The sequence below is a fragment of the Rathayibacter rhapontici genome, assembly GCF_001995175.1.
Lineage (GTDB): Bacteria > Actinomycetota > Actinomycetes > Actinomycetales > Microbacteriaceae > Rathayibacter.
The window spans coordinates 112,450-168,516 of the sequence record NZ_MUKN01000001.1; the positions used below are offsets into that span (position 1 = coordinate 112,450).

Below are 56,067 nucleotides of genomic sequence, written 5' to 3' on the forward strand. Positions count from 1 at the left end.
CGAGCGCCCGCCGCCAGGGCAGCTCCGCGGCGCCCACGAGCTCCAGACGCGATCGGAGTGCCGCGCGCTCGATCCGGACGCCGCGGGCGAGGTCGCTGAGGGCGCGCGCCGAGACCCGCGCGGCCAGGCGCTCGCGGTCGACGGTGAGGAGGGAGCCGAGGAAGCCGCCGAGGACGACGGAGGTGGGGTTGAAGAGGTTGATGAAGGTGGAGAGGCCCTCGGCCAGCAGGTCGACCTGGCGGGCGACCTCGGCGAGGACCGCGGGGTCGCGGGAGGTGCCGAGCGCGATGTCGAGCTCGTCCTGGTCGAGGACCCGCGCGCCGAGGACGTCGAGGAGGGAGCGCATCCGCACCTCGGCCTCGAGGCAGCCGTGGCGGCCGCAGCCGCAGCGGGTCCCGCCCGCGGCGACCAGGGTGTGGCCGAGCTCGGCCGCGAATCCGGAGGAGCCGCGCAGCGGGAGGCCGTCGATGATCACGCCGCCGCCGATGCCGCTCGCGCCGCCGGTGACGTAGACGACGTCGGCCACGCCCCGCGCGGCTCCGAAGAGCGATTCGCCGATCGCGCCGAGGCTCGCGTCGTTGCCGACCGCGACCGGCAGCGCGAGTGCGCGGCCGAGGCGCTTCGCGAGGTCGACGTCGCGCCAGCCCAGGTGCGGCGCGATGTGCACGAAGCCGGAGTCGGCGTGCACCAGGCCCGGGACCGCGACGCCCGCGCCGACCAGGATGCGGTGCCCCTCCTTCTCGGAGCGGAAGCCGTCGACGATGCCCGAGACGACGCGCAGGACGGTGTCGGGGGTGGCGGGAGTGGGGGTGTCGAAGCGGACGCGGCGCAGGAGGTCGCCGTTCATCCCGACGAGGCCGACGATGATCGCGTCGGTGTCGAGGTGGACTCCGACGACGGCGAACGCGCGACCGGGGACGACGGTGGCGCTCGGGCGGCCGATGCGGCCCGTGGGAGCCGTCGTCTCCTCCTCCACCCAGCCCAGGCCGGACAGCTCGCCGACCAGGTTCGCGACGGCGGAGCGGTTCAGACCCGTCCGCTGACAGAGCTCGGCACGGCTGAGGGGCCCGGAGCGGTGGACCAGCGTGGCGATCGCGGCGAGGTTGTGGCGGCGGAGCAGAGCGTTGCTCGAGGCGCCGACTGCTCCTGCCATGCTGACCCGTCTCTCGTCGGTGCGGCCCGCGGCGCGGTCGGACGACTCGGGCGGGCCCCGTCATAGTAGAGGGCCCGCCCGAGGCGATCCGGGAGCGGCTAGCGGCCGCCCGCCCGCCGCTTGTTGAAGATGTCGAACGCGACGGCGAGCAGCAGCACGAAGCCCTTGATGGCCATCTGCCACGCGGCGTCGACCGACAGGATCGACAGGCCCATGTTGAGCACGCCCATCACGAGGCCGCCGATGACCGCGCCGACGACGGTGCCGACTCCGCCCTGCACCGCTGCTCCTCCGATGAAGACCGCGGCGATCGCGTCGAGCTCGTAGTTCTGGCCGGCGGAGGCGACGGCGCCGCCCGCGCGGGCCGTGCTGACGACGCCGGCGACTCCGGCCAGCACGCCCATGTTCACGAAGATGAAGAAGTTGACCCACTTCGTCTTCACGCCCGACATCATCGCGGCGAAGAGATTGCCGCCCATCGCGTAGATGTGGCGGCCGAACACGGTGCGGCCGAGGACGAAGCTGTAGGCGAGGATCAGCACGGCGAGCACGATCAGGATGATCGGGGTGCCGCTGTAGCCCGCGAGCAGCCAGGCGAGGGCCATGATCGCGACGACCGCGATGCCGGCCTTGATCCAGAAGGACGCGATCGGCTCGCGCGGGAGCTCGAGGCGGCGGAGCGTGGCGCGGGTGCGCAGCTGCTGCACGACGAGGACCGCCGAGACGACGACTCCGAGCAGCAGGGTGAGCGCGTCGCGGCCGAGGATGCCGCCGAGGACGCCCGGGAGCCAGCCGGCTCCGATGGCGGTGAAGGCGGTCGGGAGGCCGTTGATCGTGCCGCCCGTGAGCAGGACGAGCGTGAATCCGCGGAAGATCAGCATGCCCGCGAGGGTCACGATGAACGCGGGTATGCCCACGAACGCCACCCAGAAGCCCTGCCAGGCGCCGACCAGTGCTCCGGTGAGCAGCGCCACCACGACGGCGACTCCCCAGGGCAGGCCCCAGTTGTTCATCGCGATCGCCGAGATCGCTCCGACCATCGCCACGACCGAGCCGACCGAGAGGTCGATGTGGCCGGCGATGATCACCATCACCATGCCGATCGCGAGGATCAGCACGTAGGCGTTCTGCTGGATCAGGTTGTTCACGTTGCCGGGCAGGAGCAGGCGCCCGCCGGTCAGGAGCTGGAAGAGCAGGATGATGACGCCGAGCGCGGCGAGGATGCCGTACTGGCGCAAGTTGACGTTCATCCGGAGCCCGCGCCGCGGCGGCGTGGACGGCGTGTTCGCGGGCGTGCCGCTCGGCGCTGTGGTGGTCGTGGCGCTCATCGGGCCTGGTCCTTCCCTGCGGTCATGAAGTGCATGAGGTGCTCCTGGGTCGCATCGGCGCGGGCGACCTCGCCCGAGATGCGGCCTTCGGAGATGGTGTAGATGCGGTCGGAGAGCCCGATCAGCTCGGGCAGCTCGGACGAGATCACGACGACGGCCTTGCCCTGGGCCGCGAGCTCGTTGATGATGCCGTAGATCTCGTACTTGGCCCCCACGTCGATGCCGCGGGTGGGCTCGTCGAGGATCAGCACGTCGGGACCCGAGAAGATCCACTTCGAGAGGACGACCTTCTGCTGGTTGCCGCCCGAGAGCTTGCCGGTGACGGCGGAGACGCTCGGGGCCTTGATGTTCATCTTCGAGCGGTACGAGTCGGCGACCTTGTACTCGCGGTGCTTGTCGATCACTCCGAGACGGGCGAGGCGCGAGAGCGCGGCGGCCGAGACGTTGACGGTGATGTCGCCGATGAGGTTGAGGCCGTAGCGCTTGCGGTCCTCGGTCGCGTAGGCGAGGCCGTTGCGGATCGCCTCGTCGACGGTGCGGGTCTGGATCTCCTTGCCGTCCTTGAAGACGCGGCCCGAGATGCCGGTGCCGTAGCTGCGGCCGAAGATGCTCATCGCGAGCTCGGTGCGGCCCGCGCCCATCAGCCCCGCGAATCCGACGATCTCGCCGGCGCGCACGGTGAAGGAGGCGTCCTCGACGACCACGCGGTCGACGTCGACGGGGTGGTGCACGGTCCAGTTCTCGACGCGCAGCTTCTCCTCGCCGATCTGGGGATCGCGCGGCGGGAACATGCTGTTGAGGTCGCGGCCCACCATCGCGCGGATGATGCGGCTCTCGCTCGCCTGCTCCGCCGTCATCGCGAAGCTCTCGATCGTGCGGCCGTCGCGGATGATCGTGACGGTGTCCGCGATCGCGCGGATCTCCTTCAGCTTGTGGCTGATGATGATGCAGGTGATGCCCTGACGGCGCAGCTGGTCGATCAGGCCCAGCAGGTGGTCGCTGTCCTCGTCGTTCAGCGCCGCGGTGGGCTCGTCGAGGATGAGGAGCTTCACGCGCTTGGCCAGGGCCTTGGCGATCTCGACGAGCTGCTGCTTGCCGACTCCGAGCTCGAGGATCTTGGTCGCGGGGTTCTCGGCGAGGCCGACCCGCGCGAGCAGCGTCGCCGCCTCGGCGTTGGTCGCGTTCCAGTCGATGACTCCGCGCTTGGACTTCTCGTTGCCGAGGAAGATGTTCTCGGCGATGGAGAGGTAGGGGCTGAGGGCGAGCTCCTGGTGGATGATCACGATGCCGTCGGCCTCGCTGTCGTTGATCGAGCGGTACTGGGCCGCCCGGCCCTCGAACTCGATCGCGCCCTCGAAGCTGCCGGTGGGGTACACGCCCGAGAGGACTTTCATCAGCGTCGACTTGCCGGCGCCGTTCTCGCCGCAGATCGCGTGCACCTCGCCGGGCTGCACCGAGAGCGAGACGCCGTCGAGGGCGCGGACGCCGCCGCCGAACTCCTTGACGATGTCGCGCATGATGAGGATGGGACTGGCCAACGGGGCCTCGCTTCGTGGTCGTGGTGGGTGAGGACGGGGTGAGCGGGGGCGGGGAGGATCACTCCTCCCCGCCCCCGCCTCGGGATCAGAGCCCGACGTCACCGGCCTTCAGGAAGCCGGAGTCGACGAGGGTCGACTGCACGTCGTCCTTCACGACGACCTGCGGCTCGAGGAGGTAGGAGGGGACGACCTTCTCGCCGTTGTCGTACGTCTCGGTGTCGTTCACCTCGGGCTCCTCGCCCGCGACGATCGACTGCACCATCTGGAAGACGCGGTCGCCCAGGGTGCGGGTGTCCTTCCACACGGTCATGGACTGCTCGTCGGCGAGGATCGCCTTGACGTTGGCCTTGTCGGCGTCCTGACCGGTGATCACCGGGTAGTCGGCGCCGGGCGCGTAGCCGGCGGACTTCAGCGACGCCTCGATGCCGATCGCGAGGCTGTCGTTGGGGGAGAGCACGACGTCGACCTTCTGGTCGCCCGTGTAGAAGGAGGAGAGGCGGTTGTCCATCTCGGACTGCGCCTTGTCGGAGGCCCAGCCCTGGATGCCGATGGAGGCCCAGTCGTCGTTCGAGGCGGGCGACTTGCCCGACGGGACGACGAGCTTGCCGCTCTCGACGTAGGGCTGCAGGACGTCCCACGCGCCCGAGAAGAAGAACTTGGCGTTGTTGTCGTCGGGGCTGCCGGCGAAGGGCTCGAGGGTGAAGGGGCCCGCGGCGTTCGCGAGGTCGAGGGTCTCCTCGATGTACTGGCCCTGGAGCTGGCCGACCTTGTAGTTGTCGAACGTCGCGTAGTAGTCGACGTCGGCGGTGCCGTTGATCAGACGGTCGTAGGCGATGACGGTGGCGTTCTGCTTCTTCGCCTCGGACAGGACCGGCGCGAGCGCCTCTCCGTCGATGGCCGCGATCACGAGGATCTTGGAGCCGCCGGCGATCTGGTTCTGGATCTGCGAGATCTGCTGGTCGGTCTTGTTGTCGGCGTACTGGAGGTCGACGGTGCAGCCCTCGTCCTCGAGCTGGGACTGGAGTCCCTCGCCGTCGTTGATCCAGCGCTCGAGGCTGCGGGTCGCATCGAGATGCCGACGGTGCAGTCGCCCTCGGCGCCCTCGCCGCTCGCGGCGCGCCGGAGTTGGCGGGGCTGGCCGAGCAGGCGGCGAGGCCGAGGGTGATGATGCCGGCGGTGGCCAGCGTCGTGAGTCCACGCGAGAACTTCATGGAGTGCATTCCTCTCTGAAAGCAGTGTCCGAGTGAGAAGGACGGCGCGAGAGCGTGCACGGATGGATGCACGCCGTCGTGTCGTCGCCCGGGAGGGGCGGGGAGCCCCGAAGGGCTTTGTCCACGGAGACAACATATTGCGCGGCCCGGCTGCTGTAAAGCGCGCGGGAGACCGTTGCGAAACCGTGACCTTCACGGCCGCAGCCCCGCTGTTGCAGGGGGAGACCGCTCTCACGGCGCCTGCCGTAGGGGAACCGTGAGCATTCCGGGGTGGGCCGTAGGGAAACCGTGAGGAGCGGATCCGGGGGCCGCGCGCGGGTGTTGCATCGGGACTCGTGCGCTCGTTCGAGCGCTGTCCGCCTCCGGATGGAGTCCTCCGTGCTCGACCTCGCCCACCTCCTCGGTGTGCTCGCCCTGTTCCTCGTCGTCGGCCTCGCCGCGAAGGGGGTCGAGAAGCTCGGCCCTCCGGTCCGCGCCGCCGACTCCCGTGCGGCCCGCGAGCCGGAGGAGTCGCGGTGATCGTCTTCGACGCGCTCGCCGCGGTCCTCGCGATCGGCGCCGTGGTGCTCCTGCTCGTCGCGCTCGTGCGGCCGGAGCGGTTCTGATGGGCACGCTGCTCGCCGTCCTCCAGGTCGCCACGGTCGGCCTCGCCCTCGCGCTCGTGCACCGCCCGCTGGGCGACGGCATGGCGCGCCTCTACTCCTCGAGCCGCGACCTCGCCCTCGAGCGCGGTCTCTACCGCGTGATCGGGGTCGACTCCTCGTCGGAGCAGAGCTGGCGCGCGTACCTGCGCGCCGTGCTCGCCTTCTCGCTGATCGGCGTGCTCCTGCTCTACGGGATGCAGCGCCTGCAGGCCGTGCTGCCCGGCTCGCCCGGGCTGCCCGCCGTGCCGGAGGGGGTCGCGTTCAACACCGCGATCTCGTTCGTCACCAACACGAACTGGCAGTCGTACTCGCCGGAGCTCACCCTCGGCCACACGGTGCAGCTCGCCGGTCTCGCGGTGCAGAACTTCGTCTCGGCCGCGGTCGGCCTGGCCGTCGCGGTGGCGCTGATCCGCGGGTTCGCGCGGCGCTCCTCCGGCACGCTCGGCAACTTCTGGGTCGACCTGACCCGCGGAGTGCTGCGCCTGCTGCTGCCGCTGTCGATCGTGGCCGCGATCGTGCTGGTCGCGGGCGGCGTGGTGCAGAACCTCGCGGCCCCGCTCGAGGTCGAGACGCTGACGGGCGGCGCGCAGAGCATCCCGGGCGGCATGGTCGCGTCGCAGGAGGCGATCAAGATGCTGGGGACGAACGGCGGCGGGTACTTCAACGCGAACTCCGCGCATCCGTTCGAGAACCCCTCGGCCTGGACGAATCTCCTGCAGATCGTGCTCATGCTGGCGATCCCGTTCAGCCTGCCGCGCACCTTCGGGCGGATGGTCGGCGACGTGCGGCAGGGCCGCGCGATCCTCGCCGCCATGGCGGTGGTCTTCACCGTGTCGCTCGGCGCCTTCACCGCGCTCGAGCTGGCCGGCGGCGGGTCGGCGGCGCAGGCCGCGGGAGCCGCGATGGAGGGCAAGGAGACCCGCTTCGGCATCGCCGGGTCGACGCTGTTCGGCAGCGCGAGCACGCTCACCTCGACCGGCGCGGTGAACTCGATGCACGACTCCGCCACGGCGCTCGGCGGCATGATGCCGATGCTGAACATGATGCTCGGCGAGGTCGCGCCGGGCGGCGTCGGCTCGGGGCTCTACGGGATGCTCGTGCTCGCGATCCTCGCCGTGTTCGTGGGCGGGCTGCTGGTCGGCCGCACTCCGGAGTACCTGGGCAAGAAGCTCGGGCAGCGCGAGATCACGCTCGCGAGCCTGTACATCCTGGTCACCCCGACGCTGGTGCTCACCGGCACCGCGCTGAGCTTCGCGATCCCGGGGGTGCGGGAGGACGTCGAGAGCACGTCGATCCTGAGCCCCGGCCTGCACGGCCTGTCGGAGGTGCTCTACGCCTTCACCTCTGCCGCGAACAACAACGGCTCGGCGTTCGCGGGGCTCACGGCGAGCACTCCGTGGCTGAACACGGCTCTCGGAGTCGCGATGCTGCTCGGCCGCTTCCTGCCCATCGTGCTGGTCCTCGCGCTCGCCGGATCGCTCGCCGCGCAGAAGGCGGTGCCCGCGAGCGCGGGCACCCTGCCCACCGCGCGGCCGCAGTTCGTCGGCCTCCTCGTGGGAGTGACGATCGTCGTCACCGCCCTCACCTACTTCCCCGTACTCGCGCTGGGACCCCTGGCGGAAGGGCTCTGATCATGTCGTCCACTCTCACCGCACCGCCCGTCGAGCCGGTCCCGGCTCCCCGAGCGGAGCGCGCCGCCTTCGGGCCGCGCCGACTCGCCGCCGCTCTGCCGGGCGCCGTCCGGAAGCTCGATCCGCGCCTGATGCGGCACAACCCGGTGATGCTCCTCGTGGAGATCGGGGCGGTGCTGCTCACGGTGCTGGCGATCGCCGAGCCGTTCCTCGGCGGGCCGGAGCCGTCGGGCGGCTCGACCGTGCCGGTGACGTTCACCGCGGGCATCGCCCTGTGGCTCTGGCTCACGGTGGTCTTCGCGAACCTCGCGGAGTCGGTGGCCGAGGGCCGCGGCAAGGCGCAGGCCGAGAGCCTGCGCAGGACGCGCACCAGCACTCCGGCCCGCCGCGTCGTCGGCTACGACCCGGCGGATCCGTCGGCGGCGGCGTCCGAGCTGCGCGAGGTGCCGTCCTCGTCGCTGCAGCTCGGCGACGTCGTCGTGGCGGAGGCGGGGGACCTCGTTCCCGGCGACGGCGACATCGTCTGGGGCATCGCCTCCCTGGACGAATCCGCGATCACGGGCGAGTCCGCTCCGGTCGTCCGCGAGAGCGGGGGAGACCGCAGCGCGGTCACCGGCGGCACCCGGGTGCTCTCGGACCGCATCGTCGTGCGCATCACCGCGAAGCCGGGCGAGACCTTCGTCGACCGCATGATCGGACTGGTCGAGGGCTCCTCGCGGCAGAAGACGCCGAACGAGATCGCGCTCGACATCCTGCTGGCGAGCCTGTCGATCGTGTTCGTGATCGTCGTGCTGACGCTCAACCCGATCGCGTCGTACGCGGCGGCCCCGGTCAGCGTGCCCGTGCTCGTGGCACTGCTGGTCTGCCTCATCCCGACCACCATCGGCGCCCTGCTCTCGGCCATCGGCATCGCGGGCATGGACCGGCTCGTGCAGCGCAACGTGCTCGCGATGTCGGGACGCGCCGTCGAGGCGGCCGGCGACGTGACGACGCTGCTGCTCGACAAGACCGGCACCATCACGTACGGCAACCGGCGGGCCACCGAGTTCCTCCCGGTCGCGGGAGTGGCGCAGGCCGCGCTGGCGGACGCCGCCGCGTCGTCCTCGCTCAGCGATCCGACTCCCGAGGGGCGGTCGATCGTGGATCTGGCGGTCGCCTCCGGCCGCACGGTCCTGGAGCCCGAGCGGGCGATCGTCGTGCCGTTCACGGCGCAGACGCGGATGAGCGGGCTCGACCTGGCCGACGGCACCGCCATCCGCAAGGGCGCCGCCGCGGCGGTGCGCGCCTGGGTCGAGCAGGAGGGTCCCCTCGCCGCGCCCCTCGCCGCGCAGCTCGCGCAATCGGTCGACGCGGTCTCGGGCAGCGGCGGCACTCCGCTCGTCGTCGCCGTGAAGGACGGCTCGGGCGCCCGGGTGCTGGGAGTCGTGCACCTCAAGGACGTCGTGAAGGACGGACTGGCCGAGCGCTTCGCGGAGCTCCGCGCGATGGGCATCCGCACCGTGATGATCACGGGCGACAACCCGCTGACGGCGCGTGCGATCGCGGCGGAGGCGGGGGTCGACGACTTCCTCGCCGAGGCGACCCCCGAGGACAAGCTCGCGCTCATCCGCCGCGAGCAGGAGGGCGGCCACCTCGTCGCGATGACCGGGGACGGCACGAACGACGCCCCGGCCCTCGCGCAGGCCGACGTGGGCGTGGCGATGAACACGGGCACCTCGGCGGCGAAGGAGGCCGGCAACATGGTCGACCTCGACTCCGACCCGACGAAGCTCATCGACATCGTGCGGATCGGCAAGCAGCTGCTGATCACCCGCGGGGCGCTCACCACGTTCTCGATCGCGAACGACGTGGCGAAGTACTTCGCGATCATCCCGGCGATGTTCGCCGGGGTCTTCCCCGGGCTCGCGGTGCTCAACGTGATGCAGCTGCACTCGCCGTCCTCGGCGATCCTCTCGGCGATCGTGTTCAACGCCCTGGTGATCGTGGCGCTGATCCCGCTGGCGTTGCGCGGGGTCGCCTACCGGCCGCTGTCCGCGTCCAAGGTGCTCAGCCGCAACCTGCTCGTCTACGGGCTCGGCGGAGTCGTCGCTCCGTTCGTCGGGATCAAGCTCATCGACCTCGTCGTCGCGACGATCCCCGGGTTCTGACGGACCCGTCCGCGGGACGCCCCAGCACATGCCTCTTCGGGCATGCCTCGAGGGACGTCCCGCGGGAACCCTCCCACTGCTTCTGGAAGAAGAGAGACCATGACCCTCCGCACCTACTCCGTCGCCCTGCGCGCGATGATCGCGATGACCGCGGTCCTCGGGCTCGGCTATCCGCTCGTCGTCCTCGGCGTCGGGCAGCTCGCCCTGCCCGCCCAGGCGAACGGCTCGCTCGTGTCCGCCGACGGCCGGGTGGTCGGCTCGACGCTGATCGGCCAGTCCTCCACCGACGCCGCGGGCGCCCCGCTGCCGGAGTGGTTCCAGTCGCGGCCGTCCGCGGCGGGCTACGACGCGGGTGCCTCCGGCGGCAGCAACCTCGGACCCGAGAACGCCGAGCTCGTCGCCTCGATCCAGGAGCGCCGCGCCGCGATCGCCGCGGTCGAGGGCGTCGACCCGGCCGAGGTGCCCGCCGACGCGCTGACCGCCTCCGCCTCGGGCCTGGATCCCGACATCAGCCCGGAGTACGCCCTGCTGCAGGCGGCCCGCGTCGCTCTGGCCCGCGGACTCGCGGTGGAGGACGTGCGCGCGCTCGTCGGGAACGCGGTGCAGCCGCGCGAGCTCGGGTATCTCGGCGAGGAGACCGTGAACGTGCTCGAGCTGAATCTCGCGCTGGCCCGGCTGTGACGCGGTGCCGGCCGGACGAGCGGCTCCTCCGCACCCCACCCCCGGCTCGTAGAATCGCGAGCGGCCCGCCTCCCGCGCGCCGGTCCTGCGAGCCGAGGGTGAGGCCAGGAGCATGACGAAGGGCCGCCTGCGCGTGCTGCTGGGTGCGGCGCCCGGCGTCGGCAAGACCTACTCGATGCTCGAGGAGGGCCGCCGGCTCGCCGACGAGGGCCGCGACGTCGTGGTCGCCGTGGTCGAGACGCACGGCCGCTCCGCCACCGCCGCCGTACTCGAGGGCCTCGAGGTCGTGCCGCGCCGCCGCGTCGAGCACCGCGGAGTCGCGCTCGAGGAGATGGACCTGGACGCGGTCCTCGCCCGCCGCCCCGACATCGCCCTGGTCGACGAGCTCGCGCACACGAACGCCCCCGGCTCGCGCCACGACAAGCGCTGGCAGGACGTCCGGACGCTGCTGGACGCCGGCATCACCGTGTTCTCGACGGTCAACATCCAGCACATCGAGTCGCTCAACGACGTGGTGCACGCGATCACCGGGGCGCCTCAGCGCGAGACGATCCCGGATGCGGTGCTGCGCGCCGCCGACCAGATCGAGGTGGTCGATCTCGCTCCGCAGGCCCTGCGCGACCGCCTCGCCGACGGCCGCGTCTACCCGCCCGAGCGCATCGACGCGGCGCTCTCGAACTACTTCCGCCTCGGCAACCTCACGGCGCTGCGCGAGCTCGCCCTGCTCTGGCTGGCCGACGAGGTCGACAGCGCGCTCCGCGACTACCGCGTCGAGCAGGGCATCGACAGCACATGGGAGGCGCGCGAGCGCGTCGTCGTGACGCTCACCGGAGGGCCGGAGGGCGAGACCCTGCTGCGGCGCGGGGCGCGGATCGCGGCGCGCTCCTCCGGGGGCGACCTGCTGGCGGTGCACGTGGTGTCGCCCGACGGGCTGCGGTCGCCGCGCCCCGACCTGCTCGAGGCGCAGCGCGCGCTGGTCGAGTCGCTCGGCGGCAGCTACCACCAGGTCGTCGGCGAGGACGTGCCGCGCGCGCTGGTCGAGTTCGCCCGCTCGGTCAACGCCACTCAGCTCGTGCTGGGCGTCAGCCGCCGCAGCAGGCTCGCCGCGGCCCTGACCCCGGGCATCGGCGCGACCGTCATCCGCGAGTCCGGCAACATCGACGTCCACATCGTCAGCCACTCGGCGGCGGGGAGGAGCGCCCTGCTGCCCCGGCGCGCGGGCGCGCTGACCCTGCGGCGCCGGCTGGCCGGGATGGGCCTCGCCCTCGTCGGCGGGCCGCTGCTCACCTGGCTGCTGTCGATGCTGCGGAACGACGAGTCGATCACGAGCGACGTGCTCTCGTACCAGCTGCTCGTGGTGCTCGTGGCGCTGATCGGAGGGATCTGGCCGGCGCTGTTCGCGGCCGTGCTCTCGGGGCTCACGCTCGACTTCTTCTTCGTCGATCCGCTCTACACGATCACGGTCGACGAGCCGCTGCACGCGCTCGCCCTCGCGCTCTACGTGGTGAACGCGGTGCTGGTCAGCTCGGTCGTCGACCGGGCCGCGCGGCGCTCGCGGGCGGCGGAGCGGTCGGGCGCCGAGGCCGAGATGCTCGCGACGATCGCGGGCGGGGTGATCCGCGGGCAGGGCGCCGTGCAGGCGATCCTCGAGCGCGCGCGCGAGGCGTTCGGGCTCACCGGCGTGCGGCTCGTGCGCGACGGAGCGGTCGTGGCCGTCGACGGGGAGCCGCAGGAGGATCCGGTGGCGGTGCCCGTCGGGCGCAGCGCCGTGCTCGAGCTGCACGGCCGCGAGCTCGAGGCGAGCGAGCGGCGGCTGCTGCAGGTGATCGCGGCGCAGCTCGACTCCGTCCTCGAGAACGCGGCGCTGACCGAGACGGCGAGCGAGCTCGCTCCGCTGGCCGAGACCGACCGGGTGCGCAGCGCCCTGCTGTCGGCGGTCAGCCACGACCTGCGCCGCCCGCTCGCCGCCGCGACGGCCGCCGTGAGCGGGCTGCGCTCGCCTGACATCGCGTGGAGCGATCGCGACCGGCAGGAGCTGCTCGCCACCGCCGACGAGAGCCTGACCGTGCTGGCCGCGCTCGTCACCGACCTGCTCGACGTCACACGGCTCGAGGCGGGCGCGCTCGCCGTGGCGCTCGCTCCGCTGGACGCGGCCGACGTGGTGCTGCCGGCGCTGGACGAGCTCGGACTCGGACCCGGCGAGGTCGACCTCGACCTCGATCTCGACGGGCCCGCGATGCTCGCCGACGCGGGGCTGCTGCAGCGCGTCGTCGTGAACCTGCTGGCCAACGCCGCCCGCTACGCGCCTCCCGGGACCCGGGTGCGCATCGCGACGAGCGCGTTCGGCGGCTCCGGGCAGATCCGGATCGTCGACCACGGACCGGGTGTCGCCCCCGAGCGCCGGGAGCAGATCTTCGTGCCGTTCCAGCGCCTGGGCGACGACGACAACCTGACGGGGCTGGGCCTGGGACTCGCCCTGTCGAAGGGGTTCACCGAGGGCATGGGCGGCACACTCGAGACCGAGGACACGCCGGGAGGCGGACTGACCATGGTGGTGACGCTGCCGCTGGCGTCGACCACCACCGAGGGGGACGCGTGAAGATCCTGATCGCCGACGACGACCCGCAGATCCTGCGGGCCCTGCGCATCACGCTCACGGCGCGCGGCTACGAGGTCGTGACCGCGGGCGACGGCACGGAGGCGGTCAACCGGGCCGTGGACGAGCATCCGGACCTCTACATGCTCGATCTGGGCATGCCGCGGCTGGACGGGGTCGAGGTGATCCACGCGCTGCGCGGCTGGACGAGCGCGCCGATCCTCGTGGTGTCGGGGCGGACGGGCGCCGCCGACAAGGTCGACGCGCTCGACGCCGGAGCCGACGACTACGTGACGAAGCCGTTCTCGATGGACGAGGTGCTCGCGCGCATCCGGGCCCTCTCGCGGCGCGTGCAGCCGGCCGACGGCGAGCCGCTCGTGGTCATCGGCGAGGTGACGATCGACCTGGTCGCGAAGAGCGCGACGCGGGCGGGGGCCTCGGTGCGGCTCACCCCGACGGAGTGGCAGGTGCTCGAGATCCTGGTGCGGAACGCGGGCAGGCTGGTCACGCGCCGCTCGCTGCTGGACGAGATCTGGGGGCCGACCCACGTCACCGACACCGGCTACCTGCGCCTCTACCTGGCGCAGCTGCGCAAGAAGCTCGAGCCCGACCCGTCGCACCCGCGGTACCTGCTGACGGAGGCGGGGATGGGCTACCGGTTCGTGCCGGGGGCCTGAGGGGATGAGGGGTCTCCGGGGAGACGTCGCCTTGGGGTGAGGCCTGGAGTTCGCTGATCGAGTAGCCCGCGCAGCGGGCGTATCGAGATCCACCCTCTCCCGAGGGCGGGGGCGGACGACCGGCCTGCTGGAACCAGTGGGTCTCGATACGCCCCTGCGGGGCTACTCGACCAGCAAGGCTCCCGGAGTTAGCGGGCTCGCCCTCTGCACGGGCTGCTCGATCAGTGAATGACGAGTGCGGGCGGAGGACAATGGAGGGACCCCAGCGAAGGAGACCACCGTGGATCAGCCGCGCATGAACGTCGAGTCGTTCAACCTCGACCACCGCACCGTCGCCGCGCCGTACGTGCGCCTCGCCGACGCGAAGACCCTGCCGGGCGGCAGCCGGCTCGTGAAGTACGACGTGCGGTTCACCCAGCCCAACCGCGCCCACCTCGAGATGCCGACCGTGCACTCGCTCGAGCACCTCTTCGCCGAGAAGTCGCGGAACCACTCCGATCGCGTGGTCGACTTCTCGCCGATGGGCTGCCAGACCGGCTTCTACCTGATCCTGTCGGGCGAGCCGGAGCTGACCGAGGTGCTCTCGCTCGTCGAGGACACCCTCCGCGACATCACCGAGGCCGACGAGGTGCCCGCCGCGAACGAGACGCAGTGCGGCTGGGGCGCGAACCACTCACTCGAGGGCGCGCAGGAGGCGGCGCGCACGTTCCTCGCGCAGCGCGACGAGTGGGAGACGGTGACCGCGTGAGCGACGCGATCGTCCTGGTGGCGATGGACGAGGAGGCGGAGCCGTTCCTCGCGAGGGCCGAGCGCGCCTCCGAGCCGCGGATCGTCGGCAACGCGCTGCAGTACGACCTCGAGATCGACGGCGGGGCCGTGCTGCTGGTCCGCACGGGCGTGGGTCTCGTGAACGCGGCGGGCGGACTGACGGCGGCGGTCCTCCAGGACCCGTCACCGCTCGTGATCAGTGCCGGATCGGCCGGGGGGCTGGGCGCGGACGTGCGGGTCGGCGACGTGGTCGTCGGCGACGAGTACGTGCAGACGGACGCCGACGCGCGGGCCTTCGGCTACGCGCTCGGACAGGTGCCCGGCATGCCGGCGCGCTACTCCGGGCACGCTCCCGCCCTGGCGGCCGAGCTGGTCGCCGAGGTGCCGGGCGGCGCGGTCACGGTGCGCCGCGGGCTGATCGTGTCGGGCGACGTGTTCGTCTCGGGCGACCACGTCGAGCGGGTGCTCGGGGCGTTCCCCGCGGCGCTGGCGACCGACATGGAGTCGGTCTCGCTCGCGCAGACGGCGCACGTGCACGGGGTGCCGTTCGTGTCGGTCCGCGGGATCTCGGACCTGTGCGCTCCGGGGCAGTTCGAGGCGCACGTCGACGACGCGGCGGATCGCTCGGCGGTCGTCGTGCTGGCGCTGCTCCGGGCTCTGCGCGCGGCCTGATCGGGCGCCGCTCGCGGCCCGGCGCCGTCCGGGGTCCGGGCGGGCAGCGGGCCCGTTGGGCGCCCACTCGACCGGGCGGCCGGCGCCGAGGGGACGCGGAACGGGGCCCGCGCCGTCCGCAGGGCCCCGTCCGCGTCGAGTCGGCGGAGCGGCTACTCGTCGCCGATGCGCTGGTCGGCGGCCTTCTCGGCGCCGTCGATCTGTCCGTCGAACTTCCCGCCCGAGGCCTTGCCCGCGGCGTCGCCGGCCTTGTCGAGACCCTGGTCGGTCATCTTCTCGCCCTTGTCGCTGCTCGCGAAGTCCTTGGCCTTGTCGCCGAGTCCACCGAGGTCCATGGTCGTTCCTTCCGTCGAAGAGCGCCCGCCGGTCGGCGGGGCCGGTGCCAGTCTGCGCCCGCCCGGGAGGCGCGCCCCAGGGGTTGCCGCGGTTCCGTCCGCGGGTGCATCCTCAGCGCCGCGGGCGCAGCGCGCGGGGAGCCGCCGCGACCGCCGCGGCGACGACGACCGCCACCGCCAGCATCGCCGGGCGGACGCCCAGCGGCACCGCGAGCGCGCCGATCGCGGGCGGACCGGCGATGTTCGCGACCGAGGACAGCGACGTGACCGCCGCGACGCGCGAGGGTCCGTCGATCGGATCCGCCGCGGCCGCCGCGATGCCGATCGGCACCGCCAGAGCCGACCCGGCTCCCCAGAGCGCGAGCCCCGCCAGCGCCGCAGGGTACCCCGGAGCGAGCACGAACAGCGCGATGCCGGCGACGGCCGCCGCGCACGACAGCGTCAGCACCCGCACCCGCCCGAGCCGGTCGATCAGCGGCCCGCCGGTCAGCCGCAGCACGGTCTGCGCGACGAGGAACACGGTGATGCCGAGGGAGGCGTCGGCCTCGGTCACTCCGAACGCGTCGACCACGGCGACCGCCGACCAGTTGGTGGCCGTGCCCTCCGACAGGGCGGCCGCGAACACGATCAGCCCGAGCAGCAGCACCTGCGGATGCGTCCAGACGCCGAGTCCGAAGCGGCGGCTCCCGCGCGGCACGACCGGCACGGGTCCGCTCTGCACGAGCGCCGCGGCGCGGGCGGCGAGGGCCGAGCGGCGCTCGTGGGCGAGCGAAGCGGCGAGCGGAGCGACGTGGCGGCCGATGCCCCACCGCACCACGACCGCCGCGACGGCGAGGGCGACGAACTGCGCGGCCGGCGGCACTCCGGCGGCCGAGGACGCTCCTCCGAGCAGCGCGCCCAGTGCCGATCCGATCGAGTAGCCCGCGTGGAACTGCGGCAGGATCGTGCGCCCGACCCGGCGCTCGCTGCCAGCGGCGAGGATCGACTGCGGCACGTTGGTCAGCGCGAACGCCACTCCGTGCACCGCGTTGCCGACGAGCAGCAGCGGCACCTGCCCGAGCAGCAGCGCGACGGTGAGCAGCGTGTAGGCCGCAGCGAAGACGAGCGTGGCCAGGCGGTAGGTGGGCAGCGCGCCGAGGCGGGCGACGAGCCGACCGGCGACGGGGACGGTCAGCAGGGTGCCGATCGCGCCGGCGGTGAGCAGGACGCCGAGCCCCGCGGCATCGAGGTCGACCGCGGCACGGATGCCCGGCAGCCGCGCGGTCCAGCTCGCGAGCGCGAACCCGTTGAACGCGTAGGCCAGGGCGACGCCGCGACGGCCGGGTTCGAGGAGCCCGGCCCCTCTCACGGTGCGGGGTGGTGGCGCTCGTCGGGGGCGGCGCCGGCGAGCACGAGCGCCCCGTCGACGGGAGGCGCGTCGAGCACCTCGAGGCGCACGCCGGGGGCGACCGCGGCCAGGGCGAGCCGCAGCTCGTGCTGCAGGCGCGGCTGGTTCGTGATCACTCCGCCGGCTGCGACCACGCAGTCGCCCAGAGCACCTCGGGCCAGGAGGGACGCCACGTTCTGCGCGAGCCGGCGCGCCGCCTCCGTGATCACGTTCAGGGCCACGGCCGAGCCGCGGTCGGCGTGCGCGAAGACGAGCGGAGCGTGGCCGCCCCACTCCGTCAGCCCCGCGCGCTCGGTGACGGCGAGGGCGAGCTCGGTCAGATCGGGCACCCCGTAGGCGCTCCGCAGCGCCGCGACGAGGGAGTCGTCGCCGAGCTCGCCGCGATCCGCCCGCACCAGCGCCTCGCGCACGCTCTCGCGGAGCAGCGCGGGCGCACTGCCGAAGTCGCTGAGCAGCCAGCCGTAGCCGTCGGCGGTGATCGTCGCCCCGGTCGCGGTGCGGCCGACGACCACGGCGCCGGTCCCGACGATCATCTGGAGGCACTCGCCGACCCGGGCCGCGTGGCCCAGCAGCTCGGCGTCGTTGACGACGCGGACCGGCACGGCGAGCAGCCGCTCGAGCGTGCGTGCGGCGAGCGCGACCTGGGCGGGGGTGTCGCAGCCGTGCATCCCGGCGGCGAGGGTCGTGCGCTCGTCGAGGCGCACGACGGAGCGGACCAGATCGGCCAGGCGGCCGAGATTGCCCGAGTCCGAGAACAGGGCTCCCGTGCGCCAGCTCGACGAGGGGACGACGTGGTCGAGCCGGGCGCCGTCGTCGCCGACCGCGGCGACGTGGGTCTTGGTGCCGCCCACGTCGATCCCGATGCGCAGGGCGAGCGGGGTCGCCGTGCGGACGGCGGCCAGGGGGAGTTCATCGAGCAAGGTAGGTGGAACCTCTCACGTGTCGGGCGATCAGCTCGCCCACGCCGACGAGGGCGGCGTCGTCGCCGAGCGATCCCGCCAGGAGCCTCGGGGGGAACGGGATGCGGCCGACCAGCCGCTTCGAGATCTGCTCGATCGCGAACTCCGGGGCGCGGGTGAGGTGCCCGGCGAGCACGATCACCTCGGGGTCGAGGATCGTGGCCAGTGCGCCGCAGGAGAAGGCGAGCAGGTCGAAGAGCTCGTCGGCGGCGGCCGAGACGGCCGGGTCGCCGGCCGCGGCGGAGTCGATCAGGCGCGCCGTCGCGGCGGGTCCGGAGGCGCTGCGCTCGGCGACCGCGGCGATGCGGGTCTCGAGGTCGCCCTGCTCGGTGAAGTAGCGGCGCAGGGCGGAGGAGTCGGCGAAGAGGAAGCCGATCTCGCCCGCTCCCGAGCGGGCCCCGTGGTAGATCGCGCCGTCGTTCACGACTCCGGCGCCGACTCCCACGCCCAGCACGTACGAGGCTGCGCTCTGCGTGCCGACCGCGGCGCCCTGCGACCACTCGCCGTACGCGATGGCGTTGGCGTCGTTCTCGACGAGGGTCGGGATGCCCGTGCGGGTCTCGATGATCGCTCCGAGCGGGATCTCGCGCCAGCCGAGCTCGACCGTGTTCATCACGCGGCCCTCGTGCACGATGCCGGGCACCGAGACCCCGATGCCCGTGCAGAGGCGGCCCTGCTGCGCGGCGGCCGCCACGAGGGCCTCGACCAGCGCGAGGGTGCCCTCGAGGCGCACGGTCGCGGCGGAGGAGGCGGGGCCCGTCTCGAACACGATCCGCTCCTCCGCGACGCTCGCGCCGTCGAAGTCGACGAGCCGCCCGCGGACCGCGGTCTCGGACACCTCGATCGCCGCGACGGCGCGCGACGAGCCGGCGTAGCGCAGGAGGTAGGAGGGGCGCCCGCCCGAGGAGCGCTCGAGCCCGTCGACCGCGATCAGGTTCTCGGAGAGCAGGGCGGCCGAGAGGCGCTCGACGGTGGCCGAGCTCAGCCCGGTGCGCTGCACGATCTGCTTGCGCGAGAGGGGGCCGTGCTCGAGGAGGGCGTCGAGGATCGCGGTGCGGTTGATCTCGGTGACCACGCGGGTGGTCGCGATGCGGGGCTGGGGCGTCGTCATCGTCGCCTCTCCTTCCATCGCATCAGCGGAGCTCCGGCTCGGAGTTCTCCATCAGTGCGAGATATAACCACAGCATCGCACGGCTCGGCAATCCCGCAGAAGCCTCCGATCCGGGGGAGGCGGTGTGGTCGTTTCCGGCGTGTTACGGCCTGTTTCCGGGCCGTATCAATACCGGGCAGCACACGTTTTCGCGTTGACCCGTTCTTTATCGCACTGATAAGAAAGTCCCCACCGAGTCGCACCTGGGCTCGTCCCTCCGCACGTGCCCTCTCCTCCCCTTCACCGAAAGGCGACCTTCGTGAAAGCTCGCTCCGCGATCGCAGTCGGCCTCGCCGCCGCCACGCTCACCGCCCTGGTGGGCTGTGCCGGAACCGGCGGTTCCAGCACCCCCGACAAGCTCCAGTTCATCCTCTCGGGCGACGCCTCCCAGGGCGGCGGCTACCAGGCCATGGCCGACAAGTACGAGGAGGAGACGGGGATCGAGGTCGAGATCGTCGACATCCCCTACGACGACCTCGTGACCAAGCTGCGCAACGGCGCCCAGGCGGGCGACCTGCCGGCCCTCGCCCGCGCCTCCGCTCTCGACCCGATCTGGAGCAGCGAGCTGCTGGACCTCTCGAGCGTCGCCGAGAAGACCGACATCGTGCCCGAGCTGCTCGTGCAGGACGCGAACGACGACGACAAGGTGAAGGCGCTGCCGAGCGACCTGACCGCCGTCGGCATGTACCTCAACACCAGCCTCTTCGAGCAGGCCGGCGTCCCGCTGCCCGGTCCCGACGAGGTCTGGACCTGGGACCAGTACGTCGCGACCATCAAGGACGTGCAGGCCAAGGCCGGCGCGAAGTACGGCATGGTGATGGACTCGTCCGCGCACCGCCTCCGCTCCTTCCTCTACGAGTTCGGCTCGAAGGGCGTCGAGCGCCAGGAGGACGGCTCGTTCGAGATGAACGAGGCCTCGCGCACGGGCCTGGAGTACTTCAAGTCGCTCAACGACGACTCGTTCATGCCGCGCTCGGTCTGGCTCTCGGGCGACGACCCCAGCGCGCTGTTCAAGAGCGGCCAGGTCGTGGCCTACTACTCGGGCGTCTGGCAGATCACCGACTTCTCGCAGAACATCACCGCCTTCGACTGGGCCTCGGTGCGCACCCCCGCGCAGCCGGTCCAGGCGACCAACCTCGGCACCAACTGGATCGTCGCCTTCGACGGCACAGGGGTCGAGGAGCAGACGCAGGACTTCATCGACTGGATGTACCAGCCCGAGAACTACGCGGAGCTGTCGGCGATCTCGGGCTTCCTGCCCGCGACCACCGGCCTCGAGGTCGCGTACCCCGAGAACGCCGAGGCGTTCGACGTCTACAACCAGGAGATCGCGGCGTCCGACCCGACCGCGGCCGTGCAGAGCGCGAGCGCGCTCGAGGACGGCTACAACGACAAGATCCTCGTGAACGAGCCCCTGAAGTCCGAGGTCGTCCGCTACCTCGCCGACGAGCAGGACCTCGACACCACGATCGAGAACATCATCTCGGTCACCGAGGACCAGATCGGCGACTGACGATCGACGGCGGGCGGGGCTGCGGCCCCGCCCGCCCGATCGTCCGCCGGAAGGAGACGAGAGCGTTGACCAGCCCCATCCTCGACCGCGAGAGCCCCGCGGTCGCCACGGCCGTCCCGGCGGCCGCCGCGACCCCGCCCCGCCCGCGGCGCACCCGCCGACGCACGCAGGCGAGCTACCGGCTCGCCCCGGTGCTCTTCACGGCCGTCGTCGTCGTGCTCTTCGCGCTCTTCTTCCTCTGGCCCGGAGCGCTGGGGGTCTTCTACTCCTTCACCGACTACCGCGGAGTCGGCTCGCCCGATCTCATCGGCATCGGCAACTACCAGGAGCTGCTCTCCGACCCCGACTTCTGGGCGTCGCTGGGCCGCACGGCCCTCTACACGCTGCTCTCCGTACCGCTGGGCTACGTGCTGTCGCTGGGCCTCGCGAGCCTGCTCGTGAACGCGAACGCCCGCGGCTCCGTGCCGGCGAAGATCATCTTCTTCATCCCGTGGCTCGTCTCGCCGATCGTCACCGGCGTGATCTGGCGCTGGATGTTCGGCGAGAACTTCGGCTTCATCAACTTCGTCATCGAGGCGGTGGGCGGCTCCGCCGTGCCGTGGTCCTCGAACGGGGACCTCTCGCTGGCGGTCGTCGTCTTCGCCTCGGCCTGGGGCGGCGCGGCGTTCAACATGCTGCTCTTCATCGCCGCGATCAAGAACGTGCCGAGCAGCTACTACGAGGCCGCCGCCCTCGACGGCGCGAACCCGTGGCAGCGCTTCGTGCACATCACCCTCCCGGGCATCGCCCCCACGAGCTTCCTCGTGATCCTGCTCTCCACCATCAACTCGATGAAGGAGTTCGCGATGATCCAGGCGCTCAACGAGGGCGGACCGGGCACCCAGAACCGCCTGATCGTGCAGTACATCTACGAGACCGGGTTCGAGCGGGCCGAGGTCGGCTACGCCAGCGCCGCCTCGATGGTGCTGATGGTGCTCCTGCTCGCGATCGCCCTCGTGCAGCTCGGCTTCGAACGACGGAAGAAGGACGCCTCATGAGCACCGGACTGGCGACTCCCGAGACCACCGCGCTCGTGCTGAAGGGAGTGCGGAAGCGGCGCCGCTCCGGCGGATTCGCGCGCAGCGTCCTCCCCACGTCGATCCTGTGGCTGCTCGCCGCGATCTTCCTCTTCCCCGTGCTGTGGCTGCTGCTCTCGTCCTTCAAGCCGGGCGGCGAGCTCTTCACCTACCCGCTGTCGTTCCTCCCCGAGGAGTGGACGGTCGACGGCTACGTCCGCGCGTGGGAGCGCGTCGACTTCGCGCGCTACTTCGGCAACACGCTGATCGTCGCCGTGGTGACGACCGTGCTCACCGTGCTCTTCAGCGCGATGACGGGCTACGCCCTCGCGAAGTACCGGGCGAAGTGGCTCTCGCTGCTGTTCGTCTGCATCCTGGCGACCACGATGCTGCCGACCGAGGTGATCCTGAACCCCACCTTCACGGTGCTGCGCGATCTGGGGCTCTACAACTCCCTGCCGGGCATCATCATCCCGTCGGTGATCACGGCGACGGGCATCTTCATGTTCCGCCAGTTCTTCCTCACCGTGCCCGACGAGCTGATCGACGCGGCGCGGATGGACGGTGCGAACGAGTTCTCGATCTTCTTCCGGATCATGCTGCCGATCGCCCGGCCGATCGTGCTGACCCTCGCGATCTTCTCGTTCCAGTGGCGCTGGAACGACTACATCTGGCCGCTGCTCGTGCTCAACGACCCGTCGAAGTACACGCTGCAGGTGGCGCTGCGGAGCCTGGTCGGCGCTGAGAACATCGAGTGGACCGTGCTGCTGCCCGCCTCGGTGATCTCGATGATCCCGCTCGTGCTGATCTTCTTCGTGTTCCAGAAGTACGTGATCGGCGCCGACGTCAACGCCGGCCTGAAGGACTGAGCATGGAGTACCTGCGGCTGCTGGCCGAGGCGAACGCCGGGCTCGTCGCCGGCGTCGAGGCGCGCGACCCCGCGACGCTCTCGCACCGCCCGTCGATGCGCGGAGTGAAGACCCTGGTCGCGGCGTTCGCGGCCCCGGAGTCGCCCCGGCACCACGACGCGTCCGTCCTGTCGGCCGCGGCTCCGCTCCTCGACCGCCTCGAGCGGATGCAGCGCCCCGACGGCCTGTTCGACAGCGAGAACCTCGCCTCGCCCCCGGACACCTGCTTCACCGTGAACGACGCGGCGCTCGTGCTCGACGTGATCGCCGCGCACCCCGATCCGCTCCTCGAGGGCGTCGCCGAGCGGATCCGCGCGCTGCTGCTGCGCACCGTCGAGGCGCTGCTCGTGGGCGGCGTGCACACGCCGAACCACCGCTGGGAGCTGACCGCGGGCCTCCTGCGGCTGCACGCGCTGACCGGCGACGCGCGGCTGCGCGAGAGGGCCGACGAGTGGCTCGCCGAGGGGATCGACCTGCAGGCCGACGGCCTCTACTCGGAGCGCAGCCCCAACTACGCCGCCTACGTCTCGAACCCGTCACTGCTCGTGATCGCCGAGGCGACGGGGGAGGAGCGCTACCGCGACGCCGTGCGCCGGAACCTCGCGGTCACTCTCGACCTCCTCGAGGACGACCTGCAGGTCGAGACGGTGCAGTCCCGCCGCCAGGACCAGACCGAGCGCTTCGACGGCCGCAGCTTCCTGTCGCAGTTCCGCGAGTTCGCGGTGGCCGACGGCGACGGGCGCTTCGCCGCGGTCGTGCGCGCGATCCTCGACCGGGGGGTCACCGAGCCCGAGATCCACCTCGCGGAGGCGCTGGCGCGGCCGCACCTCGCCGGCGCGCTGCCGGAGTCGGCGCCGTGGTCCTCCTCCGGCACCGCGGTCTTCGCTTCCTCGGGCCTGGTGCGGGTGCGCGCCGGTGCCGTGAGTGCGAGCGTCTTCGGGGGGAGCGACGTGCCGCGGCACCGCCGCATCGCCTCCGGGCTCGCGAACTCGGCGGTGCTCGTGCGCGCCCGTCGCGGTGCCCTGGTCGTCGAGGCGGTCCGGGTGTCCCCGCACTTCTTCGGGCTCGGGCCGTTCCGACCGGAGTCGATCGTCCCGGGGTCCGCGATAGTGCTGTCCTCGAGGGTCGAGGCCGGGTACCACCAGCCGCTGCCCGCGTCGGCGAGGCGCCCCGACGGCGACTACGAGCTGGGCAGCGAGGGCCGGTTCTTCGGCTCGATGAGCTTCCCGTCGCGCGTGACCTCCACTGTGGCGCTCGAGACGCGCGCCGAGGTGTCCGTCGACGAGGACGGGGTCGAGCTGGCGCTCGACTTCGCAGGCACCGACACCTCGTGGGTCGGCGAGATCGTGCTGCGGCCCGGAGGCGTGCTGAGCGGAGTCGAGGAGCTGGCCGACGGCGCGTTCCTGATCCCCGCGGGCGGCACGGCCCGCTACTCGCTCGGCGCCGAGACCCTCGAGATCGGCCCGGGCACCGGCTCGGCCCCCGACTGCCCGCCGGTCTTCGATCCGGGCGAGCTCGTCGACTACGTCGGCGGCCGCGACCGGATCGAGGGCCTGCGCCTGCTCGTGACAGGTCGCACCTCCGCGCCCTCCGTCCTCCGGGTGAGGTTCTCGTGAGCACCGTCCGCGCGTACATCCACGAGCAGCCGACCGCCCTGCGGCGTGCACTCGCCCCGCTGGAGCCGGCGGTGCGGGAGTCCCTGGGGGCCCTGGCGCCCGAGCGCGTGCTGCTCGTCGGCTCCGGCACCTCGTCCTTCGCCGCCCGGGTGATCCGCGGGCGCGCGGCCCGACTGCTCGGCGTCCCGGTCGAGGTCGCGCTGCCCACCGACGTGCTGCACTACCTGCCCGATGCGATCGACGAGCGGACGCTGGTGGTCGCCGTGTCGCAGTCCGGCCGCAGCACCGCGACGCTCCGCAGTCTCGCCCTCGCCCGCGACCGGGGCGCCCGCACCGTCCTCGTCGCCGGGGAGCCCGTGCGCCCGGGCCTCGCCGACGTCGTGGTCGATCTGCGCTGCGGCCCCGAGGAGGTCGGCGCGAAGACCAAGGGGTTCACCGCCACGATCGCGACCCTCGCCGCGGTGCTCGGGGGAGCGGAGGACCTCGCCGGGATGCCCGACCGGGTCGCCGCGGCGCTCGACTCCGAGCCGCTCGTGAGCGCATGGGCGCAGTCCCTCGATGCCTCCGTCTCGGTCTCGATCACCGGCTCCGGCCCGAACCTCGCCACGGCGCAGGAGGCAGCGCTGAAGATCCTCGAGACCGCGCGGATCCCCGTCGAGGCCGTCGAGACGGAGGAGTTCCTGCACGGTCCGCACCGCCGCCTCGGCCCCGGCCTCGCGCTGGTCGTCCTCGCCCTCGACGGCCCCCTGCTGCCCCGCGCGCTCGCGCTCGTCGACTACGCGGCGCCGCTCGTCGCCGGGCTGCTCGTCGTGACCGACACCGACGCGCCCCTGCCCGAGAGCGTCACCGCCGTGCGCCTCGCACCGGGGCTCCCGGAGGAGCTCACTCCGCTCCCCGCGATCGTGCCGCTGCAGCTGCTCGCCGTCGCGCTCACCGAGCACCTCGGCCTCTCGCCGGAGGACGCGGTGCTCCCCGACTTCCACACCCGACTCGCCAGCAAGGAGACCCCGTGAACATCGTCGTCGGAGCAGACCCCGAGGAGGTCGGCGCCCTCGCCGCCGGCCTCGTCGCCTCGGTGATCGCCGCGGACCCGGCCGCGGTGCTCGGCGTCGCGACCGGATCCACGCCTCAGCCGCTCTACCGCGCCCTCGCCCGCCTGCGCCTCGACCTCTCCCGGGCCTCGGCCTTCGCCCTCGACGAGTACGTCGGTGTGCCCGCCGGCCACCCCGAGAGCTACCGGTCGGTGCTCGAGCGCGAGGTCGTGGCTCCGCTGGGCCTGGACCCCGCCCGCCTGCACGTGCCCGACGGAGCCGCGGTCGACCCGCACGCGGCGGCCGACGCGCACGAGGCGGCGCTCGCCGCGGCCGGGGGCGCCGCGGTGCAGATCCTGGGCATCGGGAGCAACGGGCACATCGGCTTCAACGAGCCGGGCTCGCCGCGCGACTCGCGGACCCGCGTCGTGGCGCTGGCGGAGCGCACCCGGCTCGACAACCGCCGCTTCTTCGGCGGCGACCTCGACGCCGTGCCCACGCACGCGATCAGCCAGGGCGTCGCGACGATCCTCTCGGCCCGCGAGCTGCTGCTCGTCGCGACCGGCGCGGGCAAGGCCGAGGCGGTCGCGGCGGCCCTGCAGGGCCCGATCGACGAGCGGATGCCGGCGTCGTTCGTGCGCGAGCACCCGCGCGTCACCGTGCTGCTCGATCGGGCGGCTGCCGCCGGCCTCGGCCACGACCTGCTGCTCGCGGGAGCCCGCCGTTAGGCTCCCGACCGTGCCCACCGCCCTCGTCGTCCACCGCGCCCGTCTCGTCGACGCGCGGGGGGTCGTCGAGGACGGCTGGGTGGCCGTCGCCGACGGGGCGATCACCGCGACCGGCACGGGCGACTCGTGGCGGGGGCTCACGGCGGCCGAGGTCGTCGACGCAGGCGGGGCGACGCTCGTCCCCGGCTTCCTCGACCTCCACGTGCACGGCGGAGGAGGAGGGGCGATCGACGACGGAGCCGACGTGATCGCCCGGATGCTCGCCGCGCACCGCGCGCACGGCACGACCCGCTCGGTGCTCAGCCTCGTCGCCGCTCCGCTCGAGGAGCTGGAGCGCTCGCTCGCCGTGATCGCGGAGTTCGCGGCGGTGGATCCCCTCGTCCTCGGCTCCCACCTCGAGGGCCCGTTCCTCGCTCCCGGCCGCCGCGGCGCGCACGCTCTCGAGGCGCTCGCGGAGCCGACCCCGGAGGCGGTCGACCGCCTGCTCGAGGCCGCCCGCGGCACGCTCGTGCAGGTCACGATCGCTCCCGAGCTGCCCGGCGCGCTCGATGCGATCTCGCGCTTCGCGGCGGCCGGCGTCGTCGTCGCCCTCGGGCACACGGAGGCGGACGCCGACCTCGCGCGGACCGCCGTGGACCGCGGGGTCCGGCTGATCACCCACGCGTTCAACGCGATGCCCGGCATCCACCACCGCGCTCCCGGGCCGGTTCCGACCGCGCTCGCCGATCCGCGCGTCGTGCTCGAGCTGATCCTCGACGGCGAGCATGTGCATCCGGACGTCGCACGGCTGGCGTTCGCGGCGGCTCCCGACCGCATCGCCCTCGTCACCGATGCGATGGCCGCCGCGGGATCGGCGGACGGGGTCTACCGGCTGGGCGGACTGGACGTCTCGGTGCAGGCGGGCCGCGCGGTGCTGAGCAGGACGGACACGCTGGCCGGCTCGACCCTCACCCAGGACCGCGCGCTGCGCCTCGCCCTCGACGCGGTCGGCCTCTCGGAGCCCGTCGCGGTCGGCGCGCTCACCGCGACTCCGGCCCGCGTGCTCGGCCGCACCGACCTCGGGCTGCTGCAGCCGGGCCACCGCGCCGACCTGGTGCTGCTCGACGCGTCGCATCGCGTCGTGTGGGTGCGCGCGGAGGGCCGCCTGCTCGCCTGCTGAAGGAGGCGGGTCTCGATACGCCCCTGCGGGGCTACTCGACCGGCAAGGGGGGAGGTGCCGCCTGCTCGCGTGCTGAAGGGGGCGGGTCTCGATACGCCCCTGCGGGGCTACTCGACCAGCAGGCAGTGCGGGAGCGGCGTCGACCCCTCTTGCTGATCGAGTAGCCCGCGCAGCGGGCGTATCGAGATCCCCGTCCTCCAGAGCCTCACGGCATCAGCGGCAACCGCCCCACGATCTTGTCGACCCGGTTCCGCGGCCCGACCAGGCTCACCGCCAAGTACTCCACCGCGTCCGCCCCCGCCTCCGCGACCGATGCCAGGAACTCGTCGTACACCCGCGTCTCCTGCGCCGCGACCGGCACGTCCACCACGAACACCTCGGCGTGCGCGTCGGCCTTCGCGCGGATCGCCGCCAGCGCCGTGCGGTCGGCGGCCAGGATCGAGCACCCCGCCCACGGCAGGCCGACGTGCACCGAGCCGTCGGCGTCCACAGCCTCGGGCCCGAGGAGTCCCGTCACGCCCGCCGAGGTGGCGGCCGCCGCGCAGACGGCCGCGTTGACCGCGCGGCCCGGGGGCAGCGACCCGTCGACAACGATCACCCACTTCAGTCGGGCGGAACGGGTGGATGCGGCGGTGTCGATCTCGTCGGGTGCGAATCCGAAGGTCATGTGGTCTCCTCCTGAGCGGTGTGCGGGCTCGATGCTAGGACGAAGAACGGCTGAGGCGCTCGGAATCCGTACGACGTACGCCAGCACCCCTAGAATCGCCGTCATGGACGGACTCGATGCGGCGATCCTCCGCGAACTGCAGTCGGATGCACGGAAGTCGAATCGCGAGGTCGCGGCGGCCGTCGGAGTCTCGCCGACCACGGCGCTCGACCGCACCAGGGCGCTCCGGGCCCGCGGAGTGATCCGCGGCGCCCTGCTCGACGTCGACCTCGCCGCGATCGGCCGCCCCGTGCAGGCGCTCATCGCGGTGCGCATCCGCCCGCCGTCGCGCGTCGCCATCGAGGCCTTCCGCGACTGGGTGTCGGCCCTCCCCGAGACGATCGGCCTGTTCGTCACCGCGGGCACCGACGACTTCGTCATCCACGTCGCCGTGCCCGACAACGACGCCCTCTACGCCTTCGTCATCGACCGCCTCACCCAGCGGCGCGAGGTCGCCGACGTCCGCACCTCGGTGGTCTACGAGCACCTGCGGAGCACTCCGGCGATCCCGTGACGGAAATCCCCGGCGGAGATGTCGATATCCGTCCTCGCCGTTCGACGCCACAGTAGGAGGACGCACCGGCGTCCCGGCACGAAGGAGAGAACCGTGAAGTACATGCTCATCATGCGTGCGACCGACGAGGCCAAGAAGGCCTACGAGTCGATGCCGATCGACGAGATCATCACCCGGATGGGGCAGTTCAACGAGGCCCTGATCACCGCGGGCGTCCTGCTCGCGGGCGACGGACTCGCCGACGACGTCGACACGACCGGCTTCGTCGTCGACTTCTCGTCCGAGCCGCCCGCCGTCACCGACGGCCCCTACGGCGAGACCCATGAGCTGTTCAACGGCTTCTGGATGATCCAGGTCTCATCGAAGGAGGAGGCGAAGGAGTGGGCGCTGCGCTGCCCGCTCGTCCCCGGCAACAAGCTCGAGGTGCGCCGGGTGACCGACGAGAGCGACTTCGCCGACTTCGCCGACAACGAGTACATCCAGAAGGAGGAGGGCTGGCGCGACGAGCTCGGGCAGGCCCGCTGACGATGGACGTGACCCGGGCGGCCGTCGACGCGGTCTGGCGCATCGAGAGCGCCCGGATCGTCGCGACACTCGTGCGGACGACCGGCGACGTCGGGGCGGCGGAGGACCTCGCGCAGGAGGCGCTCGTCGAGGCGCTGAGGCAGTGGCCGGAGTCGGGCGTCCCGCGGAATCCGGGCGCCTGGCTGACCGCGGTCGCGAAGCGCCGGGCGATCGACGGCTGGCGGCGCCGCGAGCGGCTCGACGACCGCTACCGCACTCTGGCGAGGGATCTCGAGGAGGGCGCGGAGGACGCGTGGGAGCCGATCGGGGACGACGTCCTCCGCCTCGTCTTCGTCGCCTGCCATCCGGTGCTGTCGCGGGAGGCGAGCATCGCGCTCACCCTGCGCCTGGTCGGGGGCCTGGGCACGGAGGAGATCGCGCGGCTGTTCCTCGTGCCGGTCGCGACGGTGCAGCAGCGCATCGTGCGGGCGAAGAAGTCGCTGGCGGCCGCGGGCGTGCCGTTCGAGACGCCGGAGCCGGCGGAGTGGAAGGAGCGCCTCGCCGCGGTGCTCGGGGTGGTCTACCTGATCTTCACCGAGGGGTACGCGGCGACGTCGGGCGACCGCTGGGTGCGTGCCGAGGTGGCGCAGGAAGCGCTGCGGCTGGGTCGCGTGCTCGCCTCCCTCCTGCCGCGCGAGCCGGAGGTGCTCGGGCTGCTCGCCCTGATGGAGCTGCAGGCGTCGCGGTTCGCCGCACGCACCGCCGCCGACGGCGCTCCGGTGCTGCTCGAGGATCAGGACCGCACGCGCTGGGACCGCGCGCAGATCACCCGCGGACGCGAGGCGCTGCTCCGGGCCGACCGGCTCGGGCGCGGACGCGGCGCCTACGCGCTGCAGGCGGCGATCGCCGAGTGCCATGCGGTCGCTCCGAGCATCGCCGCCACCGACTGGGAGCGGATCGTGCTGCTCTACGAGGTGCTCGGCCGGATCGCGCCGAGCCCGGTCGTCGATCTCAACCGCGCGGTGGCCGTGTCGATGGCGACAGGACCGGCGTCGGCCCTGCTGATCGTCGACCGGCTGGCGTCGGAGGGGGCCCTGCGCGGGTCGCACCTGCTGCCGAGCGTGCGGGGCGAGCTGCTCGCACGGCTCGACCGGAGGGAGGAGGCGCGCTCCGAGTTCGCAACGGCCGCCGCCCTGGCCGGCAACCACCGCACGCGCGCGCTGCTTCAGGCGCGGGCGGCGTCGCTCTGACTCCGGGTCCCGCGGGTCTCGATACGCCCCTGCGGGGCTGCTCGACCAGCAGAGGGGGGTGGGTCTCGATACGCCCCTGCTGGGCTGCTCGACCAGCAGACGGGTGAGCAGCGGTCCTGCTGATCGAGTAGCCGGCGCAGCCGGCGTATCGAGATCTACCCCCGCCCGCAGTCACGCCTCCGTGACCACGCCGCCCTCGACCCGCCACTGCCGGTTCAGCTGCACCGTCTCGAGCATCCGCCGGTCGTGGGTGACCAGCAGCAGCGTCCCCTCGTACGCCTCCAGCGCCTGCTCGAGCTGCTCGATCGCCGGCAGGTCGAGGTGGTTGGTCGGCTCGTCGAGCACCAGCAGGTTCGTGCCGCGGGCCTGGAGCAGCGCCAGCGCCGCGCGGGTGCGCTCGCCCGGCGACAGCTCGCCCACCGGCCGCCCGACGTGGTCGGCCTTCAGCCCGAACTTCGCGAGCAGCGTGCGCACCTCGCGGTCGGCCACTCCGGCACCAGCGCCTCGAACGCGTCGGCGAGCGGCACATCGGAGGCGAGCATCGCCCTGGCCTGGTCGATCTCGCCGATCGCGACGCTGGCGCCGAGCGACGCCGAGCCCTCCTCCGGCTCCACGCGCCCGAGCAGCAGCGACAGCAGCGTCGACTTCCCGGCGCCGTTGGGCCCGGTGATGCCGATGCGGTCGCCGGCGTCGACCTGGAGCGACACGGGGCCGAGGGTGAACGTGCCGCGGCGCGCGACGGCGCCGTTGAGCGTCGAGACGACCGAGCTCGAGCGCGGGGCGGTGCCGATCGTGAACGCCAGCTGCCACTCCTTGCGCGGCTCCTCGACCTCCTCGAGGCGCGCGATCCGGCTCTCCATCTGGCGCACCTTCTGCGCCTGCTTCTCGCTCGACTCCGCCGACGCCTTGCGCCGGATCTTGTCGTTGTCGGGCGCCTTCTTCATGGCGTTCCGGACGCCCTGGCTCGACCACTCGCGCTGGACGCGGGCGCGCGAGACGAGGTCGGACTTCTTCTCCTCGAAGTCCTCGTACTTCTCGCGGCGCTGACGGCGCGCGGTCTCGCGCTCCTCCAGGTAGGCCTCGTACCCGCCTCCGTAGACCGTCGTGGTGCCCTGGGCGAGGTCGAGCTCGAGCACGCGGGTGACGCTGCGGCGCAGGAACTCGCGGTCGTGGCTGACGAGGACGACGCCTCCGCGCAGGCCCCGGACGAACGCCTCGAGCCGCTCGAGGCGTCGAGGTCGAGGTCGTTGGTCGGCTCGTCGAGCAGCACGACGTCGAAGCGCGAGAGCAGTAGCGCGGCGAGACCGACGCGGGCCGCCTGCCCTCCCGACAGCGACGTCATGAGGGAGTCGGCGGCAACTCCGCCCGACACGCCCTGCGCGAGCGCCAGTCCAAGATCAGCGAGGACGACGGGGGTCCGCTCGTCCAGGTCGGCGGCCCCGCTCGCGAGCCAGCGGTCGAGCGCGAGAGCGTAGCGGTCGGCGATGCTGCCGTCCGGGTCGGGCTCGGCGAGGGCGGAGGCGGCCGCGTCCAGCTCGGCCGACGCCTCGGCGCAGCCCGTGCGACGGGCCAGGTACGCCGAGACCGTCTCGCCCTCGCGCCGCTCGTGCTCCTGCGGCAGCCAGCCGACGAACGCGTCGCCGGGCGCGAGCACGACGGTACCGTCCAGCGGAGCGGTCTCGCCGGCGAGGATGCGCAGGAGGGTGGACTTGCCGGCGCCGTTCGCTCCGACGACGCCGACCACGTCCCCGGGGGCGACCGTCAGGTCGAGTCCGTCGAACAGGGTGCGGTGCGCATAGCCTCCGGAGAGGCCCTTGGCGACGAGGGTGGCGGTCACCGGTCCAGCGTAGGCGGCCGCGCGGAGGTGCTCCGCGGTGACTGCTAGACCCTCTCGTAACACGCGCGTCTAGGATGGCCGGATGAGCGAGACGACGGTCAGGAGCGGCGCCGGGTACTGGTATCCGGACGAGTCCTCCACCAGGCGGGCCGTCGAGGTGCTGAGCGCGATGCGCACGTACCGCGTCTCGGAGGTCGCGATGCGGCGCCGCACCCGCGAGAAGATGGCGATGGGCGAGACCGACCTGATCGCCATCCAGTACCTCCTGCGGCGCCAGCGCAGCGGCGAGATCGTGAGCGCCAAGGATCTGGCCGGCCACCTCTCGATCTCCTCCGCCTCCACGACGGTGCTGATCGACCGTCTGGTGCGCAGCGGTCACCTCGTGCGCAAGCCGCACCCGACGGACCGCCGCGGCATCGTCGTCGAGGCGACCGTCGACAGCGACCGCGAGGTGCGCGAGACGCTGGAGCACATGCACCGGCGGATGCTCGAGATCGCCGAGGATCTGGAGGCGCAGGAGGCCGAGGTCGTCGTGAACTTCCTCCGCCGGATGAGCTCGGCGGTCGACGAGATCGACGCCGAGGTCGAGGACGACGAGCCGCATTCCGAGAATTAGCTAGATTCTCTAGTAGAAAGTCTATCTAGAGATAGGCTGGGGCCATGGGTCAATTCCTCTACGGCACACCACCGGCCGTCATCGAGATCGAGGACCGGACCCTGGCCCACCTCCAGATCGTGGTCTACGCGAAGTTCCGCCGTGACGAGCGCTTCCCGCTCACCCTCGACTCCATGCCCGAGGGGGCGCGCGGCCGCCACTCGTTCTGGATGAACCCGAACATCGCGCTGCAGTTCCACTTCGCGGGCAGCCGCCAGCCCACCATCAACCCGGCCTGGGTCGAGGTGCTGATGGACTCGGCGAACGGCGGCGGCGGTCTGCGCGTGCTGCCGGAGCCGCACGCCTGATCCCGCCGCGCCGCGACCGCACCGCCCGCCTGTCTCCTAGGGTGGTCGGGAGTGCCCGGGGCGGGGGCTCGACGGAGGGCGGGGACGTGCGCGCAGGACGAGTCGGAGTGGCACTGGCGACGGGCGCGCTGCTCGCGCTCACGGGATGCGCGGCTCCGAGCCCCACTCCCACCGTCACGGTCACCGTCTTCGCGGAGGCGACCCCGACTCCCGACCCCACCGTGACCGCCGCGCTGCCGCAGTCGACCGCGACCGTCTTCGTGCCGCAGCCCGAGGTCACCGTGACCATCACGCCGAACCCGGTCCCCGACATCCCCGAGATCGCCTACGCGACCGACTTCGGCGCGGCTCCCGGCGCCACGGGCGAGCCGACGACCGACAGCGCGCGCGAGATCGTCAGCTACACGGTCGTCGCCGGCGACACCTTCTTCGACATCGCGCAGCGGTTCGGGATCCCCGTGCAGCAGCTGCTCCGGATGAACCCCGACGTCGCGGGTGCGGGCGAGGCCGTGTACATCGGCCGCGTGATCAACCTCGACGCGCGCACCCTGGGCTGACGCGGCACCCGCTCAGCGCGGGCCGGCTACTGCGATTTCGGCAGGATGTGGAACGCGACGCCGAGCGACAGCGAGATCGCGAGGATGCCGCCGAAGAAGATGAATCCGCCCAGCGCGGGGAACAGGAAGGCGTTCCCCAGGAGGAGGATCCCGCCGAGGAACAGCGCGAACGAGAGGATGACGCCCAGACCAGTCATGCCTTCATCGTACGGGGCTCAGGGGAGCAGCAGGGTCGCGAGCTCCTCGGCCCCGGACACCACGGCCACGGTCCCGGCGGCCTCGGCGGGAGATCCGTAGCCCCACTCGACCATGATCGTCGGGATGCCGTGGGCCGCCGCTCCGTGCACGTCGTGCTCCCGGTCGCCGACCATGACGGGCGTCGAGAGGTCGACGTCGAGCGCTCGGAGCCGGCGCAGCGCCTCCTCGACCACGTCGGCCTTGGCGCTGCGCACCTCGTCCTCGGAGGCACCGCAGATCACGGTGAAGTGCTGCGCGAGGCCGTAGTGCTCGAGGATCCGCCGCGCGGCCGACTCGGGCTTCGAGGTCGCGAGCGACAGCGGCACCCCCGCCTCGGCGATGCGCGCGAGGACCTCGGGCACGCCCGGGTAGAGCGAGGAGTCGAAGAGGCCGCCGGCGTTGTAGCGGCGGCGGTAGACCTCGAGGGCGCCCTGCGCCTCCTCGACGCTCATGCCGCCCAGGGCGCGGAAGGCGTCGAGCAGCGGCGGGCCCACGTAGGCCAGCAGCTCGGCGGGAGTGGGGACCGGGCGGCCCAGCTCGACGAAGGTGTCCACGAGCGTCCCGGTGATGCCGGGCGCCGAGTCGGTGATGGTGCCGTCGAGGTCGAAGAGGATGCAGGTCCAGGTGCCGGCGCGTTCGTCGAGGCCGCTCGGGGCGAGTGTCGTGTCGGACATGGCGGGGCTCCTGACCTCGGGTGACGCGGGGACGCCGACGCTGCCCCGTCGGGGGAGAACACTCTACGGGCGCTCGGGGGCCTCGAGGGCGTTCTCGATGAACGAACGGGTGACGACCTGCGCGAGGGACCCGGGGTCGAGCTGCACGGCGACGAAGTCGGCGGTGCGGATCAGTGCGAAGGCCTCGCGTCCGGGCAGGACGAGCATCTGCACGCGGGGGTGCTGCTGGCGCGGGATCGCCGTGCGCACCTCGTCGGTCGAGGTGAACAGCGGCAGGACCTGCTCGCCGGTCGTCGTGGCGACCGTGCGCACGTGCGGCACGCCGCCGGGCTGCGATCCCGTGACGTCGACCACGAGCGAGCCGTCGAGGCAGGCGTTCAGGAGGCGCTCCACGGCCTCCGCGGACGGAGCGGCGATCAGGGCCTCGAGGGCCTCGCGCGCCGGGACGTTGCGGTAGGGACCGGGCTTCGCCGGGCGCGCGGGGGGTCCGACTCTCCGTGCCATGGCTTCACGCTATCCGGGATCGCTCCGGCTCTCCAATCGGGATCGGACGACCTCGCTGAGGGAATTCGCAGGCAATGCCCCGACAAGTGATGCGCAGAGCGCCGTGCTCCCTTTATCCGCGGTGATCGGGACCGAGGAGAAGCGCTTATCGGACGTTCGAGAAGCGCCACGCACCGCCGAATGCTCTGCTTTCGAGTCGGAAGAGAGTAATGTCTTCCACCGACATAGGTTCTACAGTGCGGTCGGTACGCGGCGCGGAAAGCATTCGCAGTACTTCACGCGTCATCAGCACTACAGGAGGAAAAGTGGCTCAGAAGATCACTCTCGTCGACGACATCGACGGAACGCCCATCGATTCGGGAGAGGGCGGAACCGTCCGCTTCAGCATCGACGGCGCCAATTACGAGATCGATCTCGGGCCCGACAACATCGAGGCGCTGCACTCCGCCCTCGAGAAGTTCGTCTCGAGCGCCCGCCGCGTCGGCTCGCGTCCGGCGGCGGCCGCCTCGGTCGCCTCGGCGTCCAAGAGCGACCCCAAGCAGCTGAAGGCGATCCGCGAGTGGGCGAACGCCAACGGGCACCAGGTGTCCGACCGCGGGCGCATCCCGTCCGAGGTCCAGGCGGCCTACGCGGCGGCCAACAAGTAGAGCCCCGCATCTGCTCGGAGAAGGCCCTCGCGGAATTCCGCGGGGGCCTTTCCCGTGCCCCGGAGTGCCACTCGGTATTCGAGGGGATCGCTCCGGGTCGGACCGATCCGCGCGGCTAGAAGAGCCTGGTGTGCGAATCGTCCACGCCGCGCATCGTCTCGTAATCGAGGACGACGCAACGGATTCCGCGGTCCTGCGCGAGCGTCCGCGCCTGCGGCTTGATCTCCTGCGCGGCGAACACACCGGTGACCGGGGCGAGATGCGGATCGCGATTCATCAGCTCGAGATAACGGGTCAACTGCTCGACTCCGTCGATCTCTCCCCGGCGCTTGATCTCGACCGCGACGGCGGCTCCTCGGGAATCCCGCGCGAGGATGTCGACCGGTCCGATGGCCGTCATGTATTCGCGGCGCACGAGAGTGTGGCCGTCGCCGAGGAGGTCGATCTGCTCGGCCAGGAGGCGCTGCAGATGCGCCTCCACCCCGTCCTTCACGAGGCCCGGATCCACTCCGAGCTCGTGCGCGGAGTCGTGCAGCACCTCGTGGATCGAGACGACGAGGGCGTCGCCCGTCTTCTTGTGCGCGACCGTCCACTGCTCGACGACGCCCGACTCCCGTGCCGTCTCGTCGGGCTCGCCCGTGATCAGGGTGCAGGGCGGGCTCATCCAGTTCAGCGGCTTGTACGAGCCGCCGTCGGAGTGCACGAGGACGCTGCCGTCGGCCTTGACCAGCAGCAGGCGGGTGGCGAGGGGGAGGTGGGCGCTGAGACGGCCGGAGTAGTCGACGGAGCAGCGCGCGATGACGAGACGCACCCGTCGAGGATAGACGCGGTCAGGTCCGGCTGCTCGGTCTCCGCCGACCCGCGGGAGGAGCGGGGGGCACCTCCGAGACGAAGGCGCGGAGGGCGAGCGCGAACTCGGCGGGCGCCTCGATCCACGGGTAGTGGCCCGAACCCTCGACGACCGCGAGACTGCCCGAGGGGAAGAGGGCGCTGAGCTCGGCGAGCGGCTCGACCCCGACGAGGGCGTCGTCCTCGCCGCCGACGATCATCACGGGGCAGCGCAGGAGGGTCAGCGCCTGCCGCAGCGCCGAGGCGTCCACGGTCGTGAAGAACCCCGCGAAGGCGTCCGGGAACCAGGTCGCGGCCCGCTCGTGCGCCCGGGCCCGCTCGTCCCAGACCGACCAGCCCAGCGGGGCGGCGCGGCGGTAGAGCTCGATGCGCCGCTGCGCGTCCGTCTCGTCGTGCATCAGCACCGCGGCCTCGATCGCGTCGCCGAGCCAGCCCGCGCCGATCCGTCGGGCCGCGATCTCGTAGCGGTCGTCGCGCCCGACTCCGAGCCACCCCGTCGCCGGGGAGATCAGGAGGAGCCGCGAGACGCGCTCGGGATGCCGCGCGGCGTGCACGAGCGCCGTGCGGCACCCGGTGGCGTGCGCGAGGACGTCGATGGAGGCCACTCCGAGGTGCCGGCGCAGGTCCTCCACGTCGTCGGCCTGGTCGGCGAAGGAGCGCACGGGCGCGTCGGCAGAGCCGCCCACTCCGCGCGGATGGAGCACGAGGATCCGCCGGCAGCCGGCGATCGGCTCGAACGTGCCGAGGTAGTCGGGGTGGCGGGCCGGCCCGCCGGGGACGACGACGAGGGGCGGGCTGCCGGCGGTGCCGTGCTCGTCGGCGTGCAGGAGTGCGCCGTCCCGTGCCTGGAACACCGTCATGCGCGATCCCTCCGCCGTGCTGGCGATCCTAGGGCGTGGGCTCGACGGGAGGGCGGTCAGGCCAGGCGGACGACGTTCCCGGTCACGCGCCGGCCCGCGGGCGACACGAGGTACGAGACGAGGTCGCCGACCTCCTCCGGCTCGGCGACGTCGAAGAAGGAGTCGTCCGCGGCGACCGCCTCGCGGACGTCGTCGGTGACCCAGCCCGTGTCGGTGACGGGCGGGTGCACGGCGTTCGCCGTGATGCCGAGCGGGCTGAGCTCGAGGGACGCCGAGATCGTGTAGTTCACGAGCGCGGCCTTCGCGGCGCCGTAGGACACCTCGCCCGGGAAGCCGCGCTCGCCTCCCGACGTGAGAGTGACGATGCGGCCGCCGTGACCGCCGCGGGCCTCGAGGCGGGCGGCGAGCTCGGCGATCAGCAGAGCGCCGGCGCGGGCGTCGACCGAGAGGACCGCGTCGATGCTCGCGGCGTCGACGCGGCGCTGGGGGCGGCCCATCCAGTCGCTCTCGCGCGCGCGGAAGGTGTCGATGACCGAGCCGGTCGCGTTGTGGACGAGCACGTCGACCGGCCCGAGCGACCGCTCCGCTGCGTCGAAGAGCAGGGCGGCCGAGGAGGCGTCGCGGAGGTCGGCCGAGACGGCCAGCGCGCGGCCGCCCGCCGCGCGGATCCGCTCGGCCACCTGCTCGCCGTCGCTCGCGTGGGCGCGCCTCTGCCGTTCGGGCTCGTACTCGGGCAGGTCCTCGGCGAGGAACGCGACCAGCACGGCGAGGCCGTCGGCGGCGAGGCGCTCGGCGATCGCAGCTCCGATGCCGTGGTTCGCGCCGGTGACGAGCGCGACCCGGCAGCGCTCGCGGCTCGGGGCCGTCATGCGTCCACCCGGGCGCGGGCGGGACGCGCGGCGGGCGAGGCGAGACCCGCCACGACCACCAGGGCCAGCACGAGGAACAGCGCGTTCAGGATGCCGACGTGCTCGCCGAGGAAGCCGATCGCCGGAGGTCCGACGAGGAACGCGACGTAGCCGAGCGTGGCGACGGCGCTGACCCGCGCGGCCGAGTGCGGTCCCTCCGCCGCCGCCGACATGCCCACGGGGAAGCCGAGCGAGCAGCCCAGCCCCCAGGCCACGGCGCCGGTGATCACCAGCGCGTCGACCGGGGCGAGGATGAAGAGCAGGATGCCGACCACGGCCAGCAGCGCCGATCCGCGCAGAACGGGGACGCGTCCGAAGCGGTCGAGCACGGGTCCGCCGAGGACGCGGCCGACGGTCATCGCGGCGACGAAGACTCCGAACACGATCGCGGCGGTGGTCGTGTCCGCGCCGTGCCCGTCGACCATCGCGAGGGTCATCCAGTCGTTCGCGGATCCCTCGGCGAACGCCATGCCCAGCATGATCAGGCCGATGACCACGAGCCGCAGGTCGCGCCAGACACCGAGCGAGGCGGCCACGCGCTCGCGGATCGGGGGCTTCGCGGTCGCGACTCCCTGGGTGTCGAGGTCGGCGCGCACGGGCACGAAGCGGATCGCCACGACGACGGTGGCGACCACCGCGATCGCGACGCCGACGAGGTGCGCCGCCACGGGGATCGCGAGGGCGGAGGCGGCGGCGCCCAGGAGCGCGCCCGCGACGGTGCCGAGGCTGAAGAAGGCGTGGAAGAGGGGGAGCAGCGTCGTGCCGAAGGCCTTCTCGTTGGCGGCCCCCTCGACGTTCATCATCACGTCGACCGCGCCGTTGCCGAAGCCGAGCAGCGCCATGCCCGCGAAGGCGACCGGGAGCGCGCCGAGCGCGTCGGCCGCGACTCCGAGGATCGCGAGGCCGGACGCGCAGACGGTGAGCGCTGCGACCATGCCGCGACGGGCCCCGAGCGCCGACATGATCGCGGTCGAGAGCATGAGGCCGACGATGGCTCCGATCGACATGGCGAGGATCAGCAGGCCGACCCCGGAGGTCGAGAGCTGCAGCTCGTCGCGGATGGCCGGGGTGCGCGACACCCACGTGGCGATCGACAGACCGCTCAGCACGAAGATCGTGAAGACGGCGTTGCGCCACGCGACGAGTTCGCGGCGCGAGAGGGCGGAGGTGCTGGTCATGACGGTGTTTCCTGTGGCGGGCGCGCCCGGGCGCTCAGAGCGGCGTCGCCGGGCCCGCGGGGCGGGGTCCGACCCGGTCGAATCGATTCGAGGCGGGCCGGACTAAGCTATCCAGAACCTCCGGGGCGGTCAAGAAGCGCCGCGCCGGCCGGCCTTGTCGAGGAGGATCGTGGAGTCGCAGAAGTCCCGCGCCGAGCAGCGCCCCGGGCGACCGACCCTGGCCCGAGTGGCACGGCTCGCCGGAGTCTCGGCCTCCACCGCCTCGCTCGTCTTCAGCGGATCGGGACCCGTCTCGGCCTCGACGCGCGACCGCGTCCTGAAGGCCGCTGCCGAGCTGGACTACGCCGGCCCCGATCCGCGCGCGCAGTCGCTCCGGCGCGGCCGCTCCGGGATCGTCGGAGTGGTGGTCGACGAGCGCGTGCTGCACGCCTTCCGCGACCCGATCAGGATCGCCATGCTCGACGGCATCGCCGACGTGCTGGGCGGCGCCGACGCCGGGATACTGCTGCTGACCGAGACCGGGGACGGCTCCGGGCTGATGGCGACGGCGCCGGTCGACGCGATGATCCTGATCGGCTGCAGCCCGACCGTCGACGAGTCGGTCGCGCTGCTGCAGCGGCGGCGCGTGCCGGTCGTGGTCGTCGAGGGCGTGTCCGAGTTCGGATCGGCGATCGTCACCCTCGACAACCGCGAGGCGACCCGGGCACTGGCCGAGCACCTGCGCGATCTGGGGCACGAGCGGGTGGCCGCGGTGACCCTCCCCTTCTCGAAGGACCGCCGCCGCGGGCCCGTGCCGGAGGGCTGGCGCACGAGCTCGAGCATCACGGCCGTGGAGCGGCTGCACGGGGCGCGCGACGTGTTCGGCGAGCTGGAGGCCGTTGCCGCCACGGCGAGCACGGTCGAGGAGGGCGTCGCGGCGGGGCGGGCGCTGCTCGACGGGGCGGAGCGGCCGACCGCGGTCCTCGCGCAGAGCGATCTGCTGGCCGTGGGCGTGATCCTGGCGGCTGAGCAGCTCGGGCTGCGGGTCCCGGAGGACGTGTCGGTGGTGGGCTTCGACGGCGTGCAGGTGCCGGGACTCGCAGCGGGCTACGACCTCACGACGATGGTGCAGCCGGCGGTCGACAAGGGGCGCGCGGCGGGGCGGGCGGCGCTGGCGCTGCTCGCGGGCGAGGAGGCGGCCCCGGTGTGCTTCCACGCGGTGTTCCACCGCGGGAACACGAGCGCGCCGCCGCGGTGACCCGCTGAACGGGCGATCTGCAGGTGCTCGTGTCGTGTGCAGGTGCCGGTGCGATCTGCAGGTGTTCGTGCGATTCGCAGGGGATGAGGCACCCGTCGGGAACGGCACAAGGGATGTGCAAGCTTTCCGGTTCGGATCCCCTGCAGATCGTACGAGGACCCCGCCGGACGGGTGAGTTCTCCACAGGGTTCTCCACAGCCTGTTCGAAACTCTGTTCGAGGGGTCAGCGGAGCCACGCCTCGCCGCGGATCCGCAGGCCGAGCGTCAGCGCGCGGGCTCCCAGATAGCCGCCGGCGAACGCGATCCAGAGCGCCGTCAGTCGTCCGTCGGCGGGTGCCAGGGTCGCCAGGAGGGCCAGCGGGGCGAAGAGCGCGAGGTTCACGAGTCCGCTGAGCGCCAGGTAGCGGCCGTCGCCGGCGCCGATCAGGACGCCGTCGAGCACGAAGACGTAGCCGCCGAGCGGAGCCGTGATGCCGACGATCGCGATCAGCGCGGGCAGCAGGCGGAGCACCTCCGCGTCGCTCGAGAAGACGAACGGCAGGACGCCGCTGAGGCCGGTGACGAGTGCTCCGAGGACGATCCCCGCGCCGATTCCCCAGGTCACGCACCGTTTCGTGACGGCGCGGGCCTGCGCGCGGTCTCCCGCGCCGAGCAGACGGCCGAGCAGTGCCTGCGCGGCGATCGCCAGGGCGTCGAGGGCGAAGGCGACCGCTCCGAAGAGCGTCATGGCCACCTGGAAGGCGCCGAGCTCCTCCGCCCCGAGCGAGCCCGCGATCGCGACGGCGAGCAGGATCGCCGCCCGCAGGCTCGCGGTGCGCAGAAGCATCCAGCCGCCCGATCCGGCCGAGCCGAGGACGCCCCGGAGGTGCGGGCGCAGCGGAGCGCCGACGCGTCGCGCCAGCCGCACGGCGATGAGGGCGTAGGCGCCGAACATCGCCCACTGGGCGATCACCGTCCCCAGCGCGGACCCGGTTATCCCCAGGCCGGCCGGATGGATGAGCACCGCGTTCAGGCCCGCGTTGAGCGCGAATCCGGCCACCGCGATCACGAGCGGGGTGCGGGTGTCCTGGAAGCCTCGCAGCAGCCCGGTGAGGGCGAAGACCCCGAGCATGGCGGGGATCCCGGCCATGCTGACGGCGAGGTAGCGCACGCCCGCCTCGGTGACGGCCGCCTCCGCCCCGAAGAGCCCGATGACGAGCGGGGCGCTGACAGCACCGGCTGCCGCGAGCACCGCTCCCAGCGCCAGCGCAAGCCAGCCGCCGTCGATCCCCGCCGCGACGGCCCTGGGCTCGTCGCCCTCGCCGAGGGCACGACCGACCAGCGGAGTGGTGGTGTAGGCGAGGAACACCATCAGCCCGACGATCGTCTGCAGCACGGCGGCGCCGAGCGCGAGACCGGCGAGGGGCACCGCGCCCAGGTGCCCGACGAGTGCGGAGTCGGTGAGGAGGAACAGCGGCTCGGCGATCAGCGAGCCCAGCGCGGGCACCGCGAGGCGCAGGATCCTGCGGTCGAGGCTGCGGCGGTCGGGCGAGGTCACCGTCCGACGCTACGCGAGCGGGAGGGGCGGCGCGGGCGGGAGAAGCGGGCGAGGGGTGCGGCGCGGGCGGGGCGTCGTCGACCCTCCCGCCCGCGCCGCGCCTCCGCTCAGTCGCGGTCGGCGGTCTCGCGACCCGCGGTCTCGCGCAGCTTCCGGCCGTCCGCCACGTCCTCGGCGTGCTTCTCGGCCTGCTTCTCGCTCTTGCGGGTGTCGCGCGGCGGGAGCTGGATGTGCTCCTCCGCCTCGATGCCCGCCTGGAGCTGACGGCCGCGCTCGAGCTCGGCGTCGAACTCCGCGCCGAAGAGCAGCGCCAGGTTGGTGATCCAGATCCAGAGGAGGAAGACGATCACGCCACCGAGCGCGCCGTACGTCTTGTTGTAGTTGCCGAAGTTGGCCACGTAGAACGCGAACCCGGCCGAGGCCAGCGCCCAGATGACGAGGGCGAGGATCGAGCCGAGGCTCGTCCAGCGGAACTTCGGCTGCTTCACGTTGGGCGACCAGTGGTAGAGCACGGCGATGATCACGATCATGATCGCGATCAGCACCGGCCACTTGACGATGCTCCACACCGTCAGTGCGACCTCGTCGAGGCCGATGGCCTGGCCGATCGTCTCGGCGACCGGTCCGCTGAGCACCAGCAGGAGCCCGGCGATCACGAGCAGCACGACCGAGAAGAGGGTGACGCCGAGCATGGTCGGGCGCAGCTTCCAGATCGGCCGGCCCTCGTCGATCTCGTAGACGCGGTTCATGGCGCGGCCGAACGCGCCGACGTAGCCGGACGCGGACCAGAGGGCGCCGGCGAGACCGGTGACGAAGGCGAGACCGGCGGCGGGGGAGGAGGTCAGCTCCTGCACGGGGCCGCGGATCGTGTCGAGCACGTCCTGCGAGGCGAAGCCGCCGAGAATCTCGAGCACGGTGTCGGTGGTCGTCTCGGCCTGGCCGAACAGGCCCAGGATCGACACCACGGCCAGCAGGCCCGGGAACAGGGCGAGAACGGCGTAGTAGGTGAGCGCCGCCGCCAGGTCGGTGCACTGGTCGGCGCCGAACTCGCGCAAAGTCTTCTTCAGGACGTAGCCCCAGGAGCGCTTCGTGACGTCGCCGGGGTCGTCGGGCTTGCGGGAGTCGTCGGGGTCGGGCGCGGTCTGCGCGCGCCGGGTGCTGGTCTGGGCCACGGGGATCCTCCGATGATGGCTGCTCGCGCCGGAGCATGCGGGAACCGGCGCGAGGACGTGCGGGGCGTCCTCGCCTCCGACGCTAGGACGACCGCTCGCAGAAGGGACGGAGGTTGACAGGCGGCGGGAGTGCGCGGGATCCTCCCGCGCGCGCCGGGGCGTCACTCCTCCGGGATCGGGCGCCGCTCCGGGATCAGGCGGGGGACGAGCCGCACCAGCACCACCATCGCGATCAGCTCGACCAGCGTCTGCGTCACCACGACGACCGGCGCGAGATCCAGCGGCGCGGGCAGGGCCAGCGCGAGCGGCAGCACCACGAGCGAGTTGCGGGTGACGCCGCTGAACAGCAGCGCGCGTCGAGCGGGGACGTCGAGCCGCGCGACACGGCCGGCACCGGCTCCGATCAGCGTCATCACCAGCGCGAACGCGGCGTAGAGCACGACGAGCAGCCCCAGCTGCGGCAGCGCGCGGCCGACCGCTCCGGCCTGCGAGGCGACCACCACGACCAGGGTGGCGGCCATCAGCGGTGCCATCGAGGCGAGCACGACGCCCTCGATCCTCCGGCCGATCGCGGTGCGCGCGGCGAGGAGCTGGAGCCCGGCGGCCGCGGCGAGGGGCAGCACGATCAGCACCGCGAACGCCTCGGCGAACGGGCCGGTCGCGACCGCCTCCCCGCCGCCCGGCCCGAGGAACAGGAGGAGGTGGAGCGGCAGGAGGAGGATCTGCGCGAGCATCAGGAGCGGTGCGGCCGCGAGCAGTCGCGCCGACGCTCCTCCGGCCAGCCCGCTGAACACGATCACGTAGTCGACGCAGGGCGTGAGCAGCACGAGCAGCACGCCGATCAGCAGCGCCGGGTCGCCCGCCAGCGGCCGCGTGAGCACGAAGACGACCGCGGGGACGACGACGAAGTCCAGCACCAGCACCGCCGCGAGGAACCGCCCGTCGCGGAACGCCCGCAGCACCGACGCGAACGGCACCCCGAGGAACGTCGCGAACAGCAGCAGGGCGAGCACCGGAGTGATCGCCGCATCGAGCCGCGCGGCCGCGGGGAGCAGCAGACCCGCGCCGAGGGCCACGGCGATCGCCGACAGGTACAGCGCCACCTGATGCCGCTCGAGCGCCTCGATCAGGGTGGGTCGGGCGCTCACCCCCCGATTCTCGCGCGTCCGTGCTCCTACTCTGGGCGGATGGGCGCCCGGGACGAGCACAGGACGGAGCGGCTCCTGCTGCGTCCGCTCCGGCGGGACGACGAGGAGGCGGTGACCGCCTACCGGAGCGACGCCCGCGCCTCGCGGTTCCTGCGTCACCCGCCGCTCGCGCGGGGCGGATACGCGGAGTGGTTCGCGGAGCGCGCACCGGAGTGGGACCTCGCCGCAGACGGGCACCGGCGCTTCTACGGCCTGGAGGAGCTCGCGACGGGGCTGCTCATCGGGGACGCGGTGATCGTGCGGCGGGGGGACGCGTGCGAGCTCGGCGTGTTCCTGCATCCGGACACCGCCGGTCTGGGCTACTCGCTCGAGGCCGGACGGGCGCTGCTGCACGTGGTCTTCGAGTCGCTGCAGGCCGACCGGGTCCTCGGGCGGGCGGATCCGCGCAACCGCGGTTCGGTGAAGGCGATGGAGCTGCTGGGGCTGCGTCGCTGCTCGGAGTCGGACGACTCCGTCCTGCACGCGCTGACGGCGGCGGAGTGGCGCGCGGGGAGGTGAGGGCCGTCGTTCCCGCGTCTACGGTGGAGGCACCCCCCTCCCCGGACGGAACGGTCACCATGGCATCCAGCACCGCGCGCGTCGGACTCGGCCTCGCCGCCGTCGGCCGGCCGGCGTACATCACCGCCGGTCGCGACGGCGACCTGGGGCCGCCCGAGGACCGCAGCGTCGACGCCCTCCGCGCCCGCACCCACGAGCTGCTCGACGCCGCCTGGGCAGAGGGGGTCCGCTTCGTCGACGTCGCCCGGTCCTACGGACGGGCCGAGGAGTTCCTCGGCAGCTGGCTCGCCGAGCATCCGGAGCGCCGCGCCGAGCTGACGGTCGAGTCGAAGTGGGGCTACGAGTACCTCGGGGCCTGGGCGATGGATGCGCCGGTGCACGAGCGCAAGGAGCACTCGGTCGGCATGTTCGAGCGGCAGTGGTCGGCGACGCTCGAGGCGCTCGGCTCCGCCCCCGACTGCTATCTCGTGCACTCGATCACGCCCGACAGCCCGGCGCTGACCGACCGGGTGCTGCTCGACCGGCTGCGGGGCCTCGCCGCCTCGGGCGTGCGGGTGGGGCTCTCGACGAGCGGGCCGGAGCAGGCGCGGACGATCGCGCTCGCCCGGGCGATCCCGGAGTCGCCGTTCACGGCCGTGCAGACGACGTGGAACCTGCTCGAGCGCGCGGCCGGGGCGGCGCTCGCCGAGGCGCACGACGCCGGCGTGGTCGTCGTGGTGAAGGAGGCGCTCGCCAACGGGCGGCTGGTCGGGGACCGCGCACCGGAGGCGGTGCGGCGGCTCGCCGGGACCCCCGAGGAGCTCGCGCTCGGAGCGGCACTGGCGCAGCCGTGGGCGGACGTCGTGCTCAGTGGGGCGGCGACCTCGTCGCAGCTGCGCGAGAACCTGCGCACCCGCCCCGCGCCGCTCACCGAGGGGCTGCCGGCGCAGGATCCGGCGGGCTACTGGGCCGACCGGTCGGCCCTCGCCTGGCGGTGACCGGCTCCGGCGCACTGCTGGGCGGGCGGCTCAGGGTCTGAGCGGCGTGCAGAACCTCGGCCGAGAGTGCCCGTCAGCCACGATGGTGGCCGACCCCCACGCTCGGCCGAGGTTCCGCAGGCGCGCGATCAGGTCGTCTTCACCGCGTTGTCGCCGTGGTTCCCGATCACCTCGTACGCCGTGCTCCCCACCGCGCGCACCGGCCTCGCGTTCATGTGCCCCGTCGCCCACTGGTTGCCGAGCACCGACACGGCGCGGGCGTTCAGCGCCTCCACGCAGTGCGTCCATCCGGCGCCCGCGTCCTCGCAGGCGAAGATGTTGCCGGTGATCGAGAAGCCCGCGGTGCGGGCGGTCGGCGACACTCCGACGATCGAGATCGCGGCGTAGGTGTTCGCCGCGGCCTTGCCGCCGTTGCTGATCGCGTTGCCCACGATCTGGATCTGCGCCAGGTCGTCCGTCAGCCACGGCGGCATCGTGTAGACGAGCGACTGCTTCCGCGCGCCCTCCATGATGTTGTTCGCGATGGTGATGCGGCGGTTGCCGCGCAGCTCGATGTTGATCTGCGGCGAGCCGTCGAGGTGGTTGCCGAGGATCCGCAGCGGGCCGCCCTCGACCGAGATGTCGGCGTAGCTGGCTCCGATGTTGTTCTCGACGATCCAGGAGTCGATCATCCGGTAGCTCGCCCAGATGCCGATGCCCGTGCACTGGTCGATGCTGCAGCGCTGGATGCGGTTCAGGAGCCCCAGGTCGCCGAACGTGCCGTCGTTCAGGCGCATGCCGTAGCCGGTCCAGCCGTAGAGCTGCAGCGAATCGAGCACCGTCTTGTCGAGGTGCGCCGAGATGCACGGCGAGCCCAGGCCGTTCGCGTCGAGGATGAGGTTCTCGAAGCGGCAGGCCGAGAAGGCGCCGGTGACCACGGGTGCGTCCGTGAGCGAGCGGATGCGGGTCGACAGCTCCCCGGCACCGCGGAACGCGATGCTCGCGAGTCCGCTCGCACGGCCGATCGAGCCGGCGATGCGGTAGATGCCGCGGGGGAAGTAGACGACTCCGCCGTAGGTCGCGACGGCCGCGTCGATCGCCGCGTCGATGGCGGGGAGGTCGTCGGTCGTGCCGTCGCCGGTCGCTCCGTAGTCCTGCACGTTGTAGACCAGCTCGCCCTTGGCGACCGGGCGCTCGCCCGAGGACGTGCGCACCGACTCCGGCAGCTGCGCGACGGGGACGAGGGCGTCGGCGTCGAGACCCGCGACGCCGTACGGCGCGGCGATCTCGGAGTGGAGGACGGGGTCGGAGGGGGAGGCGGCGGCGAGGGTCGTGCCGAGGGGCGCGGCGAAGAGACCGCGGCGGGTGATCTCGGCGGTCACAGCGGTGAGAAGGGGCATGGCTCACCGTCCAGCCGCGGGGCGCGACGGCGCAACCTCCGTAGGGGGGCCGATGCGGGCGAGTCTTCGTCGGCATGCGATCCGCGCCCGCGTGCCCAGCATGCACTGCCCGCGCACCCTTGTCGTGCCACTCTGACGGGGGGCGGTACCGCATCCCGACGACCTCGGATCGGCTGCTGCCACCTCCCTAGACTGACCGCAGAACGGGCAGTGAGACAGCCGTCTCCACGGCACTCGCCGAGGCCTGAGCACGACCGTTCGACTCTCCCTCCTCGAACCCGGGGCGTTCCGGGCTCCCGCATGCCGATCGGATCGTCGACCCCGAATGCTCTCCTCCTCCCTGCGCCGTCGCGTGCTCGTCTCCACCGTCGCTCCGGCGCTCGCCGTGGCGCTCGCCTTCGGATCCGCGTCGACCGCGGCGGCCGCCGACTTCGTCGACCCGGTGACCGGAGCCGTCGTGCAGGCCGCCGCGACCGACGCGGCACTCACGGTCACCGCGGGTGCGCCGCTGCAGTACCTGACCCTCCCGATCGCCGACGGCGTCACTCCCACCCGCGTCCTCGGTGCCCTCGAGGCGCAGGAGCCGCTCACCGGGTCGCTCGCGGTCGTCGCCTCCGGGCGCACCGTGCTGACCCTCGACGCGGCCACCGCGTCGACCCTCGACATCCCGGTGGGGCCGGCCGACGTCGTCGACGGGGTTCTCGCGATCGGATTCCAGCTGACCGGGGCCACCGGGTCCACCGGCGCGCTCTGCGAGGTGCAGGGCCGCTCGCTGACCGTCTCGGGCCTCGGAGTCGTCACCGAGGGCGCCCCCGCCGCCCCCACGACCGTCGGCGACTTCTTCGCCGACGCCGTCACCGCCGTCTCGATCGTCGTGCCGGACGACGCGAGCGACGGCCTGCGCGCCGCCGGGCTCTCGGCCGCCGCCTCGCTCGCCGTGCGCTACCCCTCCGGCACCGCGATCACGGTCTCGGAGGAGAGCGCGACCGACGGCCGCCCCGACCTCGACGCCGCCCAGGGCCGCGTCGTGCGCTTCGAGGCGGGCGACGGCGACGTCGTCACCGCGCTCGGCGACGACGCGGGCGTCCCGGCGCTCGTGCTCACCGGAGCGGAGGCGGACCTCGCCGCCGCTGGAGCGGCCCTCGGCAGCGAGTACGCGGGCCTCGCCTCGAGCGCGGTCACCACGGGCCTCGCCCAGAAGGTGATCCCGTCGAGCTCGCTCGAGCACACCCTCGCCGACTTCGGCGCCGACCGCCTGGCACTCGGCAGCGGCGGCACCGCCGCGAGCTACACGACCATCACCCAGTCGGCGTTCGGCGGCCCGGTCTCCTCGATCGACCTGGATCTCGTCGGCACCCACTCCGCGATCCCCGAGGGCGTGACCGCCACCGCGAACGTCTACTGGAACGACTTCCTGATCGGCTCGAGCGTGCTCGGCGCCGAGACCGCCGTCGACATGGAGCTCTCGGTCCCCACCGGCCAGCTCGCGTCCTCGAACGGCCTGTCGGTGCGCCTCTCGGCCGTGCGCGAGAGCGACGGCCTCTGCATCGGCTCGGCCGACTCCGTGCCGATCGAGCTCTTCGTCGACGGTGCCGGCTCGACGGTCACCGGCGTCCGCGGCGAGTCCGCGGCTCCCGGCTTCGGCCGCTTCCCGCAGGCCTTCGGCGGCGAGCTCGCCGTCGCGTTCGGCGAGTCCGCGACCGGAGCGGACGCGCTGCGCAGCGCGGGCGACCTGGTCGCGGCCCTGCAGCGCGTGCAGCCCGACCCCCTCGCGGTGTCGGTCGTCGGGATCGACGACTTCGTCGGCTCCGACCGCTCCGGCCTCGTCATCGGCGCGGGCACCGATGAGGCGGAGGAGCTGCGCACGCCGCTGCGCCTCGCCTCCTTCACCGCGATCGACAGCTCGCGCCTGACCTACGGCGTCGGCACCGACGCTCCCTACGCGGCGCTCGAGGCCTTCACCACCGACGGCCGCGACGTGGTGCTGCTCGGCGGCTGGAGCCCCGAGGGCGACGCCACCGCCTCCTCCGCTCTGCAGGCCTCGGTGGCCGCGTGGGCGGCCGACGAGGGCTGGCTCTCGCTGTCCGGCAATATGGCGGTCTCGGGATCGACGGCCGCGACCCCGTCGCGATCGACAGCAACGAGATCACCCCGCAGGAGGAGGTCAAGGACGACTACTCGTCGTACGCGATCTGGTTCCTGGTCGCCGCGCTGGTCATCGGACTGCTGATCCTGCTCGGCTGGCTGGCCCGCCGTCGCCGCAGCCGCAGGGTCGCCGCCTACGTCGACGCGCAGGAGCGCGCGGCCGAGGAGCCGGCGCACGGCCAGCACGCCGCCGAGGCCCCGCGCACCTCCTCCGCCGACTGATCCGCCGATGACGAGCACGCTGACGGAGCAGGCGGCGCAGCCCGCCGCGCCCGCCGCCCGCCGGTGGTGGCGGGAGGCGTGGGACCGCCTCGGGCAGCCCGTCACGGGCCGCCAGGTGCCCGGCACCGTCGTCGTGCTGGTCGCGGCGCTGCTCGTCGGGTTCGCCGCCTGCCTGGTGACGACCTCCTCCGGGATCAATCTCGCCTACGCCGACACGCAGAGCCACCTGTCGATCTCCCGTCGCATCTTCGACTCGAAGGCGCCCGGCTTCTCGCAGCTGGGCACCGTCTGGCTGCCCGTACCGAGCCTGATCCTCATCCCGTTCGTGCAGTCGCTGTGGCTCTGGCACACCGGCTGGGCGGCGGGGCTTCTGGGCATGATCTGCCTGGCCGGCACCGCCTGCGGCGTCTACCGGATCTCGGCGCGCGTGGGGCACCTCCGCGCCGGCCGCCTCACCGCCGTGCTGCTCGTGCTCGCGAACCCGGGCGTGCTCTACGCGTTCTCGACCGCGATGACGGAGCCGGTGCTCATCGTCACGATGGTCGGCTGCTTCTCGGGTCTCGCGCACTGGGTGACCAGCCGCCGCAATCTCAGCGCCGGCGAGATGATGGTGTTCTCGGGCCTGCCCGCCGCGGCCGCCACGCTCTCGCGCTACGAGGGCTGGGTGCTCGTGTTCGGCGGCACGCTGGTCGTGCTGATCGTCGCCTGGCGCAAGAAGAGGTCCCTGTTCTACGCCGTCAAGATGGCCTGCGCGTTCGGGATCCTGCCGCTGATCGCGATCCTGTGGTGGCTGGTCTACAACTACGCCGTGTACAGCAACCCGCTCGAGTTCATGAACGGGCAGTACTCGGCGGCGAACCTGCAGAAGGCCGTCGCGGACGCGGGGCTGCTGGCCTACCAGGGCAACGCGGGTCTCACGCTCTGGTCGTACAACTGGGCGGTGCTCGAGACCTCGGGCCTGCTGACGGTGGCCCTGGGCCTCGCGGGCGCTCTCGTGCTGGCCTGGCGCCGAGGGATCTCGGACGACGCCCTCGTGATCTGGCTGATGATCGTCTCGTACGCGTTCTCGCTCCTGAGCCTCTACCTCGGCCAGACGCACATGAACAACGACCAGACCTTCCCGACCAACTGGTGGAACAACCGCTACGCGCTGTCGGTGCTGCCGTTCCTCGCGGTGCTCGCGGCGGTGCTCGTCGACGCCCTGCGCCGCGTCCCGCGCGTCGGAGCCGGCGCGCTGGGCCTCGTGCTCGTGCTGCTCGGCGCGCAGACCGCCTTGTGGGCTCAGGACCTCGACCGCAACGCCGTGATCGCCGAGGCGACCGGCTACGTCGAGATCAAGGCGGGCACCGGAGCGACCGCCGCGGCCCGGTTCCTCGGCGAGAACTACGACGCGGCGGGATCCTGATGGACGAGAGCGCCGCCGGCAACGCGCTGCTCCCCGAGATCGGGGTGCCGATCTCGGAGTACTTCAACCGCTCGGCCGGAGCGCTGTTCGACGAGGCCCTCGCGGCCCCGTACACGCACGCGAAGTGGGTCTTCGTCACCACCGCCGACGCCCCCGAGCTGTCCGAGACCGGCGTCGCCGACCTCGTCTACGACGCGATCACGAGCGATCCGTCCTTCGACACCCGCTACCGCCCGGTGTTCCAGCAGGGCATCTACGTCGTCTACGAACGGCTGGGAGGCTGACCATGGCCGCTGTCACGGCGCGCATCGGGGAGATCCTCGTCGAGCGCGGACTCGTCACTCCGGAGCAGCTCGACGCGGCTCTGGCCCGTCAGGCCCGCGAGGGCGGGCTCATCGGCCGGCACCTCGTCATCGACGGGGCCGTCACGCGGCGCGAGATGTACGGCGCCCTCGCCGAGCAGTGGGACGCGCCGCTGATCGACCTGGTCGAGGAGCCACCGGAGGGGGTCGTGCTCGCCGGCATCGGCGCGCCGGACCTCGTCGAGGCGGGCTGGGTGCCGTGGCGCGTGCTGCCCGACGGCACCGGAGTGATCGCCACCTCCGTCCCCCCGACCGACGAGGTCCTCGCGCACGCCCGCGCGCTGATGGGCGTCGAGCGGATCCAGGTGCGCACCACCACCGACTGGGACATCTTCATGGCGGTCGAGAACGCGTGCCGTGCCGCGCTGCTGTTCGGCGCGGCCGACGCGCTCGCGGTGCGGAGCGGCGACGAATCGGCCAAGTCGGGGCTGCGCCGCTGGCAGGTCGTCACTCCGCTCGTCGTGGCCGCCCTGGTCGTCGCGGGCGCGGTTCTGGCGCCCAGCATCACCTTCGTGATCGTGCTCGCCGGAGCGAACCTGCTGTTCCTGATGAACATCGCCTTCAAGGCGCTGGCGGGGCTCCGCGCGCCGCTCAACCAGAGCTCGGTGAAGGCGTGGGAGGAGGAGGTCGCGATCGAGCGCGGCCGCCGCGGTCTCGTGGTCGAGCCTCCGCGCATGACCGACGACGAGCTGCCGATCTACACGATCCTCATCCCCGCCTACAAAGAGGCCAACATCATCAGCAAGCTGCTGGTGAACATCGGCGCCCTCGACTACCCCAAGGCCAAGCTCGAGGTGCTCGTGCTGCTCGAGGCCGACGACGACGAGACCATCTCGGCCGTGCGCCGGATGAGCCCGCCGGAGTACGTCCGCATGGTGATCGTGCCGCCGGGCGGCCCGCAGACCAAGCCCCGGGCCTGCAACTACGGCCTCAGCTTCGCCCGCGGCGAGTTCGTCGTGATCTACGACGCCGAGGACCGCCCCGACCCCGACCAGCTGCGCAAGTGCGTGCGGCTGTTCCGCGAGGACGCCTTCGAGCGCGAGCACGTCGATCCGTCGCAGAAGCAGCTCGTCTGCCTCCAGGGCGCGCTGAGCTACTTCAACGCCGACTACAACGTGCTCACCCGCATGTTCGCGGTCGAGTACGCGCACTGGTTCGGCGCCATGCTCCCCGGCCTGGACCAGTCGCACCTGCCGATCCCGCTCGGCGGCACGTCGAACCACTTCGAGACCCGCGTGCTGCGCGAGCTCGGCGCCTGGGACCCCTACAACGTGACCGAGGACGCGGACCTCGGGCTCCGCGTGGCCGCGCACGGCTACCGCGTGGGAGTCGTCGACTCCAACACGTGGGAGGAGGCGTGCGCCGAGGTCCCCGCGTGGATCAAGCAGCGCACCCGCTGGATCAAGGGCTACATGATGACCGCCGGCGTGAACACCCGGCACCCGATCCGCTGGTTCCGCGTGAACGGGATCCTCGGCACGCTGAGCCTGGTGGCGCTGATCATGGGCACGCCGGTCGCGTTCCTGCTCTACCCCTTGGTGCTGGGCTTCACGGTCATCACCTACATCGGGGTGCAGTTCATCGGCCTCGACATCCCGGAGTGGCTGATCATCGCCGGCACGACGAACATGCTGTTCTCGAACGCGCTGATGATCGTGGTGTCGGGCCTCGCGGCCTGGAAGCGCTACAACTGGCGGGTCGCGGTGTTCGCGCTGCTGAACCCCGTGTACTGGGTGCTGCACTCGATCTCGGCGTGGCGCGCGGCCTGGCAGATCGTGTTCAGCCCGCACAAGTGGGAGAAGACGCCGCACGGCCTCACCGAGGACTACGAGGACTCGACGATCGGCGCGCCGGCCTAGCCCGTCGGGCGGCGTCGTGCCGACTCTCCAAGAGTTGTCGTACTCGAGGCCGAGTACGACGACTTTCGCGGAGTCGGCCACCGTCGACGGGCCGGGGCGGATCTTCCGCCCCGAGTGTCCAGGAGTCGTCGTACTCGAGTGCCCAGTACGACGAATTCCGAGGACTCGACGCGCTCCAGGGCGGAGGAGCCGGGCGGCTCAGACCGGAGGGGCCACCAGCAGCAGGGCGCCGCCGGCCGCGCTGAGCGCAGCGACGATGCACCAGCGGTCGGGGTGGGAGCCGCAGCCGGCCGCCTTCGCGAGCGCGGCCAGCGCGGTGGCGAGCACGCCGACTCCGATCTGCAGCGTCGCCGACGTGCGCATCAGCGACCAGGCCTCGAAGGCGGGCACCGGAGTGGGCGCGGGCAGCAGCCCGGCGAAGCTCGCCGACACCGCCAGCAGCAGCACCGACGCGAACGCCAGCGCGACGACGAGGTGCGCCAGGAGCTCCGCCGCAGCACGCTGCCGAGCGCGGGAGACGACGGTGCGGAGGTGCGGGACGGAGGCGATCGCGGCACTGCGATGAGGCATGCGCCGAGCGTAGATCGCAGCGGCTTCGCAGGAACCCCCTTGCAGGTCCCCCGTCCGGAGGTGATCCGAGAGCACGTCCGTTCCGGTCCCCGAGTGGATGCCGAGTGCTCGCTGAGCGCTCGAGACGGGGATCGACCCCTCCGCCGAGCCCGATCTAGCCTGGAGGGACGGAGGTGCCCCGATGTCCGATGCGAAGAACAACGCCGCGCGCTACCTGGCGAAGCGCGCCGCCGGCGACCCCTCGCCCGACACCTCCGACGAGAGCGAGGCGACGATCCCGGAGGATCCCGCCGAGCGGGCGGCCTTCATCGAGACCACGATCCAGCAGGCGATCCGCCGCGGCGACTTCGACGACCTCCCCGGCGCCGGCAAGCCGCTCGAGGGCCTGAACGGGAGCCACGACCCGGACTGGTGGATCCGCCGCAAGATCGAGCGCGAGAACCTGACGGGCATCGGCCCGGTCGCGTTCCTCCTCCGCGCCGAGGACCGGCAGCTCGACGACCGGCTCGACCGCCTGCACCGCGAGTCGGAGGTGCGCACGCACCTCGAGGAGTTCAACAGGCGCGTCGTCGAGGCGCGCCGGCAGCTCCTCGGCGGTCCGCCCGTGGTGACGCCGCTCCGCGACGTCGACGCCGAGCTCGTGCGCTGGCGCGAGCGCCGCGCCGCGCGCGCCCGCCCCGCGGTTCGGACCGAGACGGAGCGACCGCGCCGGTGGTGGCGGCGCCGGAGGACCGATCAGGGCTGAGGCGGCTCCGCGTCGGGGTGGCCGGCGGCCTCCGCGATCGCGGCCATCACCAGCGACGTGTGCTCGTCGTCGAGGTCGGGCAGCACGTGGCGCAGGTGCACGGTCAGACCGTCGGCCAGCGACGCCGCCATCTCGAGGACGCTCAGGAGCGAGGGGGTCAGCCCCCACTTCTCGTGCTCGACGGTCAGGGCGTCGACGGACTCGGTGGCCCGGTCGAAGTCGATGGACCAGGATCCGGAGTCGGGGTCGTGCAGCACCCAGGGGTGCTCCTCCCGGATCAGGCCCGCGGCGATCAGCAGGTCGACGGCCGCCCGCCGGGCGTCGTCCGCGGCCGCACCCCGACGCAGCTGGTCGAGGCGGTCCTCCTCGGCCGTCACGGGAGCGGTGCTCCGCGCGACCGCGCTCACGCGGGAGCTCCGAGCGACGCGACGCCGTTCCAGGGGGAGGAGTCCGGACCGCGGGTCGAGGAGGGGCGCATGGGGGTCCTTCGTGGGCCGGGGGAGGAATCGGCCGATGTTACCGTGAACAATTTCACGGGTGCAAGAGCACGAACGGCGCACCCCGACCGAGCGAGGTGCGCCGCGTCGACGACAGGCCCTAGATGTTCAGCTTGTTGAACACGGGCGCCGGCAGCGCCTTGATGACCGTCATGATGACGCGCCACTTCACCGGCGCGTACGCGACCGCGCGGCCCGAGGCCATCGCGGCGGCGACGTCCTTCGCCACCGACTCCACCGACGCGAGCGAGCCGCCCGACTGCTTGATGTGCGCGGTCATCGGGGTGTCGGTCGGGCCGGGCTTGATCAGCACGACCGAGAGGCGCGAACCGGCCAGGCGGTGCTGGAGACCCTGGGCGAAGCGCTCCACGAGGCCCTTGGCCGAGCCGTAGACGTAGTTGGTCTTGCGCCCGCGGTCGCCGGCGACGGAGCCGATGACGCCGATCGTGCCGGACGTCAGTGCGTTCGCGTACGCCTCCATCCACAGCGCCACGGAGACCCCGGTGACCACGAGCACGTCGCGGGCGACGGCGAGGTCGGCCGACGCCTCCTCCTGCGACGTCATCGCACCGTGGGCGATGAGCACCGTGTCGGGCGCCCCGCCCTCGAGCGAGGTCTCGACGACGGAGGAGATCGCGGCCGGGTCGGTCAGGTCGATCGCCGACACCGAGAGGGTCGCGGCGGGGAAGCGCACGCGGAGGTCGGTGGCGAGGGCCTCGAGCCGGGCCTGGTCGCGGCCCACGAGCAGCGCCTGGCGCGCGCCCGTGCCCAGCCAGACGCGGAGGGTGTGCTCGGCGATGGCCGAGGTCGCTCCGACGACGACGATCTTCGAAGGGTGGTTGGTCACGTCAGCTCCCGAGGACTCGGCGCGAGAAGCCGGAGGAGATCCCCGGGTCGCGCTGGAGGGTGAATTCGGCGAGGCGCGGGTATCCGGCCTCGAACATCTCGCGCGGCATGCGCGCGTCCTTGGCGGGGTACAGGCGCCCGCCCGCGGCCAGGACCAGGGCGTCCAGCCGCTCGAACAGCGGCAGGGCCGCCGCGTCGTTGGGGAAGTCGAGCGCGAAGCAGACGCCGGGCGCGGGGAAGCTCAGCAGCCCCGGCGACTCCAGCGAGCCGAAGGTCTTCAGCACGCCGAGGAACGAGCCGGTGCCGGACGCCGCGATCAGCGCCAGCATCTCG

At 72.5% G+C, this 56,067-nt stretch carries 54 protein-coding genes and 2 pseudogenes (2 of these 56 cut by a window edge); 31 read left to right on the forward strand and 25 right to left on the reverse strand.

Going from position 1 to position 56,067, the window contains the following annotated elements; genetic code table 11:
* The 4 genes and pseudogenes from B0T42_RS00560 to chvE all read right to left on the reverse strand — a co-directional run.
* Positions 1–1,153: the 5' portion of an ROK family transcriptional regulator gene (locus B0T42_RS00560; protein ID WP_077221502.1), read on the reverse strand. Its footprint begins 80 nt before the window's first position; only the first 1,153 of its 1,233 coding nucleotides appear in the window; it begins with the start codon at positions 1,151–1,153; its stop codon lies off the left edge, out of view.
* A 98-nt stretch (positions 1,154–1,251) separates the two neighbouring features.
* Positions 1,252–2,481, reverse strand: a complete 1,230-nt coding sequence (mmsB, locus tag B0T42_RS00565) for a multiple monosaccharide ABC transporter permease (protein WP_077221503.1) — start codon at positions 2,479–2,481, stop codon at positions 1,252–1,254.
* Positions 2,478–3,998, reverse strand: coding sequence for a multiple monosaccharide ABC transporter ATP-binding protein (mmsA, locus tag B0T42_RS00570; RefSeq protein WP_077221504.1), 1,521 nt, complete (start codon positions 3,996–3,998; stop codon positions 2,478–2,480). The genes mmsB and mmsA overlap by 4 nt, the downstream gene beginning before the upstream one ends.
* A gap of 106 nt (positions 3,999–4,104) precedes the next feature.
* Positions 4,105–5,230: pseudogene (gene chvE, locus B0T42_RS00575) on the reverse strand (multiple monosaccharide ABC transporter substrate-binding protein).
* A gap of 378 nt (positions 5,231–5,608) precedes the next feature.
* On the opposite strand from chvE, the gene B0T42_RS20410 reads away from it, so the two are divergent.
* The 9 genes from B0T42_RS20410 (at position 5,609) to mtnN (ending at position 15,046) form a co-directional block, all read left to right on the forward strand.
* Entirely contained in the window at positions 5,609–5,749 is a 141-nt protein-coding gene (locus B0T42_RS20410) for a hypothetical protein (protein ID WP_173892262.1), read from the forward strand.
* On the forward strand, positions 5,746–5,835 hold the full coding sequence (locus B0T42_RS00580; RefSeq protein WP_077221505.1) for a potassium-transporting ATPase subunit F: 90 nt from the start codon (positions 5,746–5,748) through the stop codon (positions 5,833–5,835). The genes B0T42_RS20410 and B0T42_RS00580 overlap by 4 nt, the downstream gene beginning before the upstream one ends.
* Positions 5,835–7,505, forward strand: a complete 1,671-nt coding sequence (gene kdpA, locus B0T42_RS00585; protein ID WP_077221506.1) for a potassium-transporting ATPase subunit KdpA — start codon at positions 5,835–5,837, stop codon at positions 7,503–7,505. Before B0T42_RS00580 ends, kdpA begins: the two co-directional genes overlap by 1 nt.
* 2 nt (positions 7,506–7,507) lie before the next feature.
* Entirely contained in the window at positions 7,508–9,652 is a 2,145-nt protein-coding gene (kdpB, locus tag B0T42_RS00590; RefSeq protein ID WP_077221507.1) for a potassium-transporting ATPase subunit KdpB, read from the forward strand.
* 99 nt (positions 9,653–9,751) lie between these two features.
* A complete protein-coding gene (kdpC, locus tag B0T42_RS00595; RefSeq protein ID WP_077221508.1) occupies positions 9,752–10,333 on the forward strand; it encodes a potassium-transporting ATPase subunit KdpC in 582 nt (193 codons plus the stop codon).
* Positions 10,334–10,445: 112 nt separating this feature from the next.
* The gene (locus B0T42_RS00600; RefSeq protein ID WP_077221509.1) at positions 10,446–12,932 is read left to right on the forward strand and encodes a DUF4118 domain-containing protein; all 2,487 of its coding nucleotides are present in this window, start codon (positions 10,446–10,448) and stop codon (positions 12,930–12,932) included.
* Positions 12,929–13,606: a response regulator gene (locus B0T42_RS00605; RefSeq protein ID WP_055794006.1), complete on the forward strand. Its 678-nt coding sequence runs from the start codon at positions 12,929–12,931 to the stop codon at positions 13,604–13,606. The genes B0T42_RS00600 and B0T42_RS00605 overlap by 4 nt, the downstream gene beginning before the upstream one ends.
* A 295-nt stretch (positions 13,607–13,901) precedes the next feature.
* Positions 13,902–14,354: an S-ribosylhomocysteine lyase gene (locus tag B0T42_RS00610; protein WP_077221510.1), complete on the forward strand. Its 453-nt coding sequence runs from the start codon at positions 13,902–13,904 to the stop codon at positions 14,352–14,354.
* Complete coding sequence (gene mtnN / locus B0T42_RS00615) at positions 14,351–15,046, forward strand: 5'-methylthioadenosine/S-adenosylhomocysteine nucleosidase (protein WP_236720028.1); 696 nt, start codon at positions 14,351–14,353, stop codon at positions 15,044–15,046. The genes B0T42_RS00610 and mtnN overlap by 4 nt, the downstream gene beginning before the upstream one ends.
* A gap of 152 nt (positions 15,047–15,198) precedes the next feature.
* Here mtnN and B0T42_RS00620 read toward each other — a convergent pair whose 3' ends face one another.
* From B0T42_RS00620 to B0T42_RS00635, 4 genes are all read right to left on the reverse strand, one after another.
* The gene (locus B0T42_RS00620; protein ID WP_077221511.1) at positions 15,199–15,381 is read right to left on the reverse strand and encodes an antitoxin; all 183 of its coding nucleotides are present in this window, start codon (positions 15,379–15,381) and stop codon (positions 15,199–15,201) included.
* Positions 15,382–15,493: 112 nt separating this feature from the next.
* Positions 15,494–16,729: an MFS transporter gene (locus B0T42_RS00625; protein ID WP_077221512.1), complete on the reverse strand. Its 1,236-nt coding sequence runs from the start codon at positions 16,727–16,729 to the stop codon at positions 15,494–15,496.
* Positions 16,726–17,688, reverse strand: coding sequence for an N-acetylglucosamine kinase (locus B0T42_RS00630; RefSeq protein ID WP_077221513.1), 963 nt, complete (start codon positions 17,686–17,688; stop codon positions 16,726–16,728). The genes B0T42_RS00625 and B0T42_RS00630 overlap by 4 nt, the downstream gene beginning before the upstream one ends.
* On the reverse strand, positions 17,678–18,838 hold the full coding sequence (locus tag B0T42_RS00635; protein ID WP_158077993.1) for an ROK family transcriptional regulator: 1,161 nt from the start codon (positions 18,836–18,838) through the stop codon (positions 17,678–17,680). The genes B0T42_RS00630 and B0T42_RS00635 overlap by 11 nt, the downstream gene beginning before the upstream one ends.
* Before the next feature lie 298 nt (positions 18,839–19,136).
* On the opposite strand from B0T42_RS00635, the gene B0T42_RS00640 reads away from it, so the two are divergent.
* The 7 genes from B0T42_RS00640 (at position 19,137) to nagA (ending at position 26,887) form a co-directional block, all read left to right on the forward strand.
* Entirely contained in the window at positions 19,137–20,390 is a 1,254-nt protein-coding gene (locus tag B0T42_RS00640; RefSeq protein WP_077221515.1) for an ABC transporter substrate-binding protein, read from the forward strand.
* Positions 20,391–20,455: 65 nt separating this feature from the next.
* On the forward strand, positions 20,456–21,427 hold the full coding sequence (locus B0T42_RS00645) for a carbohydrate ABC transporter permease (RefSeq protein ID WP_236720029.1): 972 nt from the start codon (positions 20,456–20,458) through the stop codon (positions 21,425–21,427).
* Positions 21,424–22,314, forward strand: a complete 891-nt coding sequence (locus B0T42_RS00650; protein ID WP_077221516.1) for a carbohydrate ABC transporter permease — start codon at positions 21,424–21,426, stop codon at positions 22,312–22,314. Before B0T42_RS00645 ends, B0T42_RS00650 begins: the two co-directional genes overlap by 4 nt.
* A 2-nt stretch (positions 22,315–22,316) precedes the next feature.
* On the forward strand, positions 22,317–23,969 hold the full coding sequence (locus B0T42_RS19790) for a hypothetical protein (RefSeq protein ID WP_158077994.1): 1,653 nt from the start codon (positions 22,317–22,319) through the stop codon (positions 23,967–23,969).
* Positions 23,966–24,982 carry an SIS domain-containing protein gene (locus B0T42_RS20825; protein WP_158077995.1) on the forward strand — a complete coding sequence of 339 codons (1,017 nt, stop codon included), beginning with the start codon at positions 23,966–23,968 and terminating at the stop codon, positions 24,980–24,982. The genes B0T42_RS19790 and B0T42_RS20825 overlap by 4 nt, the downstream gene beginning before the upstream one ends.
* Positions 24,979–25,728, forward strand: coding sequence for a glucosamine-6-phosphate deaminase (locus tag B0T42_RS20830; RefSeq protein WP_077221553.1), 750 nt, complete (start codon positions 24,979–24,981; stop codon positions 25,726–25,728). The genes B0T42_RS20825 and B0T42_RS20830 overlap by 4 nt, the downstream gene beginning before the upstream one ends.
* Before the next feature lie 10 nt (positions 25,729–25,738).
* A complete protein-coding gene (nagA, locus tag B0T42_RS00665; protein ID WP_077221517.1) occupies positions 25,739–26,887 on the forward strand; it encodes an N-acetylglucosamine-6-phosphate deacetylase in 1,149 nt (382 codons plus the stop codon).
* A 205-nt stretch (positions 26,888–27,092) separates the two neighbouring features.
* On the opposite strand, the gene B0T42_RS00670 is transcribed toward nagA, so the two are convergent.
* Positions 27,093–27,554, reverse strand: a complete 462-nt coding sequence (locus tag B0T42_RS00670; RefSeq protein ID WP_077221518.1) for a DUF2000 domain-containing protein — start codon at positions 27,552–27,554, stop codon at positions 27,093–27,095.
* Between the two features lie 103 nt (positions 27,555–27,657).
* Here B0T42_RS00670 and B0T42_RS00675 point away from each other — a divergent pair, with 103 nt between their 5' ends.
* The 3 genes from B0T42_RS00675 (at position 27,658) to B0T42_RS00685 (ending at position 29,861) form a co-directional block, all read left to right on the forward strand.
* Entirely contained in the window at positions 27,658–28,107 is a 450-nt protein-coding gene (locus B0T42_RS00675) for an Lrp/AsnC family transcriptional regulator (RefSeq protein ID WP_056868804.1), read from the forward strand.
* A gap of 93 nt (positions 28,108–28,200) precedes the next feature.
* Positions 28,201–28,632: a YciI family protein gene (locus B0T42_RS00680; protein WP_077221519.1), complete on the forward strand. Its 432-nt coding sequence runs from the start codon at positions 28,201–28,203 to the stop codon at positions 28,630–28,632.
* Between the two features lie 2 nt (positions 28,633–28,634).
* Positions 28,635–29,861: an RNA polymerase sigma factor gene (locus tag B0T42_RS00685; RefSeq protein ID WP_077221520.1), complete on the forward strand. Its 1,227-nt coding sequence runs from the start codon at positions 28,635–28,637 to the stop codon at positions 29,859–29,861.
* Between the two features lie 171 nt (positions 29,862–30,032).
* On the opposite strand, the pseudogene B0T42_RS00690 reads toward B0T42_RS00685, so the two are convergent.
* Positions 30,033–31,698, reverse strand: a pseudogene (locus tag B0T42_RS00690) (ABC-F family ATP-binding cassette domain-containing protein).
* An 82-nt stretch (positions 31,699–31,780) separates the two neighbouring features.
* Between B0T42_RS00690 and B0T42_RS00695 the strand changes: the two are divergent.
* The 3 genes from B0T42_RS00695 (at position 31,781) to B0T42_RS00705 (ending at position 33,218) form a co-directional block, all read left to right on the forward strand.
* Positions 31,781–32,314, forward strand: coding sequence for a MarR family winged helix-turn-helix transcriptional regulator (locus B0T42_RS00695; RefSeq protein ID WP_077221521.1), 534 nt, complete (start codon positions 31,781–31,783; stop codon positions 32,312–32,314).
* 44 nt (positions 32,315–32,358) lie between these two features.
* A complete protein-coding gene (locus tag B0T42_RS00700) occupies positions 32,359–32,661 on the forward strand; it encodes a DUF7882 family protein (protein ID WP_055794023.1) in 303 nt (100 codons plus the stop codon).
* Between the two features lie 86 nt (positions 32,662–32,747).
* Positions 32,748–33,218, forward strand: a complete 471-nt coding sequence (locus B0T42_RS00705) for a LysM peptidoglycan-binding domain-containing protein (protein WP_139344362.1) — start codon at positions 32,748–32,750, stop codon at positions 33,216–33,218.
* A gap of 26 nt (positions 33,219–33,244) precedes the next feature.
* Here B0T42_RS00705 and B0T42_RS19795 read toward each other — a convergent pair whose 3' ends face one another.
* From B0T42_RS19795 to B0T42_RS00715, 3 genes are all read right to left on the reverse strand, one after another.
* Positions 33,245–33,415 carry a hypothetical protein gene (locus tag B0T42_RS19795; protein WP_157602737.1) on the reverse strand — a complete coding sequence of 57 codons (171 nt, stop codon included), beginning with the start codon at positions 33,413–33,415 and terminating at the stop codon, positions 33,245–33,247.
* Between the two features lie 18 nt (positions 33,416–33,433).
* Positions 33,434–34,129 (reverse strand): HAD hydrolase-like protein, encoded by a 696-nt coding sequence (locus B0T42_RS00710; protein WP_077221523.1) that lies wholly within the window; start codon positions 34,127–34,129, stop codon positions 33,434–33,436.
* A 63-nt stretch (positions 34,130–34,192) separates the two neighbouring features.
* Positions 34,193–34,633 carry an SseB family protein gene (locus B0T42_RS00715; RefSeq protein WP_077221524.1) on the reverse strand — a complete coding sequence of 147 codons (441 nt, stop codon included), beginning with the start codon at positions 34,631–34,633 and terminating at the stop codon, positions 34,193–34,195.
* Between the two features lie 305 nt (positions 34,634–34,938).
* Here B0T42_RS00715 and B0T42_RS00720 point away from each other — a divergent pair, with 305 nt between their 5' ends.
* The gene (locus tag B0T42_RS00720) at positions 34,939–35,280 is read left to right on the forward strand and encodes a histone-like nucleoid-structuring protein Lsr2 (protein WP_077221525.1); all 342 of its coding nucleotides are present in this window, start codon (positions 34,939–34,941) and stop codon (positions 35,278–35,280) included.
* A gap of 115 nt (positions 35,281–35,395) precedes the next feature.
* On the opposite strand, the gene nucS is transcribed toward B0T42_RS00720, so the two are convergent.
* The 4 genes from nucS to B0T42_RS00740 are packed head-to-tail and all read right to left on the reverse strand — an operon-like array spanning position 35,396 to position 39,075.
* Positions 35,396–36,091: an endonuclease NucS gene (gene nucS, locus B0T42_RS00725; protein WP_055794028.1), complete on the reverse strand. Its 696-nt coding sequence runs from the start codon at positions 36,089–36,091 to the stop codon at positions 35,396–35,398.
* Between the two features lie 19 nt (positions 36,092–36,110).
* The gene (locus tag B0T42_RS00730; protein ID WP_077221526.1) at positions 36,111–36,989 is read right to left on the reverse strand and encodes an alpha/beta fold hydrolase; all 879 of its coding nucleotides are present in this window, start codon (positions 36,987–36,989) and stop codon (positions 36,111–36,113) included.
* A gap of 56 nt (positions 36,990–37,045) precedes the next feature.
* Complete coding sequence (locus B0T42_RS00735) at positions 37,046–37,858, reverse strand: SDR family NAD(P)-dependent oxidoreductase (RefSeq protein ID WP_077221527.1); 813 nt, start codon at positions 37,856–37,858, stop codon at positions 37,046–37,048.
* Positions 37,855–39,075, reverse strand: a complete 1,221-nt coding sequence (locus tag B0T42_RS00740) for an MFS transporter (RefSeq protein WP_077221528.1) — start codon at positions 39,073–39,075, stop codon at positions 37,855–37,857. Before B0T42_RS00740 ends, B0T42_RS00735 begins: the two co-directional genes overlap by 4 nt.
* Before the next feature lie 169 nt (positions 39,076–39,244).
* Between B0T42_RS00740 and B0T42_RS00745 the strand changes: the two genes are divergently transcribed.
* A complete protein-coding gene (locus B0T42_RS00745; RefSeq protein ID WP_077221529.1) occupies positions 39,245–40,312 on the forward strand; it encodes a LacI family DNA-binding transcriptional regulator in 1,068 nt (355 codons plus the stop codon).
* 223 nt (positions 40,313–40,535) lie between these two features.
* Here the strand turns inward: B0T42_RS00745 and B0T42_RS00750 are convergent, their stop codons facing one another.
* The 3 genes from B0T42_RS00750 to B0T42_RS00760 all read right to left on the reverse strand — a co-directional run bounded on the left by B0T42_RS00750 (position 40,536) and on the right by B0T42_RS00760 (position 44,169).
* A complete protein-coding gene (locus tag B0T42_RS00750) occupies positions 40,536–41,849 on the reverse strand; it encodes an MATE family efflux transporter (RefSeq protein ID WP_236720030.1) in 1,314 nt (437 codons plus the stop codon).
* A 107-nt stretch (positions 41,850–41,956) separates the two neighbouring features.
* A complete protein-coding gene (locus tag B0T42_RS00755; protein ID WP_077221530.1) occupies positions 41,957–43,021 on the reverse strand; it encodes a YihY/virulence factor BrkB family protein in 1,065 nt (354 codons plus the stop codon).
* Between the two features lie 161 nt (positions 43,022–43,182).
* The gene (locus B0T42_RS00760; RefSeq protein ID WP_077221531.1) at positions 43,183–44,169 is read right to left on the reverse strand and encodes an arsenic resistance protein; all 987 of its coding nucleotides are present in this window, start codon (positions 44,167–44,169) and stop codon (positions 43,183–43,185) included.
* A gap of 39 nt (positions 44,170–44,208) precedes the next feature.
* On the opposite strand from B0T42_RS00760, the gene B0T42_RS00765 reads away from it, so the two are divergent.
* Positions 44,209–44,727, forward strand: coding sequence for a GNAT family N-acetyltransferase (locus B0T42_RS00765; RefSeq protein ID WP_158077996.1), 519 nt, complete (start codon positions 44,209–44,211; stop codon positions 44,725–44,727).
* A gap of 59 nt (positions 44,728–44,786) precedes the next feature.
* Complete coding sequence (locus B0T42_RS00770; protein WP_077221533.1) at positions 44,787–45,704, forward strand: aldo/keto reductase; 918 nt, start codon at positions 44,787–44,789, stop codon at positions 45,702–45,704.
* Between the two features lie 128 nt (positions 45,705–45,832).
* Here B0T42_RS00770 and B0T42_RS00775 read toward each other — a convergent pair whose 3' ends face one another.
* Entirely contained in the window at positions 45,833–47,083 is a 1,251-nt protein-coding gene (locus B0T42_RS00775) for a right-handed parallel beta-helix repeat-containing protein (protein WP_077221534.1), read from the reverse strand.
* Positions 47,084–47,408: 325 nt separating this feature from the next.
* Between B0T42_RS00775 and B0T42_RS00780 the strand changes: the two genes are divergently transcribed.
* The 4 genes from B0T42_RS00780 to B0T42_RS00790 all read left to right on the forward strand — a co-directional run bounded on the left by B0T42_RS00780 (position 47,409) and on the right by B0T42_RS00790 (position 53,076).
* Positions 47,409–49,313: a hypothetical protein gene (locus tag B0T42_RS00780; protein ID WP_077221535.1), complete on the forward strand. Its 1,905-nt coding sequence runs from the start codon at positions 47,409–47,411 to the stop codon at positions 49,311–49,313.
* Positions 49,314–49,457: 144 nt separating this feature from the next.
* Entirely contained in the window at positions 49,458–50,855 is a 1,398-nt protein-coding gene (locus tag B0T42_RS00785) for an ArnT family glycosyltransferase (RefSeq protein ID WP_094742643.1), read from the forward strand.
* Positions 50,855–51,139: a hypothetical protein gene (locus B0T42_RS19050; protein ID WP_094742644.1), complete on the forward strand. Its 285-nt coding sequence runs from the start codon at positions 50,855–50,857 to the stop codon at positions 51,137–51,139. Before B0T42_RS00785 ends, B0T42_RS19050 begins: the two co-directional genes overlap by 1 nt.
* A 2-nt stretch (positions 51,140–51,141) precedes the next feature.
* On the forward strand, positions 51,142–53,076 hold the full coding sequence (locus B0T42_RS00790) for a glycosyltransferase (protein WP_077221536.1): 1,935 nt from the start codon (positions 51,142–51,144) through the stop codon (positions 53,074–53,076).
* Between the two features lie 198 nt (positions 53,077–53,274).
* Here the strand turns inward: B0T42_RS00790 and B0T42_RS00795 are convergent, their stop codons facing one another.
* Positions 53,275–53,646, reverse strand: a complete 372-nt coding sequence (locus tag B0T42_RS00795; protein WP_077221537.1) for a hypothetical protein — start codon at positions 53,644–53,646, stop codon at positions 53,275–53,277.
* A 181-nt stretch (positions 53,647–53,827) separates the two neighbouring features.
* Between B0T42_RS00795 and B0T42_RS00800 the strand changes: the two genes are divergently transcribed.
* The gene (locus tag B0T42_RS00800; protein ID WP_077221538.1) at positions 53,828–54,391 is read left to right on the forward strand and encodes a DnaJ family domain-containing protein; all 564 of its coding nucleotides are present in this window, start codon (positions 53,828–53,830) and stop codon (positions 54,389–54,391) included.
* Here the strand turns inward: B0T42_RS00800 and B0T42_RS00805 are convergent.
* From B0T42_RS00805 to B0T42_RS00815, 3 genes are all read right to left on the reverse strand, one after another.
* Positions 54,382–54,798, reverse strand: coding sequence for a hypothetical protein (locus B0T42_RS00805; protein ID WP_077221539.1), 417 nt, complete (start codon positions 54,796–54,798; stop codon positions 54,382–54,384). The genes B0T42_RS00800 and B0T42_RS00805 overlap by 10 nt on opposite strands.
* Positions 54,799–54,988: 190 nt before the next feature.
* Positions 54,989–55,735, reverse strand: coding sequence for an SDR family NAD(P)-dependent oxidoreductase (locus B0T42_RS00810; RefSeq protein WP_077221540.1), 747 nt, complete (start codon positions 55,733–55,735; stop codon positions 54,989–54,991).
* 1 nt (position 55,736) lies between these two features.
* On the reverse strand, positions 55,737–56,067 hold the final stretch of the coding sequence (locus tag B0T42_RS00815) for an FAD-binding oxidoreductase (protein ID WP_077221541.1). Its footprint extends 968 nt past the window's final position; only the last 331 of its 1,299 coding nucleotides appear in the window; the start codon falls outside the window, past its right edge — the gene reads right to left on this strand; the stop codon is at positions 55,737–55,739.

Coding starts and splice junctions, on each gene's coding strand:
- B0T42_RS00600 (WP_077221509.1), top strand. CDS start 10,446: ATGACGAAGGGCCGCCTGCGCGTGCTGCTGGGTGCGGCGCCCGGCGTC.
- B0T42_RS00695 (WP_077221521.1), top strand. CDS start 31,781: ATGAGCGAGACGACGGTCAGGAGCGGCGCCGGGTACTGGTATCCGGAC.
- kdpC (WP_077221508.1), top strand. CDS start 9,752: ATGACCCTCCGCACCTACTCCGTCGCCCTGCGCGCGATGATCGCGATG.
- B0T42_RS00650 (WP_077221516.1), top strand. CDS start 21,424: ATGAGCACCGGACTGGCGACTCCCGAGACCACCGCGCTCGTGCTGAAG.
- B0T42_RS00730 (WP_077221526.1), bottom strand. CDS start 36,989: ATGACGGTGTTCCAGGCACGGGACGGCGCACTCCTGCACGCCGACGAG.
- B0T42_RS00700 (WP_055794023.1), top strand. CDS start 32,359: ATGGGTCAATTCCTCTACGGCACACCACCGGCCGTCATCGAGATCGAG.
- B0T42_RS00785 (WP_094742643.1), top strand. CDS start 49,458: ATGACGAGCACGCTGACGGAGCAGGCGGCGCAGCCCGCCGCGCCCGCC.
- B0T42_RS00635 (WP_158077993.1), bottom strand. CDS start 18,838: ATGACGACGCCCCAGCCCCGCATCGCGACCACCCGCGTGGTCACCGAG.
- B0T42_RS00795 (WP_077221537.1), bottom strand. CDS start 53,646: ATGCCTCATCGCAGTGCCGCGATCGCCTCCGTCCCGCACCTCCGCACC.
- B0T42_RS19795 (WP_157602737.1), bottom strand. CDS start 33,415: ATGACTGGTCTGGGCGTCATCCTCTCGTTCGCGCTGTTCCTCGGCGGG.
- B0T42_RS00775 (WP_077221534.1), bottom strand. CDS start 47,083: ATGCCCCTTCTCACCGCTGTGACCGCCGAGATCACCCGCCGCGGTCTC.
- B0T42_RS00765 (WP_158077996.1), top strand. CDS start 44,209: ATGGGCGCCCGGGACGAGCACAGGACGGAGCGGCTCCTGCTGCGTCCG.
- B0T42_RS00715 (WP_077221524.1), bottom strand. CDS start 34,633: ATGGCACGGAGAGTCGGACCCCCCGCGCGCCCGGCGAAGCCCGGTCCC.
- mmsB (WP_077221503.1), bottom strand. CDS start 2,481: ATGAGCGCCACGACCACCACAGCGCCGAGCGGCACGCCCGCGAACACG.
- B0T42_RS00610 (WP_077221510.1), top strand. CDS start 13,902: ATGAACGTCGAGTCGTTCAACCTCGACCACCGCACCGTCGCCGCGCCG.
- B0T42_RS00790 (WP_077221536.1), top strand. CDS start 51,142: ATGGCCGCTGTCACGGCGCGCATCGGGGAGATCCTCGTCGAGCGCGGA.
- B0T42_RS00670 (WP_077221518.1), bottom strand. CDS start 27,554: ATGACCTTCGGATTCGCACCCGACGAGATCGACACCGCCGCATCCACC.
- B0T42_RS00770 (WP_077221533.1), top strand. CDS start 44,787: ATGGCATCCAGCACCGCGCGCGTCGGACTCGGCCTCGCCGCCGTCGGC.
- B0T42_RS00780 (WP_077221535.1), top strand. CDS start 47,409: ATGCTCTCCTCCTCCCTGCGCCGTCGCGTGCTCGTCTCCACCGTCGCT.
- kdpA (WP_077221506.1), top strand. CDS start 5,835: ATGGGCACGCTGCTCGCCGTCCTCCAGGTCGCCACGGTCGGCCTCGCC.
- B0T42_RS00675 (WP_056868804.1), top strand. CDS start 27,658: ATGGACGGACTCGATGCGGCGATCCTCCGCGAACTGCAGTCGGATGCA.
- B0T42_RS00685 (WP_077221520.1), top strand. CDS start 28,635: ATGGACGTGACCCGGGCGGCCGTCGACGCGGTCTGGCGCATCGAGAGC.
- B0T42_RS00735 (WP_077221527.1), bottom strand. CDS start 37,858: ATGACGGCCCCGAGCCGCGAGCGCTGCCGGGTCGCGCTCGTCACCGGC.
- B0T42_RS00620 (WP_077221511.1), bottom strand. CDS start 15,381: ATGGACCTCGGTGGACTCGGCGACAAGGCCAAGGACTTCGCGAGCAGC.
- kdpB (WP_077221507.1), top strand. CDS start 7,508: ATGTCGTCCACTCTCACCGCACCGCCCGTCGAGCCGGTCCCGGCTCCC.
- B0T42_RS19790 (WP_158077994.1), top strand. CDS start 22,317: ATGGAGTACCTGCGGCTGCTGGCCGAGGCGAACGCCGGGCTCGTCGCC.
- B0T42_RS19050 (WP_094742644.1), top strand. CDS start 50,855: ATGGACGAGAGCGCCGCCGGCAACGCGCTGCTCCCCGAGATCGGGGTG.
- B0T42_RS00710 (WP_077221523.1), bottom strand. CDS start 34,129: ATGTCCGACACGACACTCGCCCCGAGCGGCCTCGACGAACGCGCCGGC.
- B0T42_RS00800 (WP_077221538.1), top strand. CDS start 53,828: ATGTCCGATGCGAAGAACAACGCCGCGCGCTACCTGGCGAAGCGCGCC.
- B0T42_RS00740 (WP_077221528.1), bottom strand. CDS start 39,075: ATGACCAGCACCTCCGCCCTCTCGCGCCGCGAACTCGTCGCGTGGCGC.
- mmsA (WP_077221504.1), bottom strand. CDS start 3,998: ATGCGCGACATCGTCAAGGAGTTCGGCGGCGGCGTCCGCGCCCTCGAC.